This window comes from Actinoplanes lobatus (genome assembly GCF_014205215.1).
Classification (GTDB): Bacteria; Actinomycetota; Actinomycetes; order Mycobacteriales; family Micromonosporaceae; genus Actinoplanes; species Actinoplanes lobatus.
On sequence record NZ_JACHNC010000001.1, the window covers coordinates 10,067,070 to 10,124,740 of the forward strand.

Annotated in this window: 42 protein-coding genes and 1 pseudogene (2 of these 43 cut by a window edge); 26 read left to right on the forward strand and 17 right to left on the reverse strand. The window is 69.3% G+C overall.

Annotation, left to right across the window (positions count from 1 at the left end; genetic code table 11):
• Together BJ964_RS45675 and BJ964_RS45680 are read right to left on the reverse strand one after the other, a co-directional pair.
• Positions 1-863: the 5' portion of a protein phosphatase 2C domain-containing protein gene (locus BJ964_RS45675; protein WP_188126494.1), read on the reverse strand. 58 nt of this gene lie to the left of the window's left edge; the window shows 863 of its 921 coding nt (coding positions 1-863); it begins with the start codon at positions 861-863; the stop codon falls past the left edge of the window.
• Complete coding sequence (locus BJ964_RS45680) at positions 850-1,587, reverse strand: vWA domain-containing protein (protein ID WP_188126495.1); 738 nt, start codon at positions 1,585-1,587, stop codon at positions 850-852. The genes BJ964_RS45675 and BJ964_RS45680 overlap by 14 nt, the downstream gene beginning before the upstream one ends.
• Before the next feature lie 82 nt (positions 1,588-1,669).
• Here BJ964_RS45680 and BJ964_RS45685 point away from each other — a divergent pair, with 82 nt between their 5' ends.
• Positions 1,670-2,842 (forward strand): hypothetical protein, encoded by a 1,173-nt coding sequence (locus BJ964_RS45685; protein WP_188126496.1) that lies wholly within the window; start codon positions 1,670-1,672, stop codon positions 2,840-2,842.
• Between the two features lie 435 nt (positions 2,843-3,277).
• Here the strand turns inward: BJ964_RS45685 and BJ964_RS45690 are convergent, their stop codons facing one another.
• Complete coding sequence (locus BJ964_RS45690) at positions 3,278-3,793, reverse strand: vWA domain-containing protein (RefSeq protein WP_188126497.1); 516 nt, start codon at positions 3,791-3,793, stop codon at positions 3,278-3,280.
• Positions 3,794-4,077: 284 nt separating this feature from the next.
• On the opposite strand from BJ964_RS45690, the gene BJ964_RS45695 reads away from it, so the two are divergent.
• The 6 genes from BJ964_RS45695 to brxL are packed head-to-tail and all read left to right on the forward strand — an operon-like array spanning position 4,078 to position 16,810.
• Positions 4,078-4,689, forward strand: a complete 612-nt coding sequence (locus tag BJ964_RS45695) for a DUF1819 family protein (protein ID WP_188126498.1) — start codon at positions 4,078-4,080, stop codon at positions 4,687-4,689.
• Positions 4,689-5,288 carry a DUF1788 domain-containing protein gene (locus BJ964_RS45700; protein WP_188126499.1) on the forward strand — a complete coding sequence of 200 codons (600 nt, stop codon included), beginning with the start codon at positions 4,689-4,691 and terminating at the stop codon, positions 5,286-5,288. The genes BJ964_RS45695 and BJ964_RS45700 overlap by 1 nt, the downstream gene beginning before the upstream one ends.
• Positions 5,289-5,294: 6 nt before the next feature.
• Complete coding sequence (gene brxC / locus BJ964_RS45705; protein WP_188126500.1) at positions 5,295-8,789, forward strand: BREX system P-loop protein BrxC; 3,495 nt, start codon at positions 5,295-5,297, stop codon at positions 8,787-8,789.
• Positions 8,786-12,292 carry a BREX-1 system adenine-specific DNA-methyltransferase PglX gene (pglX, locus tag BJ964_RS45710; protein ID WP_203832553.1) on the forward strand — a complete coding sequence of 1,169 codons (3,507 nt, stop codon included), beginning with the start codon at positions 8,786-8,788 and terminating at the stop codon, positions 12,290-12,292. The genes brxC and pglX overlap by 4 nt, the downstream gene beginning before the upstream one ends.
• Positions 12,285-14,780 (forward strand): BREX-1 system phosphatase PglZ type A, encoded by a 2,496-nt coding sequence (gene pglZ, locus BJ964_RS45715; RefSeq protein ID WP_188126501.1) that lies wholly within the window; start codon positions 12,285-12,287, stop codon positions 14,778-14,780. Before pglX ends, pglZ begins: the two co-directional genes overlap by 8 nt.
• Positions 14,781-14,791: 11 nt before the next feature.
• Entirely contained in the window at positions 14,792-16,810 is a 2,019-nt protein-coding gene (brxL, locus tag BJ964_RS45720) for a BREX system Lon protease-like protein BrxL (RefSeq protein WP_188126502.1), read from the forward strand.
• On the opposite strand, the gene BJ964_RS45725 is transcribed toward brxL, so the two are convergent.
• Entirely contained in the window at positions 16,785-19,004 is a 2,220-nt protein-coding gene (locus BJ964_RS45725; RefSeq protein WP_188126503.1) for a putative bifunctional diguanylate cyclase/phosphodiesterase, read from the reverse strand. The genes brxL and BJ964_RS45725 overlap by 26 nt on opposite strands.
• 45 nt (positions 19,005-19,049) lie before the next feature.
• Between BJ964_RS45725 and BJ964_RS45730 the strand changes: the two genes are divergently transcribed.
• From BJ964_RS45730 to BJ964_RS45745, 4 genes are all read left to right on the forward strand, one after another.
• Positions 19,050-19,868, forward strand: coding sequence for an alpha/beta fold hydrolase (locus BJ964_RS45730; protein WP_188126504.1), 819 nt, complete (start codon positions 19,050-19,052; stop codon positions 19,866-19,868).
• A gap of 101 nt (positions 19,869-19,969) precedes the next feature.
• The gene (locus BJ964_RS45735) at positions 19,970-21,382 is read left to right on the forward strand and encodes a family 2B encapsulin nanocompartment shell protein (protein WP_229807149.1); all 1,413 of its coding nucleotides are present in this window, start codon (positions 19,970-19,972) and stop codon (positions 21,380-21,382) included.
• Positions 21,382-22,425, forward strand: coding sequence for a family 2 encapsulin nanocompartment cargo protein terpene cyclase (locus BJ964_RS45740; protein WP_188126505.1), 1,044 nt, complete (start codon positions 21,382-21,384; stop codon positions 22,423-22,425). The genes BJ964_RS45735 and BJ964_RS45740 overlap by 1 nt, the downstream gene beginning before the upstream one ends.
• Positions 22,426-22,427: 2 nt before the next feature.
• Positions 22,428-23,261 carry a geranyl diphosphate 2-C-methyltransferase gene (locus BJ964_RS45745; RefSeq protein WP_188126506.1) on the forward strand — a complete coding sequence of 278 codons (834 nt, stop codon included), beginning with the start codon at positions 22,428-22,430 and terminating at the stop codon, positions 23,259-23,261.
• A gap of 96 nt (positions 23,262-23,357) precedes the next feature.
• Here BJ964_RS45745 and BJ964_RS45750 read toward each other — a convergent pair whose 3' ends face one another.
• Both BJ964_RS45750 and BJ964_RS45755 read right to left on the reverse strand, forming a co-directional pair.
• Positions 23,358-23,801 carry an acyl-CoA thioesterase gene (locus tag BJ964_RS45750; RefSeq protein WP_188126507.1) on the reverse strand — a complete coding sequence of 148 codons (444 nt, stop codon included), beginning with the start codon at positions 23,799-23,801 and terminating at the stop codon, positions 23,358-23,360.
• On the reverse strand, positions 23,798-24,430 hold the full coding sequence (locus BJ964_RS45755) for a TetR/AcrR family transcriptional regulator (protein WP_188126508.1): 633 nt from the start codon (positions 24,428-24,430) through the stop codon (positions 23,798-23,800). Before BJ964_RS45755 ends, BJ964_RS45750 begins: the two co-directional genes overlap by 4 nt.
• 83 nt (positions 24,431-24,513) lie before the next feature.
• On the opposite strand from BJ964_RS45755, the gene BJ964_RS45760 reads away from it, so the two are divergent.
• Positions 24,514-25,443, forward strand: coding sequence for a TIGR03619 family F420-dependent LLM class oxidoreductase (locus tag BJ964_RS45760; RefSeq protein ID WP_188126509.1), 930 nt, complete (start codon positions 24,514-24,516; stop codon positions 25,441-25,443).
• Between the two features lie 71 nt (positions 25,444-25,514).
• Here BJ964_RS45760 and BJ964_RS45765 read toward each other — a convergent pair whose 3' ends face one another.
• Complete coding sequence (locus tag BJ964_RS45765; protein ID WP_223149723.1) at positions 25,515-26,465, reverse strand: helix-turn-helix domain-containing protein; 951 nt, start codon at positions 26,463-26,465, stop codon at positions 25,515-25,517.
• A gap of 325 nt (positions 26,466-26,790) precedes the next feature.
• Between BJ964_RS45765 and BJ964_RS45770 the strand changes: the two genes are divergently transcribed.
• The 3 genes from BJ964_RS45770 to BJ964_RS45780 all read left to right on the forward strand — a co-directional run bounded on the left by BJ964_RS45770 (position 26,791) and on the right by BJ964_RS45780 (position 28,818).
• A complete protein-coding gene (locus tag BJ964_RS45770) occupies positions 26,791-26,949 on the forward strand; it encodes a hypothetical protein (RefSeq protein ID WP_188126511.1) in 159 nt (52 codons plus the stop codon).
• A complete protein-coding gene (locus tag BJ964_RS45775) occupies positions 26,946-27,299 on the forward strand; it encodes a hypothetical protein (protein ID WP_188126512.1) in 354 nt (117 codons plus the stop codon). Before BJ964_RS45770 ends, BJ964_RS45775 begins: the two co-directional genes overlap by 4 nt.
• A 130-nt stretch (positions 27,300-27,429) precedes the next feature.
• Positions 27,430-28,818 carry a C40 family peptidase gene (locus BJ964_RS45780; RefSeq protein ID WP_188126513.1) on the forward strand — a complete coding sequence of 463 codons (1,389 nt, stop codon included), beginning with the start codon at positions 27,430-27,432 and terminating at the stop codon, positions 28,816-28,818.
• 115 nt (positions 28,819-28,933) lie between these two features.
• Here BJ964_RS45780 and BJ964_RS45785 read toward each other — a convergent pair whose 3' ends face one another.
• The 3 genes from BJ964_RS45785 to BJ964_RS45795 form a co-directional block, all read right to left on the reverse strand.
• Positions 28,934-29,590, reverse strand: coding sequence for a hypothetical protein (locus tag BJ964_RS45785; RefSeq protein WP_188126514.1), 657 nt, complete (start codon positions 29,588-29,590; stop codon positions 28,934-28,936).
• 874 nt (positions 29,591-30,464) lie between these two features.
• The gene (locus tag BJ964_RS45790; protein ID WP_188126515.1) at positions 30,465-30,722 is read right to left on the reverse strand and encodes a Txe/YoeB family addiction module toxin; all 258 of its coding nucleotides are present in this window, start codon (positions 30,720-30,722) and stop codon (positions 30,465-30,467) included.
• Positions 30,719-31,006 carry a type II toxin-antitoxin system Phd/YefM family antitoxin gene (locus BJ964_RS45795; RefSeq protein ID WP_229807148.1) on the reverse strand — a complete coding sequence of 96 codons (288 nt, stop codon included), beginning with the start codon at positions 31,004-31,006 and terminating at the stop codon, positions 30,719-30,721. The genes BJ964_RS45790 and BJ964_RS45795 overlap by 4 nt, the downstream gene beginning before the upstream one ends.
• Positions 31,007-31,203: 197 nt before the next feature.
• On the opposite strand from BJ964_RS45795, the gene BJ964_RS45800 reads away from it, so the two are divergent.
• Positions 31,204-31,368, forward strand: a complete 165-nt coding sequence (locus tag BJ964_RS45800; protein ID WP_223149724.1) for a type II toxin-antitoxin system YoeB family toxin — start codon at positions 31,204-31,206, stop codon at positions 31,366-31,368.
• Positions 31,369-31,470: 102 nt separating this feature from the next.
• On the opposite strand, the pseudogene BJ964_RS49720 reads toward BJ964_RS45800, so the two are convergent.
• Positions 31,471-31,818: pseudogene (locus BJ964_RS49720) on the reverse strand (IS701 family transposase); the annotation flags it as partial.
• Positions 31,819-32,065: 247 nt separating this feature from the next.
• Here BJ964_RS49720 and BJ964_RS45805 point away from each other — a divergent pair.
• The 6 genes from BJ964_RS45805 (at position 32,066) to BJ964_RS45830 (ending at position 43,454) form a co-directional block, all read left to right on the forward strand.
• Positions 32,066-34,804: an AAA family ATPase gene (locus tag BJ964_RS45805; protein ID WP_188126516.1), complete on the forward strand. Its 2,739-nt coding sequence runs from the start codon at positions 32,066-32,068 to the stop codon at positions 34,802-34,804.
• Positions 34,805-34,844: 40 nt separating this feature from the next.
• A complete protein-coding gene (locus tag BJ964_RS45810) occupies positions 34,845-37,598 on the forward strand; it encodes a helix-turn-helix transcriptional regulator (RefSeq protein ID WP_188126517.1) in 2,754 nt (917 codons plus the stop codon).
• A 62-nt stretch (positions 37,599-37,660) separates the two neighbouring features.
• Positions 37,661-38,458 carry an alpha/beta hydrolase gene (locus tag BJ964_RS45815; protein WP_188126518.1) on the forward strand — a complete coding sequence of 266 codons (798 nt, stop codon included), beginning with the start codon at positions 37,661-37,663 and terminating at the stop codon, positions 38,456-38,458.
• Between the two features lie 165 nt (positions 38,459-38,623).
• The gene (locus tag BJ964_RS45820; protein ID WP_188126519.1) at positions 38,624-39,394 is read left to right on the forward strand and encodes an SDR family NAD(P)-dependent oxidoreductase; all 771 of its coding nucleotides are present in this window, start codon (positions 38,624-38,626) and stop codon (positions 39,392-39,394) included.
• 42 nt (positions 39,395-39,436) lie between these two features.
• Positions 39,437-39,889, forward strand: a complete 453-nt coding sequence (locus BJ964_RS45825) for a cupin domain-containing protein (protein ID WP_203832552.1) — start codon at positions 39,437-39,439, stop codon at positions 39,887-39,889.
• A 1,336-nt stretch (positions 39,890-41,225) separates the two neighbouring features.
• The gene (locus tag BJ964_RS45830) at positions 41,226-43,454 is read left to right on the forward strand and encodes an ATP-binding protein (protein ID WP_188126521.1); all 2,229 of its coding nucleotides are present in this window, start codon (positions 41,226-41,228) and stop codon (positions 43,452-43,454) included.
• Positions 43,455-43,740: 286 nt separating this feature from the next.
• On the opposite strand, the gene BJ964_RS45835 is transcribed toward BJ964_RS45830, so the two are convergent.
• The 6 genes from BJ964_RS45835 to BJ964_RS45860 form a co-directional block, all read right to left on the reverse strand.
• A complete protein-coding gene (locus BJ964_RS45835) occupies positions 43,741-45,303 on the reverse strand; it encodes a restriction endonuclease (protein ID WP_188126522.1) in 1,563 nt (520 codons plus the stop codon).
• A gap of 250 nt (positions 45,304-45,553) precedes the next feature.
• Positions 45,554-46,693: a restriction system modified-DNA reader domain-containing protein gene (locus tag BJ964_RS45840; protein WP_188126523.1), complete on the reverse strand. Its 1,140-nt coding sequence runs from the start codon at positions 46,691-46,693 to the stop codon at positions 45,554-45,556.
• Positions 46,694-46,757: 64 nt separating this feature from the next.
• Positions 46,758-46,955 carry a hypothetical protein gene (locus BJ964_RS45845; protein WP_188126524.1) on the reverse strand — a complete coding sequence of 66 codons (198 nt, stop codon included), beginning with the start codon at positions 46,953-46,955 and terminating at the stop codon, positions 46,758-46,760.
• A gap of 115 nt (positions 46,956-47,070) precedes the next feature.
• Positions 47,071-49,110: a hypothetical protein gene (locus tag BJ964_RS45850; RefSeq protein WP_188126525.1), complete on the reverse strand. Its 2,040-nt coding sequence runs from the start codon at positions 49,108-49,110 to the stop codon at positions 47,071-47,073.
• On the reverse strand, positions 49,107-49,478 hold the full coding sequence (locus BJ964_RS45855; RefSeq protein WP_188126526.1) for a hypothetical protein: 372 nt from the start codon (positions 49,476-49,478) through the stop codon (positions 49,107-49,109). The genes BJ964_RS45850 and BJ964_RS45855 overlap by 4 nt, the downstream gene beginning before the upstream one ends.
• Positions 49,475-51,877 carry an ATP-binding protein gene (locus BJ964_RS45860; protein ID WP_188126527.1) on the reverse strand — a complete coding sequence of 801 codons (2,403 nt, stop codon included), beginning with the start codon at positions 51,875-51,877 and terminating at the stop codon, positions 49,475-49,477. The genes BJ964_RS45855 and BJ964_RS45860 overlap by 4 nt, the downstream gene beginning before the upstream one ends.
• A gap of 294 nt (positions 51,878-52,171) precedes the next feature.
• Between BJ964_RS45860 and BJ964_RS45865 the strand changes: the two genes are divergently transcribed.
• The 4 genes from BJ964_RS45865 to BJ964_RS45880 form a co-directional block, all read left to right on the forward strand.
• Positions 52,172-54,070: an N-6 DNA methylase gene (locus tag BJ964_RS45865; protein ID WP_188126528.1), complete on the forward strand. Its 1,899-nt coding sequence runs from the start codon at positions 52,172-52,174 to the stop codon at positions 54,068-54,070.
• A 13-nt stretch (positions 54,071-54,083) separates the two neighbouring features.
• Positions 54,084-56,045 (forward strand): type I restriction-modification system subunit M, encoded by a 1,962-nt coding sequence (locus BJ964_RS45870; protein WP_188126529.1) that lies wholly within the window; start codon positions 54,084-54,086, stop codon positions 56,043-56,045.
• Between the two features lie 116 nt (positions 56,046-56,161).
• Positions 56,162-57,274, forward strand: a complete 1,113-nt coding sequence (locus BJ964_RS45875; RefSeq protein ID WP_229807158.1) for a restriction endonuclease subunit S — start codon at positions 56,162-56,164, stop codon at positions 57,272-57,274.
• Between the two features lies 1 nt (position 57,275).
• Positions 57,276-57,671 carry the start of a type I restriction endonuclease subunit R gene (locus tag BJ964_RS45880; RefSeq protein WP_188126531.1) on the forward strand. It continues 2,643 nt past the right edge of the window, so only the first 396 of its 3,039 coding nucleotides appear in the window; the start codon lies at positions 57,276-57,278; its stop codon lies beyond the right edge, outside the window.

A 57,671-nucleotide genomic window follows, 5' to 3' on the forward strand; every position in this document is an offset into this window, starting at 1 on the left:
TTGCGGTAGAAGCCGACCTGGTTGGCGAACTCGATGGTGTCCGGCGGCTCCGCCCACTGCTCGGCCAGGAACCGGCCGACCACCCCGCCGCCGCTGCCCATCGGGTCGCCGATGCCGTCGGTGATCACCGCGAGCACGTCGCCGGGCCGCAGGGTCAGCGTCACCGGCTCCGGTTCGACCTCGCGGGGCAGCGGCCGGACCGCGTTGGAGGCCACCTCCTCGCCGTCGCCCTTGACGGCGGTCACCGGGCGCCAGCCGTCGCCGTCGAGGATCAGCGCGGCCGAGTCGCCGGCCAGCGACGCGACCACCGCCCGGTGGGTGCCGTCGGCGTCCGCCTGGGTGGCCACCGCGAAGGCGACCGCCGTCGTCGACATGAGCGCGCGGACGTCGGCGAGGGCCGCCTCCTCGACCTTGGCGGTGTGCAGGAACTCCCGGTGGATGGCGGCGTTGACCCCGGCCACGCCGGCCGCCCAGTCCAATGTGCCGAGGTCGGCGTCCGGGCCGGCGGCAAGCCCGTCGATCAGTTCCGCGGCGAGCTTCTCGCAGGCCAGGTCGGCGGCCCGGTGCGACATCCGGCCGTCGGACACCCCGTCGGCGACACAACCGACCAGCCAGTGGTCGTCGCGGGTGACGGTCACGACGTACGAATCCTGCCGGGGTCTGCCCGTCTCCAGATGGCCGATGCCGCGCAGGCTGGCGGCCCGGTAGTCGAGCATGCCGACGCGGCCACCGTCGAGTGTCACGTCCGGGCGACGGCGGACCAGGACCGGGGGCACGGCCACCACGGACGGCTGGTTGCCGGCGTCGCCGACGATCCACCGCCCGTTGGGGTGCCGTGCCCAGGCGACCTCAGTTCCAGTCACTGTCGAGGTCCTCGTCGTCCAGCACGAAGCCGCCGCCGCTGCCCTGCTCGCTGACCGACTGGGCGGAGGCGATGACGCTGGACAGCAGGATCTCGGCGACCTTCGTGATCGCCTTGGCCGGGTCGGCGCCGTCACGCATCACGTAGCTGCGCATCGGCTTCTTGGATCCCTCTTTCGGGTAGACCCACTGGTCGAGCTGGTCCTTGGTGGCGGTGCCCACGCCGAACGGGATCAGGTTGGGCCGCAGCTTGAACGACGGGTCGGTGAGCTCGTTGTAGGCGGCGACGATGTCGGACTGGTCGTCGGTCGGCTCGCCGTCGGTGATGAAGAAGACCGCCGGCCGGTACGCCTTGTAGTTGTCGCCGCGCAGCTGCGCGTAGTCCTTCTCGATCTCCTGGCGCAGCAGGCGGAACGCGGCCGCGTACGACGTGGCGCCCCGCACCGTGAACTGCGGGATCGGGTTGACGTTGCGCACGTCGTCGAGCCGCAGCACGACCCGGGCGTCGTCGGAGAAGTCGACGGCGCCGAGGCGAACCACGTCGCCCAGCGTCGGCGACGCCTCGATGCCGTCGATCACGGTCGGCAGGATCTCGTTGGCCGCCTGGATCGCCGACTTGTCGCCGCCCTGCGGAACACTCATCGACAGCGAGACGTCCACGACGATGTAGAAGGGCAGGACCAAAAGCCGGTCGTCGCCGTGGGTGTCCGTCGCGGATGTGGTCATCGGACTTTCCTCTCGTCCCCGGAAAACCATCAAGCGGCGGTAATCTCCGCTCGCCGTTAACTGACGGACAGGAGGAACATCGGTGGATGTCTCGGCCGCGACCACGGCCCTGCGGACCGCCCTGCGCTACGACCCGTCGCTGGCCGGCGAGCCGGACCGGCTGGCCCGCGCCCTGGAGGATCTGCTGCCCGGCGACGACCGGACCGTCGCCCTGCTGGTCGCCGCGGCCCGGGCCGGGGTGCCGGAGCTGCTCGCCGGAGGGCACGCCGACCAGGCCCGGGACCGCCTCACCGGATACGCCGGGTTGCGCCCGGAGATCGCCGGCCAGTTGCTGGCCGCCTGGTCCGGCGACGACCCGGACACGCCCGCCGAGTCACCCGGCCCGCCGGCCGCCGTGGCGCTCGGCGACGGCCCGGTACTCGCCCTGGTGACCGGCTCCGGAGTCTTCACCGGCTCCGCCGGCACGTGGCGGCGGGTGGCTTCCCCACCCGGCGCGACCTCCCGCGACGTGGCCCTCGCCGGCGGCCACGTGCTCTGGACCGGCCCGGGCGGCGTGTTCGCCCACCGCCTCACCAACGGCGAACCGAGCCTCCACCCCCACACCGGCGACAAGCCGAGCCCACACCACCACACCGGCGACGAACCGCGCCCGTACCGCCACACCGGCGACGAACCGCGCATCGTGGCGGCCGCCGACCAGGTGCGCTATCCGCTGGCCGCGGTCTGCACGGACGGCGGCACGATCGACGTCTTCTGGACACCTGACCGGGTACGCATCGAGCACGCGGCCCTGCGCGACTGGGGCGGTGCATCGTCGCTCGCGGTGCCGCCGGCGCCGTCGGGTGAACGGCTGACCGCACTGGCGGCGGCCACTGTGTCGGGGCGGACGGTGTGGCTCGCGGCGCTCACCGAGGCCGGCACGACGGCCCATGCCCGCTGGGATCTGGCCACCGGCATCGGCGACTGGACGCCGGTCGATCCCCCGGCCCGACTGGCGACGCTCACCCTGGCCGGCCGGTGGCTGCTGGCGTACACGGTGACGGGCCATCTGCTCGCCTACGACCTGGACGGCGCCCGGCAGTGGCGCAGCGTCGACCATCCGGCCGGCGTGGCCCGCTCCACCCGCGCTCCACACGCCATCGCCGCAACCCGCGACCTGCTCCTGGTCGCCGGCCCGTCCGGCACCTGGACGGCACCCATCGACTCCCTCACCGAGGTGCCCCGCCTGGGCCCCGCAACCCTCTTGAACCTTTAACCCCTTCCCGGTACGCACGACCCCGCCCCCGTCTCACCAGGACAGTCCCGCCCCACCCCGCGACCTGACTGCCCACTCCCGCCCGTGCCGCGCCCGCCGGGCGCAGATCGGTGGCCCCCCAGGTCGCCCCAGGCGCCCACCCGAGATCTTGAACGCCCGGCCACCGATTCCAGTGGCCAATCACCCAAGATCGCAGGCAAAAGAGGGCGCGCCACCCGCCCGCCCGCGCCCGCGCCACCCGCTCGCCCGCGCCACCCGCTCGCCCTCTCGCCCGCTCGCCCGCTCGAGCGATCGCCCGCTCGAGCGCCTCGGCGATCTTGAACGCCAAGCCACCGAATGCGGTGGTTAATCGTCCAAGATCACAGGTGGAGAAGGGTGCGGGGCGCGCCGCCCGCTCGAGGCGGGGCGGGGTGCGTGGGCGTACCGGGAATGGGGTTAAAGGAGGGTTTCCACGAGGTCTGGCAGGTGATCGGGGCCGTGACGGTGGAGGGTGGCGCGGAGGCCCGCGGCGGCGAGGGCCGGCACGTGGTCAGGGAGCAGGGCGTGCACGTCGGCGTCGAGGGAGGCGCGAGCGGCCAGGACGTCGGTGTCCCGGTCGGTAGGCAGGCCGTCGGCGACGATCACGACGATCGGGCGGGGCGTGGCGAAGCCGTCGGCGGCGAGTTGGTCGGTGTCGTGGGCGGTGCAGCTCGCGAGCATCCGCAGCCCGGCGGCCAGGGAGCTGAAGCCGCCGGGGCGGGGTACCGGCAGGTGGTGCAGGCCGGTGACCCGGGTCAGCGGGATCAGCAGGGCGGCCTGGTCGGCGTAGGTCACCATGCCGAGCCAGGCCTGGTCGCCGCGGGCGCGTTCGATCCGGTCGACGACGGCCGGCAGCGCCTGGGCGGCCCGTTGGTGGAAGCCGTGCCGCACGGTCGATCCGGACACGTCCAGCAGCAGGTAAACGACGGCCACGTCAGAACCTGACGGACCGGTGTCTCAGGTGGGGTCGTGGTAGCCCTCGTCGGCGCGTTCCGGGCGGAGGCGGTCCTCGGCCCGGCGAGCGTACGAGCCGGGCATCACCACGTCGGAGACCGTGCGCTGATCCGTCATGTTGTCCGGCTACCCACCGGCGGGCCGGCCCGGGCCATCCCACCCCGGCTACCCACCGGCGGGCCGGGGTGGGATGGCCCGGGCCGGGTCGATAAGGTCGACCCTGGCCTGGCGACGTGGGTTTCCGCCGGTGGAAGGAGGGGCCGGTGGCGGGGGACACCGACGCCGGTGCGCGGTACCGGCTGTCGTTCACCAGTGGCGCCCTGCTGGCCCGGGAGGCGGCGGTGGTCGCGCCGGTGTTCCTGGCGGAGCGTGACTGGGCGCGCGTGCGGGCGCGGATCGAGTCGCAGAACCTGTTGCAGGCGCGGACCGTGACGTCGGGTCAACGGCTGGCCCGTGAGGTGGTGCAGCGGCTGTCAGTGCTGTCCGGTGGCGAGATCGAGGCGCTGGCCGGTGCGACCGCCACCGAGCGGGGGCATCTGCTGTGGCTGGCGGCCTGCCGGCGGTACCGGTTGATCGGCGACTTCGCCGAGGAGGTGCTGCGGGAGCGGTTCCTGCTGCGCGTGCCGGCGCTGACCCACGACGACTTCGACGGTTTCGTACGCGGCAAGGCGGTGTGGCACGACGAGCTGGCCGGGCTGACCACGTCGACGGCGCGCAAGCTGCGGGCGAATCTGTTCCGGATGCTGCACGAGGCCGGTTTCCTGACCGAGAGCGGCGGGCTGGCCGGGGCGGTGCTGTCGCCGCGGACGGTCGGCGTGCTGCGGCCGGGCGAGGTGCGTTTCTTTCCGACGATCAGCGAGGTGCCGGGGGCGTGATGACGGCGAGTGACCTGCCGCGGCAGGAGGAGCACCTGTTCGCGGTGCTCAGCGGCAAGCGGTTCCTGGCCATGGAGGGCCTGGGCAACGAGGTGCCGTTCTTCATCTACCCGTACGCGCCGGAGGACGCCCTCGAGGTGGGCCGGGCGAAGCGGCGGCTGCGTAACCGGCTCGGCGCCCAGGGTGTCGAGGTCCTGGAGGTGGACCTGTACGACCTGGCGGTGGAGATCCTCCAGGCGCGGGGTGTGTGGGACCGGCTGCTCGGGATCGAGCCGGAGCAGGACCGTGACGACTTCCGGGAGCTGTTGCAGGGGATGCTCGATCCGCAGCGGCATCTGGCTCCGGCGATCCGGGCGAGGCTGGCCGAGCGGGACTGCGACATCGTGTTCCTGACCGGTATCGGTGAGGTCTTTCCGTACATCCGCTCGCACAACGTGCTGAACAACCTGCAGAGCGTGGTGACCGGGCGGCCGATGCTGATGTTCTTCCCGGGCCGCTACGAGCAGTCCGACACGCTGGGCTCGTCCCTGGTGTTGTTCGGCCGGCTCACCGACGACCAGTACTACCGCGCCAAGAACATCCTGGAGCAGGAGGCCTAGATCCCGATGAGGCTCAACGACATCTTCGCCAAGGACGTGCAGCGCCCGATCGAGGGCGTGATCAAGGCGGACGACGTCGCGCACCTCGGCACCGAGGTGGACGAGTACGTGCTCACCAACGAGGCGGCCAAGGGCCTGGAGCTGCTGCTCGAGGCGTACACGAACTACACCACCGCCAACGGGGTGTGGATCTCCGGTTTCTTCGGCTCCGGTAAGTCGCACCTGCTCAAGATGCTGGCCCATCTGCTCGGTGAGGTGGACGGGCAGCGGTTCCCGCGGGAGCGGGTGTCGGCGAGTTTCCGGGAGAAGGCGCACGGGGCGTTCCTGCCGGCGCTGCTGGACCGGGCGGACCGGATCCCGGCGCGCAGCCTGCTGTTCAACATCGACCAGAAGGCGACCCTGATCAGCAAGAAGGATCAGGGGGACGCGCTGCTGCGGGTGTTCGTCAAGGTGTTCGACGAGAGCCGCGGCTACTTCGGCAATCAGGGGCATGTCGCCCGGTTCGAGCGGGATCTGGACAACCGCGGCCAGTACGAGGCGTTCAAGGCGGAGTACGCGCGGATCTCCGGCCGGGACTGGTCGCTGGGCCGGGAGGAGGGCGTCCTCGAAGAGGGCAATGTGGCTCGGGCGTACGCGGTGGTCAGCGGCCAGACCGAGGGCGCGCCGACGAACATCCTGACGAAGTACCGCAACGAGTACTCGATGTCGATCGAGGACTTCGCCGACGAGGTGCGGACGTGGCTGGACCGGCAGCCGGCCGGTCTGCGGCTGAACTTCTTCGTCGACGAGGTGGGCCAGTTCATCGGCACGAACACCCACCTGATGCTGAACCTCCAGACGATCGCCGAGTCGCTGAACACCCGCTGCCAGGGGCGGGCCTGGGTGTTCGTCACGTCGCAGGAGGACATGGACAAGGTCGTCGGGGACCGCACCCGGCAACAGGGCAACGACTTCTCCAAGATCCAGGCGCGGTTCGCCACCCGGGTGAAGCTGACCAGCGCGGACGTGGAGGAGGTCATCCGTAAGCGGCTGCTGGAGAAGAACGGGCCGGGCGCCGGTGAGCTGCGGGCCATCTACGACCGGGAGTCGGCGAACTTCAAGACGCTGTTCGACTTCGTGGACGGTGGCAAGACCTACCGCAACTACGCGGACGAGGCGCACTTCACCGGCACGTACCCGTTCGTGAGCTACCAGTTCCCGCTGTTCCAGGCCGCGATCGAGGGGATCTCCGACCACAACGTCTTCGAGGGCCGCAACAGCTCGGTCGGTGAACGCTCGATGCTGGGTGTGGTGCAGCAGGTGGCCAAGGACATCGGTGACGTCGAGGTGGGCACGCTGGCCACCTTCGACCACATGTTCGCGGGGATCCGGGCGTCGCTGAAGTCGGCGGCGCGCCGGTCGATCGACCTGGCCGAGCGGCACATCGCCGACGATCCGCTGGCGGTCCGGCTGCTCAAGGCGCTGTTCCTGGTGAAGTACGTGGAGGGCTTCCACGCCAGTCCGCGGAACCTGACGGTGCTGGTCTACGACCGGTTCGGGCTGGATCTGCCGGATCTGGCGCGGCGGGTGCAGGCGGCGCTGACGCTGCTGGAGACGCAGACGTACGTGCAGCGCAACGGCAACCTCTACGAGTACCTGACCAATGAGGAACAGGTCATCGAGGAGGAGATCAAGAACGTCGAGATCGACGGGTCCGAGGTGGGCAACCGGCTGCTGCGGATGCTCTCCGGGGACGTCATCAAGACCACCAAGCTGCGGTACGCGCGCAACGGCCAGGACTTCGCGTTCGGCTACCGGCTCGACGACCAGCAGTACGGGCCGCAGCGTGAGCTGACCGTGCACTTCATCACGCCCGAGTACCCGTACGGTCCGGAGGAGATCCGGATGCACAGCGCGGGCAAGGACGAGTTGCGGGTGGTGCTGGAGCCGGACGAGCGGGCGCTGGCCGACCTGCGGCTGCTGATCAAGAGCGAGAAGTACCTCAAGCGCAAGCAGACGACGTCCATCTCGGCGATCGAGGACCAGATCCTGCGCTCCAAGGCGGCGCAGAACGTGGAACGCGAGCGGGAGATCGTCGAGCGGGTCCGGCGGGCCGTCGGCAAGGCGGAGCTGATCATCAACGCGGCGACCGTGGTGTCCGGGGCGCAGGAGGCGCTGGCCCGGGTGACCGACGGCTTCCAGGAGCTGATCGGGCGCACCTACGTGCATCTGAGCCTGCTGGGCGGGCTGCGCTACACCGAGCAGCAGATCGCGCAGGCGGCGAGCCCGGATCCGGCGGTGCTGGTCGAGGGGCCGGGGCTGTCGACGCTGACCGCGCCGGGCGAGGAGGTGCACTCGTTCGTGCTGGGCCGGGACCGGCGTGGCGAGCAGGTGACGGTGAAGACCGTGGTGGACACGTTCCAGTCCCGCCCGTACGGATGGGATCTGGCCTCGGCCGAGGTGGTGATCGCCTGGCTGGTCGGCACCTCGAAGGTGTCGCTGTCGATGGACGGCAACGCCGTGCGCCGCAGCGAGGTGGCCACCGTGCTGCGCAACACGCAGAAGCACGCGCACACCGTGGTGGCCCCGCAGAAGGTCTTCGACGAGCGGCGGGTCGCCGCGTTCCGCAAGTTCTGCACCGACTTCTTCGATGATGCGAGCGTGCCGCGGGACCCGCTGGAGGCGGCCCGGTACGGCGCCGGCCGGCTGAGGTCGCGGCTGGACGAGCTGCGGTCGCGGATGACCGGCTCGCCGTACCCGTTCACCGGGCAGCTGGCCGGCCCGGTGGAGCTGCTGGAGCAGGTCACCGGCAGGCCGGACGAGTGGTACCTGACCGGTTTCGGCCTCGGTGACGAGCTGCTGGAGGCCAAGGAGGACGTGATCGACCCGATCCTGTCCTTCCTGGGGGGCGCCCAGCGGGTCATCTACGACGAGGCGGCGGCGCTGCTCACCGGGAACGCCAACAACCTGGGCTATCTGCCGGCCGGCAGCGACGCCGAGGTGCGGCGGCTGCTGGCGGACCGCAACGCGTTCCGCGGCAACGGGATGACGCGGCTGCGGCAGGCGGCCGCGACGCTGCGGGCGCTGCTCGACGAGGCGCTGTCCGGGGCGCGGGCCATGGTGGCCGGGGCGATCGACGCCCGCCGGGCCGAGTTGGTGGCCGGGCGGTTCTGGGCGCAGGCTCCGGAGGCGGCCCGGGTGGAGGTGGCCGCCGCGATCGACCGCGTCCTCGGGCAGGTGGCCGCCGAGACGCAGATCGCGTTCATCCGGGAGCTCGGCAACTCGTTCGAGTCGGTCGTCTACCCCGGCCTTCTGGAACGGCTGGTGCCGCCGGCGCCCGCGCCGGGCGGTGGGGACGGTCCGGCTCCGGCGCCGGTGCGGCCGATCGTGTCGATCCGGTCGGTCAAGGCGGCGGGTGTGCGGGGCCTGTTGGAGAAACCTGAGGACGTCGACCGGTACGTGGACGCGCTGCGCGCCGCCCTGCTGTCGACTCTGGACGATGGGAAGCGGATCGCACTGTGATCGACACGGCACGGTTGAAGACGTTCGCCACCTGGGCGCGTACCGCCCTGATCCGTGAGGTGACGGCCCGGATCGCGGTGGTGCTCGCCCCGGCGTCGGCCGAGCGGGTGGAGCAGCCCAACGCGGTGGCCGCGATGGAACGCGCGATCGCGGCGGCCGGCCGGGACGCGGTGGCCGATCGGGTCGCGTACACCTGGTTCAACCGGATCGTGGCGCTGCGGTTCATGGACGCCAACGGCTACACCGGTATCGGGGTGGTGTCCCCGGCCGCCGGTCTGGTCTCCGGGCAGCCGGAGGTGCTGGCCGAGGCGAAGCGCGGCAACCTGGACCCGGAGGTGGTGTCCGGGCGGCGCGCGGCGGAGGCGATCGCCGGGCTGCTGGACGGGACCCGGCGCAGCGCCGATCCGCAGGGTGAGGCGTACGCGCTCCTGCTGGCCGAGTACTGCCGGTACTGGAACCGGGCGATGCCGTTCATGTTCGAGCGGGAGGGCGACTGGACCGAGCTGCTGATCCCGACGAATCTGCTGGCCGAGGACTCGGTGCCGGCGCGGACGGTGGCGGTGCTGACCGAGGACGTCTGCCGGGACGTCGAGGTGATCGGCTGGCTGTACCAGTTCTACATCTCGGAGCGTAAGGACGAGGTGTTCGCCGAGTTCGGCCGCAACCGCAAGGCGGGCGCCGTCGACATCCCGCCCGCCACGCAGCTGTTCACGCCGCACTGGATCGTCCGGTACCTGGTGGAGAACTCGGTGGGCCGGCTGTGGCTGCTCAACCGGCCGGGGTCGGCGCTGGCCGCGCGGATGGACTATTACCTCGCGCCGTCCGGGGACGAACTCACGTCGTACGCCAAGATCGAAAGCCCGGAGGAGATCCGGGTGATCGACCCGGCGTGCGGCTCCGGCCACATGCTGACCTACGCGTTCGATCTGCTCTACGCGATCTACGAGGAGGAGGGGTACGCCCCGTCGGACATCCCCGGGCTGATCCTCACCCACAACCTGCACGGCACCGAGATCGACCCGCGGGCGGGGGCGCTGGCGGCGTTCGCGCTGACGATGAAGGCGCGGGCCCGGCAGCGGACGTTCTTCAACCGGCGGGTGGCGCCGAACATCTGTGTGCTGGAGCCGGTGTCGTTCGCGCCGGGCGAGCTGAACACGCTCGTCACGCCGGCCGGGGACCGCGTGGCCGAGGAGGCGTTCTGGACCCTGTTCGAGAACGCCGACACGCTGGGGTCGCTGCTGCGGCCGCGCGGCGATCTGATCGGGCGGCTGCGCGGGCACCTGGACGCTCTTCCGGTCGAGGAGGGTGACCTGCTCGCGGCGGATCTGCGGCGGCGGGCCGAGCGGGTGCTCACCCAGGCCGGGTATCTGGCGCGGGGCTATCACGCGGTGGTCGCGAACCCGCCCTACATGGGCAACGGCAACATGAACGCGCTGCTGTCCGAGTTCGCCAAGCGGGAGTACCCGAACACGAAGACGGACCTGTTCGCCATGTTCATCGAGCGGTGCACCGCGCTGGCGGCGCCGCGGGCGATGGTCGGCATGATCACCATGCAGGCGTGGATGTTCCTCAGTTCGTACGCGGCGCTGCGCGACGGGCTGCTGCGTGACCAGGCGATCGTGACGATGGCCCACCTGGACGCCGGCGCGTTCGACACGATCGCCGGTGAGGTGGTCGCGGCCACCGCGTTCGTGCTGGTCAACGAGGGGCAGCCGGATCTGTCCGGCAGTTTCGTACGGCTCGTCGAGGAGCGCGGTGAGGCGGTGATGAGCGCCGCCTACCTGGAGTCGGTGGCCGGGCGGCGACCGGTGTACGCGGCGTCGGTCCGGCAGTTGCGGCAGGTGCCGGGTGTGCCGGTGGCGTACTGGCTGTCCGGGGCGATGCTGCGCGCGTTCGGGCTGGGCCGCCCGCTGGCCGAGGTCGGCGAGCCGCGGCAGGGCCTGGCGACCGCGGACAACGGCCGGTTCGTGCGGCAGTGGCACGAGGTGAGCGCCGACCGTACCGGTTTCGGGCTGGCCCGTGACGAGGCGCTGGCCTCGGACTTCCGGTGGTTCCCGTACAACAAGGGCGGCGAGTTCCGCCGTTGGTACGGCAACCAGGAGTTCGTCGTCAACTGGCAGGACGACGGGGCGGAGATCCGGTCGTTCGGCATCGAGACCGGCCGGCCGCGGTCGCGCGCGCAGAACACCGGCTACTACTTCCTGCCGTCGGTGTCGTGGTCGAAGGTGGGTGCCAAGGCCGCGTTCCGCTGGTATCCGCAGGGGTTCATCTTCGATGTGGCGGGCACGTCGATCTTCGCGTCCGAGCAGGATCTGCTGCGGCTGGCGGCGGTCTGCAACTCGACGGTGGCCCGGGATCTGCTGGCCGCCACGTCGTCGCGGATGAACTTCGAGGTGGGCACGCTGGCGCAGCTGCCGGTCCCGGAGGTGCCGGAGGGGACGGCCGCGACGGTGCGGGAGCTGGTGGAGATCCACCGGGCGGACTGGGACGCCCGCGAGGCGTCCTGGGATTTCCGGACCCTGGATCTGGTGGAGGCCGGTCCGGGCCGGCTGGCCGACGCGGTGGCGGCGAGCTTCGCCGCCGGGGTGGCGACGGCCGGGCGGGCGCGGGAGCTGGAGACCCGGCTCAATGCCGAGGTCGCCGCCGCCTACCTGTTGGACGGCGAGGCGGACACCGAGGTGTCGCCCGCGAAGATCACCCTGTTCGGCAATCCGGAGTTCCGGTTCGCCGGCAAGCCGGCCGAGGAACAGGAGCGACTGTACGCGCGGGAGCGTGCCGCCGATCTGGTCTCGTACGCGGTGGGCTGCATGTTCGGCCGGTACAGCCTGGACGAGCCGGGCCTGGTCCTGGGGCACGCCGGCGCGACCGTGGCGGATTATCTGGCCCGGGTGCCGCGGCCGTCGTTCCCGCCGGATCAGGACAACGTGATCCCGGTGGTCGACGGCGAGTGGTTCGACGACGACATCGTGGGCCGGTTCCGGCAGTTCCTGCGGGTGGTGTTCGGTGACGGGCACCTGGAGGAGAACCTGCGGTGGGTCACCGCCGCCCTGGGTGTGAAGGACGTCCGCGACTACTTCGTGAAGTCGTTCTACAAGGACCACGTGCAGCGGTATCGCAAGCGGCCGGTGTACTGGCTGTTCTCCAGCGCGAAGGGCTCCTTCACGGCGCTGGTGTACCTGCACCGCTACCAGCCGTCGACGGTGTCCACGGTGCTCAACGAGTACCTGCGGCAGTTCCGGGCGAAGCTGGAGGCGAACCGGCAGCACCAGGAGCGGCTGTCGGTGGACCCGGCGGGCACTCCGCGGGCCCGGGCCGCGGCGCAGAAGGAGCTGGACCGGCTGCGCAAGATCCTGGTCGAGCTGGACGAGTACGAGCACGACGTGCTGTACCCGCTGGCGACCCGGCAGCTGGCGCTCGACCTGGACGACGGGGTGCGGGCCAACTACCCGCGGTTCGGTGCGGCGCTGCGGCGGATCCAGGGTCTCGAGTCCGCCGATGAGTGAGCCGGCCACCATCCGGGCCCATCTGCGGCGGCGGTTCGAGACGAACCGGCTGGTGTTCTGGCACGACCCGGACGGCGAGTACGCGGGCGAGCTGGACTCGCTGGATCTGGGTGACGTGCGGATCGTCCGGGTGGAGAACAACGAGTACGGGCTCAAGCACCGGATGCTGCGGGCCGAGCCGGACCGGCGGTTCCTGGTCTACCGGCCGGGCCCGGTGCCGGCCGACATCGGCAACTGGCTGCTCGACCTGGAGCTGATGTACGGGGTGTTCACCGCGGACCGGGTGTCGCTGGTGCGCCAGGAGCTGGGCCTGACCGCCGAGGGTGTGGACGAGGTGCTGCGGGCGCACGAGCGGTTCTTCGGCTCGGCCAAGCGGGTGCAGGCGCTGCGGGCGCTGCTCGGGCCGGCCGACGACGCCCGGCTGCTGCGGGCGAAGATGTCGGCCGTGCTGCTGGGGCAGCGTGAGCACAGCCTGCTGGAGATCACCCGGACGGTGCTGACCGAGCACGCCGGCGAGTCCCGGCCCCGGTTCGAGGCGCTGGCCGATCACGGTCTGGACGAGTTCTTCTGGCGGGGCACGGCGTCGATCTACGGCTACTCCTCGTCGCGGCCGGGTGTCGACGACTTCGTGCTGTGGCTGTTCCGGGAGGCGGACCGCGGTTTCCGGGCCGACGGCGCCGGCGGGCTGCACAACATCGCCCGGGACTTCGGCAGCCTGCGTTACGACGTGCGCAGCCGGGAGGCGATGAAGACGCTGGCCCGGCGGGTGGCCGCCACCACCGGGTACGCCGAGGGCATCCGGGATACCGGCTACCGCGACCTGCTCGGGACCGACGTCTTCGAGGAGACCGAGCAGCGGATCGTGCGGGATCTGGCGCGCGGTGTCGACGAGCGGACGGTCACCGCCCGCGAGGTGACCGAGGCGGTCCGGCAGCGGCAGAGCAGTGTCTGGTTCGACGGTCACCGCCAGCTGTACGCGGCGATCGTCAGCGCGTCCGACCTGCTCACCGCGATCGGTGGCCTGGATCTGTCGATGCGGTCGTTCGACGAGGGCCTGGAGCGGTACCGCACCGAGTGGTTCCGCATCGACCAGCTGTACCGCCGGTTCATCCACGCGGCGCGGACCGCCGAATCGCCGGTTCCGCTGGAGGGTCTGCGGGCCCGGGTGGAGAGGCATTACACCAACAAGTTCCTGTACGAGCTGGGCGCCGCGTGGCAGCGGCAGGTGGACACGGCCGACCGGTGGCGGTCGGCGGCGCTGTCCCCGCAGACGTCGTTCTTCGCCGAGCACGTCCAGCCGGTGATCCGGGACGGCCGCCGCCGGGCCGTGGTGATCGTCTCCGACGCGCTGCGCTACGAGATCGCCGACGAGCTGGGGTCCCGGATCCGGCAGGAGGACCGGTTCGACGCGACGCTGGGTGCGGTGCTGGGGGTGCTGCCCAGTTACACCCAGCTGGGCATGGCGGCGCTGCTGCCGCACACGACGATCGGGCACTCCCCCGGCGGCGACCCGGTGCTGGTCGACGGGATGCCGTCGAACGGCACCGCGAACCGGAGCCGGATCCTGGCGGCGGCGGGTGGCCGGGCGATCCAGGCGGAGGCGGTGCTGGCGCTGACCCGCGACGAGTTGCGGGAGCTGTACCAGCAGCATCAGGTGCTGTACGTCTTCCACGACCGGATCGACGCGACCGGTGACAAGCCGGCCACCGAGACCCGGGTGTTCGAGGCCGCCGAGGAGACCATGCGGGAGCTGGTCGACCTGGTGAAGCGGCTGGCGAACGCGAACGCCACGAACATCCTGATCACCGCCGACCACGGGTTCCTGTTCCAGCACACGCCGCTGGCCGACGCGTTCCACCTGTCCACGCAGCCGGCCGGTGACGAGATCCGGGTGGTCAACCGCCGGTACGTGCTGGGCCGCGGGTTGCGCGAGGATCCGGCGTTCAGCACGTTCACCGCGGACCGGCTGGGCCTGACCGGGGACCTGGAGGTGCAGGTGCCGAAGTCGGTGCACCGGCTGCGGCTGCCGGGCGCCGGGTCGCGTTTCGTGCACGGCGGGGCGACGTTGCAGGAGGTGGTCGTGCCGGTGCTGACGGTCGGCAAGAAGCGGCGCAGCGACACCGAGCTGGTCGGGGTGGAGGTGCTGCCGGAGACCGACAAGATCACGACGGGGCAGCTGGTGGTGAAGCTGTACCAGACCCGGCCGGTGAGCGAGAAGGTGCGGCCGCGGCAGTTGCGGGCCTGCCTGTACGCCGGGGACGTGCTGATCTCCGACCGGCCGGAGCTGGTGTTCGATCAGGAGTCGGCGGACACCCGGGACCGCTACCAGAACGTGGTGCTGCTGCTCACGCAGGAGGCGAACGACCACAACAACCGGGCGGTCGAGTTCCGTCTGGAGGAGCCGATCCCGAACACCAGCCAGTGGCGGCCGTACGCCCGGGCGATGTACACGCTGCGGCGTTCGTTCACGTCCGACTTCGACTTCTGAGGGGAGATGTCGTGAGCGAACTCGACTCCAAGATCAACAGGCTGTTCCCGGGCGTCGTGGTCCGCAAGGACCTGGTGAAGGCGGTCAAGGGCAACGCCATCGTCCCCTCCTACGTGCTGGAGTACCTGCTCGGCCAGTACGCGGCCTCCGACGACGAGGCCACCATCCAGGCCGGCATCCACGCGGTCCGGCGGATCCTGGCCGACCACTACGTGCACCGCAGCGAGTCGGAGCTGGTCAAGTCGACGATCCGGGAGCGCGGCCGGCACCGGATCATCGACCGGGTCACGGCCACCCTCAACGACCGGGCCGACGTGTACGAGGCCGAGTTCGCCAACCTGGGCGTACGGGGTGTGCTGGTGGAACCGTCCACCATCAAGGCGCATCCGAAGCTGCTGGTGGGCGGGGTCTGGTGCATCTGCGACATCGAGTACACGCACACCGACTCGGCGCGGGCGGTGCCGTGGATCCTCGGTTCGATCAAGCCGATCCAGCTGTCCAGTTTCGACTTCGAGGGGTATCTGGCGGCCCGCCGGGAGTTCACCACCGACGAGTGGATCGACCTGCTGGTGCAGTCCATCGGGTTCGATCCGGCGCTGTTCGGCCGCCGCGCCAAGCTGCTCCAGCTGATCCGGCTGATCCCGTTCGCGGAGCGCAACTACAACCTGGTGGAGCTGGGGCCCAAGGGCACCGGCAAGTCGCACATCTTCTCCGAGTTCTCGCCGCACGGCATGCTGATCTCGGGTGGCGAGGTCACCGTACCGAAGCTGTTCGTGAACAACGCCAACGGCCGCATCGGCCTGGTCGGCTACTGGGACGTGGTGGCCTTCGACGAGTTCGCCGGCAAGCGCAAGCGGGCCGACAAGGCGCTGGTCGACATCATGAAGAACTACATGGCGAACAAGTCGTTCTCGCGGGGTGTGGAGACGCTGGGCGCCGAGGCGTCGATGGTGTTCGTCGGCAACACCTCGCACACCGTGCCGTACATGCTCAAGCACGCGGACCTGTTCGACGAGCTGCCGGAGAGCTACCACGACGCGGCCTATCTGGACCGGCTGCACCACTACATCCCGGGCTGGGAGGTCGACACGATCCGCGGGGAGATGTTCTCCAGCGGGTACGGGTTCGTGGTCGACTACATCGCCGAGGTGCTGCGGTCGATGCGGTCGATGGACTTCTCCGACCGCTACCAGCCGCACTTCTCCCTGTCACCGGACATCTCCACCCGGGACCGCGACGGTGTGCAGAAGACGTTCTCCGGGCTGATGAAGGTGCTGCACCCGCACGGCGAGGCGAGCCCGGCCGAGATCGAGGAGCTGCTGCGGCTGGCGATCGAGGGCCGTAAGCGGGTCAAGGACCAGATCCTGCGGATCGACGCGACGATGGCGTCGGTCGCGTTCGGGTACACCGACGCCGGCGGCGGCTGGCGGCCGGTGACCACCCTGGAGGAGGACGAGTACCCGGAGCACTACCACCGCCGGAGCCGGCCGCCGGAGCCGCGCACGGAGCCACGGCCGCGGCCGTCGGGTGAGCCGGCGCTGTTCGAGGGGCACCGGGACTTCGCCGAGAACCAGCGCGGGGTGTCGTTCGAGCGAATCCTGCTGCCGTACCTGCGGGGCGCCACCACGATCACGGTGACCGATCCGTACATCCGGCAGTTCCATCAGGCCCGCAACCTGATGGAGCTGATCGAGGTGCTGGTGCGGGCCAAGGACCCGGCCGACGAGATCAGCATGAAGCTGGTGACCGCCGAGCACCGGGAGGACGAGGACCGGCTGCGCCGTCAGCTGGAGCTGCTGGTGAAGGTGAAGCAGGGCGCGGCGGCCGGCGGCGTCGACCTGGACGTGTCGTTCGACAACGGCGCCCACGACCGGTCGATCGTCACCGACACCGGCTGGCGGATCGTGCTGGGCCGTGGGCTGGACGTCTTCCAGCACGTCAGCTCGGACGCGTTCGACCTGGCCCACCGGTTGCAGGAGTACCGGCCGGTCCGGGCGTTCGGCGTCACCTATGTGCGGGAGCGGCGGTGACGGCGGCGTGCGCGGCGAGCCAGGCGGTGGCGGTTTCGGCGTTCTGGGGGCGGGCGATGCCGTACCCCTGGGCGTAGTCGCAGCCGTACTCGCGCAGCCGGTCGAGGATCTCCTCGTCCTCGACGCCCTCGGCCACGATCCGCATGCCGAGGCTGTGGGCCAGCTGGACGGTGCTGTGCACGATGGCGGCGCTGCGCGGGTCGGTGCCGCAGCGGCTCACGAAGGCGCGGTCCAGTTTGAGGTCGTCGGCCGGCAGCACCTGGAGGTAGCCGAGGCTGGAGTAGCCGGTGCCGTAGTCGTCGACGGCCAGGCGTACGCCCATGTCGCGTAGCGTGCCGAGCCGTTGGAGGGCGTTGTCGGCGTCGGTCATCAGGACGCTCTCGGTGACCTCCAGCTCGAGTGCGGAGGCGGGCAGCCGGTAGCGCTCCAGCAGCGCGGCGACCTGGTCGGGGAAGGCGGGGTCGCGCAGGTTGGAGACCGACAGGTTGACCGCGACCGGCACGTCGAGGCCCTGATCGTGCCAGGCGCGGCTCTGCCGGCAGGCGAGGTCGAGCACCGCCCCGGTGATGCGGCCCATCAGGTCGGCGCTCTCCGCGGTGGGCAGGAACGCGTCCGGGTAGACCAGCCCGCGGACCGGGTGCTGCCAGCGGACCAGCGCCTCCACGCCGACGACCCGGCGTTCGGGGCCGACGGTGACCTTGGGCTGGTAGTGCAGGACCAGTTCGTCGCGGTCCAGGCCGGCGCGCAGTTCCTCGAGCGTGGTGAGGCGGGCGCGGGCGTGGTCGTCGAGGCCGGTGGCGAAGACCGGGCCGCCGTGCCCGTGTTTGGCGGCGTACATGGCCACGTCGGCGCGGCGCAGCAGGGTGGAGCGGTCGGCGCCGTCGTCGGGGCGGACCGCGATGCCGATGCTGGCGTCGACGTGCAGATCGACCTCGGGCAGCAGGAACGGCTCCCGCAGGGCGCTCAGCATCCGGTTCACCACGGCGGCCGCGTCGTCGCGGCCCATGCCCGGCATGAGCAGTGCGAACTCGTCGCCGCCGAGCCGGGCCAGCAGGACCGGCCCGCGGACCGCGTCGCGCAGCCGGGCGCCGACCAGCCGCAGCAGGCTGTCCCCGACGTCGTGGCCGAAGCTGTCGTTGACCTCCTTGAACCGGTCCAGGTCGAGGAAGGCCACGGCGAGCGGCCCGTCGGTGGCGGCCAGCTCGCCGTCGAGGCGTTCGATGAAATGGCGCCGGTTGGCGAGGCCGGTCAGCTCGTCGGTGCGGGCCATCCGGCGGGCCGCGCCCAACTGCTCGGCGGTTCGGACGCTGGCCATCATCCGGATGATCGCGGCGGTCACCGCGGTCGCGGCGAGCACGCTGCTGACCGTTTCGACGGACCGGTCGCTGAGCACCGCGAAGATCAGAAGACCGAGGGACACCACGGCCAACCCGGCGGGTACGGCGGTGCTGAGCCAGATGTTCGGCTGCCCCGTCTCACGCCGGCGAGCCGGTTGCCAGGCGGCCGCGGCGAGCACGAGCAGCCCGGCGATCCACAGCAGGTCCAGCGAGTGGGGCGCCTCGACGCCCTGCCAGAGCATCATCAGGGTGATCGTGTCGGCGGCGGCGAACAGGCCCATTCCGGCGATCAGCAGCCCGAGGACCCGGTCGGGGCGCCACCCGCACAGCGCCCACGCGCCGAGCAGGCTGCCGGTGACGGCGATGTCGCACAGCGGGTAGGCGGCGTTCACGACGACGCCGAGTGTGGTGGAGTGCGGGGCCGGTTCGACGGCGGCCAGCACCGGCAGGGAGACCAGGGCGGCCACCGCGGTCGCGGCGATCACCCCGTCCAGCCAGGCGGTGGCGCCGAGCCGGGGCAGCCGCCTGCGCAGCAGCAGCACGAGGGCGACCGCGAAGGCGGGGTAGAAGGCGAGCCACAGCGCGTCGGCCCAGGTCGCCAGTGGCTCCGGGTGGATGTTGCGCACCCAGAGGAACGAGTAGAGGTCGCCGCCCGCGGAGCCGATCATGCCGGCCGCCAGGAACACCCAGGCCGGTTCGCCCCGGCGCGCGCGGGCCGCGACGAGCAGGCCGGGGATCAGGTAGGCGGCGGTGAGCAGCGCCCCGCCCGCCGGATGGTCACCGATTCCGGATCCGAGGTCGGACAGGACGCAGACGACCACCTCGACACCAACGAGCACACCGGCCAGCCACCACATGCCGGGTCCTATCGGAGGTGCGGGCCGGGGGTTGAGAATCTCTGGGTGCCGCGCTTCCCCGCCTCTGACGGTGTCCAGCTGTTCTACGACGTCCTCGGTACGGGTGATCCGCTGGTGGTGCTGGGCGGCGGCCCCGGTATGGACGTGCGCTACCTGGGCGATCTCGGCGGTCTCTCGGGCGGCCGGCGGCTGATCCGGCTGGACGGGCGCGCGGCGGGCCGGTCCGAGGTGCCGGCGGACCGGTCGACGGTGTCGTTCGTCCGGCAGGCGGGCGATGTGGAGGCGCTGCGCGAGCATCTGGGCCTGGACCGGTTCGACCTGCTGGCCCATTCGGCGGGTTCGCTGACCGCCCAGGAGTACGCGGCCCGCCGTCCCGGTCGGGTGCGCCGGCTGATCCTGGTGACGCCGGTGGGGCGTACCGGCCGGGACATCGACCTCGCCGACGTGGCCGCGGTCCGCGCCACCCGCAGCGCCGAACCGTGGTATCCGCAGGCCGCGGCCGCCGCCCGCGAGGTGGCGGCCGGCGGTCAGGGCCCGTTCCTCCAGGCCCGGCTCATCCCGTTCCACTGGCACCGATGGACGCCGGAGCGCCGCCACGAGTACGTGGCGGGCCATTCGACGTCGCTGCCGTGGTTGCGTGACGCGTTCTACGCGGGAGCCGAGGCGGCCTGCCCGTCCCCGGTGAACGCGCCGGTGCTGGTGGTGGCGGGCGCCTCGGACGGCATGATCGGCGTCGCCCCGGCGCGGACGGTGGCGGCCGCTCATCCGGGTGCCCGTCTGGAGGTGATGCCGGCTTCCGGTCATCGCCCGTGGGTGGAGGAGCCGGCGGCCTTCCGCGAGCTGGTGGACGCCTTCCTCGGCTGATCCCGCTCGCCGGGCAGAATGCGAGAACCCTGACAAATCACCGGATGACTGGGATAGAACCAGCATGTCACCCTACATCCGGATGAAACGGGGCGTTCACCGTGACCAGTTCTGTGAAGTCGTCGAAAACGCGTGAGGAAAAGGATCAGCAGTACCAGCAGAGCCTGAGCACCACGGCGGCCCGGAATCTGACCAACACCACCAAGTCGGTCCCGCAGATGCAGGAGATCACCTCACGGTGGCTGCTGCGCAAGCTGCCGTGGGTGGAGGTGTCCGGTGGCGCCTACCGGGTGAACCGGCGGATGACCTACCGGATCGGCGACGGCCGGCTCACCTTCATCAACACCGGGTCGTCGGTGCAGGTGGTGCCGGAGGAGCTGCGGGAGATCGCGGTGCTCGCCGGGATCGACGACATGGAGCTGCTGAGCGCGATCGCGGGCCGGTTCGAGCAGCAGGAGTACGAGCCGGGGCAGGTGATCGTCGAGTTCGGGTCGGTAGCCGACAACATGTACCTGATCGCGCACGGCAAGGTTGTCAAGGTGGGGGTCGGCGCGTACGGCGACCCGCTGAGCCTGGGTGTGATGGCCGACGGGGAGGCGTTCGGCGAGCGGGTGCTGATCGAGGGCGACCCGATCTGGGCGTACACCGCGAAGGCGATGACCTCGGTGACCATCCTGGCACTGCCGCGGTCGGCGTTCGCCGAGCTGGCGGCGACCAGCGAGACGTTGCGGCGGCACGTGGACGGGTTCCGGGACAACACCCGGCGGCCGCAGAACAAGTACGGTGAGGCCGAGATCAAGTTGGCGGCCGGGCACGAAGGCGAACCGACGCTGGCCGGCACGTACGTCGACTACGAGCTGCGCCCCCGCGAGTACGAGCTGAGCGTGGCCCAGACCGTCCTCAAGATCCACACCCGGGTCGCGGACCTCTTCAACGACCCGATGGACCAGGTGGATCAGCAGTTGCGGCTGACCGTGGAGGCGTTGCGGGAGCGGCAGGAGTACGAGCTGGTCAACAACCGTGAGTTCGGTCTGCTGCACAACGCCGACCTGCGCCAGCGCATCCACACCCGCAGTGGCCCGCCCACCCCGGACGACCTGGATGAACTGCTCGCCATGCGGCGCAGCACCCGGATCTTCCTGGCCCATCCGCAGGCGATCGCGGCGTTCGGCCGGGAGTGCACGAAACGGGGCATCTACCCGCCGACGGTGGACCTGGACGGGCACACCGTCCCGTCCTGGCGCGGGGTGCCGATCCTGCCGTCCGGCAAGATCCCGATCAGCCCCACGCACACCACGTCGATCCTGGCGATGCGGACCGGCGAACAGGACCAGGGTGTCATCGGGCTGCACCAGACCGGGCTGCCGGACGAGTACCAGCCGGGCCTCAACGTGCGGTTCATGGGGATCGACGAGAAGGCGATCATGTCGTACCTGGTCAGCGCGTACTACTCGGCGGCCGTGCTGGTGCCGGACGCGCTGGGCATCCTCGACGACGTCGAGCTGTCGCACTGATGGCGGCGACCCTGGCGCCGTCCGGGGATCTGCGTAGGCTGCTGCCCGGTCGCGGCATGTCGGCGGCCTTCCTGGGCCCGCTGGTCAAGCCGCTGCCGGAGGGTGAGCTGTTCTGCCCGGACGCGTTGCGCGACGATCCGGCCCTGGGCGAGGTGGTCGACGACGGTCTGATCGCCTGGGCCGGCGAGGTCGGGATCTACCAGGGCAGGCTGGACAAGCTGCGGTCGTACGGCTTCGGCCGCTACATGATGCTGGCGCACCCGGCGGTCGACGATCCGGACCGGCTGCTCGCCGCCACGAAGTGCCTGGTGGCCGAGTGGGCGGCGGACGACTACTACGTCGACGAGGTGGAGCTGGGGTCGGATCCGATGGTGGTCGGCTCCCGGCTGGCCCGGCTCATGTCGGTGGTCGACCCGGCGGCGATGGTGCCGCGCTACGCCACCGACATGGACGCCTACCACCGGTTGCAACCGATCTCGGAGGCCTTCCGCACGGCGATGGAACACCTGGCCCGGTACGCCTCCACCGCGCAGGTCGGCCGGTTCCAGCATCAGATGGCGATCCTGTTCCTGGCCTGGTGCCAGGAGGCGGACTGGCACGCCAACCGGCGCACTCCCCCGGTCTGGGAGTACCTGGTCCAGCGGCATCTCAACAGCTACATGCCGCCGATGATCCTGATCGACGCGCTGGCCGGGTACGAGCTGTCCGCGCACGAGTTCTACCACCCGGAGGTGCGCCGCGCCTACACGACGGCCGCCAACGCCGCGGTCCTCGTCAACGACATCTACTCGGCGCCGTCGGAATCGGACAACGACTACAACCTGCCGAAGGTGCTGGCGCAGGCCGAGGGCCTCACCGAGAAGGAGGCGATGCGGCGCACCGTCGAGATCCACAACGAGTTGATGCACACCTTCGTCGAACTGGCCGCCCGGCTCAGCGTCGCCGGATCGCCGAATCTGCGGCGGTTCCTCGCGGACGTCTGGGCCTGGACCGGCGGCAGCCGCCGCTGGCACGCGACCACCGGGCGCTATCAGAGGAGTTGATGATGACGAGCACGATTCTGCGTACCGATTTCGAGAAGTCGGTGGCCGCGTACTGGAACACCAACCGGAACGATCCGGTCAACCTGCGGCTGGGCGAGGTGGACGACCTCTACCACCATCACTACGGCGTCGGACCGTACGACCCGTCCGTCCTGGAGGGCCCTGAGCAGCGGATCATCGACGAGCTGCACCGGCTGGAGAGCGCGCAGGCCGACCTGCTGCTCGACTATCTCGCTCCGGTCGGGCCGGACGATCTGATCCTGGACGCCGGTTCCGGTCGCGGCGGCACCAGCATCATGGCGCACCAGCGGTTCGGGTGCGAGGTGGACGGGGTGTCGATCTCCGAGTACCAGGTGGGGTTCGCCGACGACCAGGCGGCGCGGCGCGGCATCGCCGACCGGGTCCGCTTCCACTTCCGGAACATGCTGGACACGCGGCTGCCGTCCGGTTCCCGCCAGGCGATCTGGACCAACGAGACGACCATGTATGTCGATCTCGCCGACCTGTACCGCGAGTTCGCGCGGGTGCTGAACTTCGGCGGCCGCTACGTGTGCATCACCGGATGCGCCAACGACGTCACCGGGCTGCGATCGAAAGCGGTCAGCCGGATCAACGAGCACTACACGTGCGACATCCATCCGCGCAGCGCCTACTTCCGCGCGCTGGCCGACAACGGCCTGGTCCCGATCGAGGTCGTCGACCTCACGGCGGCGACCATCCCGTACTGGCAGCTGCGCGCCCGGTCGTCGGTCGCGACCGGCATCGAGGAGGCCTTCCTCACCGCCTACCAGGAGGGCAGCTTCCACTACCTGCTGATCGCCGCAGACCGCATTTAACCCCATTTCCTGTACGCACAAGGCCGCGGCCTGGGACTTCCGTCCAGGCCGCGGCGCGCCCGCCGGGCGTGACCGGTCCGTCGCCGGCCGGGGTGATCAGCGGATCAGGGCGGTGGCCAGGGTGCGGGCGTGGTCGGTCCACGGGACCGGGCGCATGGTGGCCGGGTCGAGGCGGATGTTGACCCGGCGGCCCTCGGCGTAGACGGTCTCCCCGTCCAGCGAGGTCACCCGGAAGCCGTAGGAGGCGCTGGAGTTGCCGAGCCGGTCGAGCCAGAAGTGGACGGCGATGTCACCGACGCTGGCGACCGGGCGGTGGAAGATGATCGCGTACTCCCGGACGGCGTTGAAGGCGTCCGGCGCGGTGGGACGGCCGCCGGCGAAGGAGACGCCCCGGTCGGCCCACCACTGGGAGACGGCGCGTTCGACCAGCACCGCGTACCGCGAGTTGTGCAGGATGCCCATGGCGTCGAGGTCGTCGAAGTGGACCGCGGTGTGCTCGACGGCCCCGAAGGCGGCGCCGGTCTCGGTGACGGTGGTCATGTCTGCTCCAGGATCATCGGGTCGATGGTGACGGCGCGCAGGTGCTCGAGGAGCTGCCGGCGGGCCTGGGCGTAGGTGGTCGCGGCGCCGGCGACCGGGGCCTGCATCACGGCGCAGACCCCGAGTGACTCGACGTGGTAGGCGAGCCCGGCCGGGTCGACGCCGGGCCGCAGCTCGCCGAGGCCGACCGCCTCACCGGCCAGGCCGGTCAGGAAGGTCATCCAGGCGGTGAGCTCGCCGGCGAGGCGGTCCCGGATGACGCCCGGGCGGGCGTTGAACTCGAAGTGGGCGTTGGCGAAGAAGCAGCCGCCGGGAAGCACCCTGGCCTCGTAGAACGCGATCCGCCGATCGTGCACGGCCCACAGCCGGCGGACCCCGGCCGGGACCTCCAGGGCGGGCCGGATGACCCGGTCGCGCCACTGGGCGCGGGCCTGGTCGATGACGGCGAGCTGGAGCGCCTCCTTGGATCGCCAGTGGGCGAAGAGGCCGGACTTGCTGACGCCGAGCGCGTCGGCGACCTGGCTCAGTGACAGGCCGTCGAGGCCGGAGACGGTGGCCAGCACGAGCGCCTGCTCGAGCACCGCGCTGCGGGTGCGCTCGCCGCGGATGAGCCGGCCGTCCTGGGTCATGCCCCGAACCTACAATCCGACCGACCGTTCGTAAATATAACGACGGTCACTGCCGCGCCGTCCTCTGTGGAAGTGTGGGTGGCATGGTGAAACTCGGCATCAACCTGCCACAGTTCCGTCACTACTCCCCCGGCCCCGACGTGATCGCCGCGGCCCGGGCGTTCGAGGAGATCGGCTACGACAGTCTGTGGGCCTTCGAACGGCTGCTCGTGCCACGCGACCAGAGCGGGCCGCACGGGCTGTACGGCGTACCCGATCTGCCCTGGCCCGACCGCTACCGGGGCGTGACCGACCCGCTGATCACGCTCACCCTGGCGGCCGCCGTCACCGACCGCATCGAGCTGGCCTCCGGGGTGCTGGTGGTGCCGTTCCACGCGCCGCTGCAACTGGCCCGCGCGCTGGCGACCCTCGACGCGGCCAGCGGCGGCCGGGTGATCGCCGGGCTGGGCACGGGCTGGTCGCCGGACGAGTTCGAGGCCGGTTCGCCGGTGCCGCGCACCGGGCGGGGCCGGGCGCTGGACGAGTTCCTGGACATCGCGGCCGCCGTCTGGGGCCCCGACCCGGTCACCTACGACACCGGCCGCTACCGGTCGGCGCCCGCCGACATCGCCCCGAAGCCGGCCCGGCCGATCCCGGTGCTGCTCGGCGGGGCCGGCGAGAAGGCGCTGGCCCGGGTGGCCCGGCGCGCCGACGGCTGGGTGGCCAGCGGCACGGCCCCGGCCCAGGTGAAGACGACGTGGGCCCGGATCCGGGAGATGGCCGCCGAGGTGGGCCGCGACCCGGCGGCGCTCAGCTGCACGGCCCAGATCGGCACCCTGGACATCACCGAGTCGACCGCGTCACCCCGTCCGCCGTACGCGGGAAGCGTGGCCCAGCTGGCCGAGGACGTGGCGGCACTCGCCGAGGCGGGCGCCGACCACATCTACGTGACCCTCCCGGCCGCGGTCGACGACCTGAAGGAGCTGATCGACCGCGCCGCCGAGTTCCACGAGAAGGCCCGCGCCGCCCTCTGATCGCTGGGACGCCCGCGGCCGGCACTGCTCGCGTCGGCTATTTCGCGCATGAGGCGTCGGCAGCAGCGAGTTCACCTCGGCGGGTGGACGTCTCGGTGGTGTCTATACCAGCCACGCTGCGCGGCGACGACTCCGGCTTGGAACCGGCTGCGGGCGTCGAGGAGGTCCATCAGCTCGGCGGACTTGCGTTTGATCGTGCGGGCCGAGACGCCCATCTTGCGGGCGGCCATCTCGTCGGTGCTTCCGGCGGCGAGGAGCCGGGCCAGTTCGCGTAGCTGGGGGGCGAGGCCGGCGTCGTCGCGCCGGGGAGTGTGACCCAACGGCGTCGCGGTCGACCAGATCTGGGCGAACAGGCCGTAGACCGCGGCGACGATGCCGGGGGCGTGGACCTCCTGGGCGCCTTTGCTGCTGTCGAACGGGTCGATGGGCAGCACCGCGACGCGCCGGTCGTACACGATCATCAGCATCGGCAGTGTCGGCGCGGTCCTGATCTCCCCGCCCAGGTCGGTCATCCAGGTGGCGTAGTCCTGGAGCACCGGGTTGTGCCGGTGACTGTCCTGGTAGATGGCTCGGATGGCCACACCGCGTTCGAGCATTTGCTGATTGAGCGGCCGGCTGGCCTTCTTGCCCTCGGGCTTCTGCGCGGTGTTGGGGTTGAGCGAAACACATTCCACGGTGGTGGCCAGGGTCAGTTCCTCGAGACGGCCACGGACCGCCTCCACGCCCTCCCACTTGGTGACGTGTTCACGGTCGCGGTTCTGCTCGTGCGCGGCGGCCAGGGACATCACCGCGGTGCGGGTGGCTTCCAGCTGACGCTGCTTGTCCGCCACCTCGGCTTCGGCACGGGCGATCAACGAGGCCAAACCGATGGTCGGCCCGACTGTCCGGAGCCCGCCGCCGTCGCCGCCGAAAGTGATCAGGGACAGATCGATGAGTTCATCGAGTGCGGCCCGGACGGCGTCCTCGGAGCGGTTCATGTGGACGGCCAACTGAGGCAGGTCGAGCTGCGGTGCAGCAAGCATGGCCAGATAGGTGGCCTCTGCGTCAGCGGACAGACCTATGGCACCCAACACGGCTCTCGCCCCTCCCCCGAGTGATGGCATAGCGCGGAGTCAAGTATGTGGATCGACACCGCTCGCTGCAAGATCCACCTCGGGTAAGTGTCCCGAAGGTGCCAGGCACCTTTGTGCCCGCTGGAATCCCTCGACCTTCCCCGGCCCGTGCCGCATTGTTGTTTTCAGCAAGGAGCACGGCGGCACGAAACAGGAATAAACGAACCGGGTCCGGTGGAATAGCCAAAACGGTTCCGCTGAACAAATCGAATTCTTTCTACAGGAGGAGTCTGTCATGCGTAAGGCGATCAACAAGGCATTCACGACGGCCGGCCTGATCCTGGCCTCGACGGTAGTCACCCTGGTTGTCTCCCCGTCTCCGGCGGGTGCCGAGCAGGCCGCCGGCGACAGCCCCGCCGTGATGGTCCTGGCCGGTGGGTCGGAGTGGGCGTGAGCGAGATCGGCACGATCTGGATGCGCCTGTGCGGTTACCGGCTGGCCGGTCCGATCCGGTGGCACGGCGAAGCGGCGAAGCAACTACTCGCAGGCGAGCTGGCAGCTCGAATATGGTCGCAGGCCGGCGACGCCGACCGGGTTCAGCACATCCGGATCCGCAGCGCCGACTCCCCGGGACCTGAGCCGCCGGAGCCGGACGGCAGCGCCCACCGGTGCCGGCTGGACGTGGGAATCCTGCTGATGGCCGACAGCGACGACAAGGCCCGCGCCGTGGGTGCCCGGCTCTGCACCGGGGCGCTGGCCGCCGGTCCGGACACCGTCGGCTGGACCTTGCAGCCACTGATCTGAGAAATCCGCCATACGCCGTACGGCATTGAACGCACGACCGGAATCCCCGGCAATCGTCGACCACAAGAAGCGTGAATCCGCTGACGCAAGGCGGCCTGGATACCGCCTTGCCCAAGAAAGGTGCCAAATAGTGAGGACTCTGAAGTTCAACTCCCGCCCTCGAATTGTTGCGGGCGTCGCGGCGAGCCTCGCCGTGCTGGTCGGAGCAGGCGTCGCGGCATCGCCGGCCAGAGCCGATTTCACGTCCGAACGAGGCGAGGAGATCTCGCGGGCCGAGGTGCTGGAACGCGCCCAGTACTGGCTCGACCATCAGCCCGGCCCCTACAACCAGGGTGCGACGTCACCCGGTCCAGGCGACGGCTACAACTACCGCCGGGACTGCTCCGGATACGTCAGCATGGCCTGGCACCTCAACGCCAACCCCTCCACCGAGGGAATCCCGAATTACGCGCCGTCGATCTCCAAGGCGGACCTGAAGCCCGGTGACGTGCTCAACTCCTACAGCGAACACGTTCTCCTCTTCAAGTCGTGGGCCAACAAGGAACACACCCGCATCAACTACTACACGTTCGGCAGCACGCCGGTGAAGATGCGTACCAACGTGCCGCTCTACAGCGGAAACATCGACTCCCACCCGGCGTCGAACTACGTGGCCCGGCGCTACTCGAAGATCAAGGACGACGTGCCGGAGACGCCGGTGCAGCGCAGCACGGCCGACGTCACCGGTGACGGCTTCGCCGACCTCGTGACGACCACGTCGGACGGCAAGCTCTGGATGTACGCGAACAACTACGTGCGAGACGACGGCCAGCCGTACAGCGCGGGCACTCAGATCGGCAACGGCTGGGGCTCGTTCACCAGCGTCTTCGGTGCGGACGTCACCGGTGACGGCTACCGGGACCTGGTCGGTATCAAGACCGACGGCACGCTGTGGCTCTACCCGAACAACATCGAGCGTGACAACGGGGTGCCCTACAGCTCCGCCGACGCCCGGCAGATCGGTACCAGCTGGAACATCTTCAGCAAGGTCTTCGGCGCGGACGTGACCGGTGACGGCTACACCGACCTGGTGGGCATCAAACCGGACGGCACGATGTTCCTGTACGCCAACAACATCGAGCGTGACAACGGCGTCCCGTACTCCGCGGCGACGCAGATCGGCAGCGGCTGGGGCGGCTTCACCCAGGTCGTCGGTGCGGACCTGACCGGCGACGGCTACACCGACCTGGTTGCGGCCAAGGCCGACGGTTCGCTCATGCTCTACTCGAACAACATCGAGCGTGACGGCAAGCCCTACAGCTCCACCTCGGTCACCCAGATCGGCAGCGGCTGGAACGCGTTCAACCGGATCATCGCCGCCGACTTCTCCGGTGACGGCGTCAGTGACCTGGTCACCACCAAGCCCGACGGCACGCTGTGGCTCTACCCGAACAACATCGGCCGCGACGGCGTCTACTTCAGCTCGGCCACCGCCCGCCAGGACGGCAGCGGCTGGAACCCCTACTCCAACATCAGCTGACCTGACAGACCCCATACACGACCTCGGCCCTGCCCGGCACACCGCCGGACAGGGCCGAGGCCCGTTCCCGAACCACCGACGGCCAGTGAGCCGTCCGAAGGTGCCTGCCCTGAGGTCAGGGGCAGGTCGCGGCTTGCGGATAGAGGTCGACCGTCTGGTCGTACCCGTTCATGGTGATGTTCCAGGTCGCGGTGAAGCCGCATGCGCCGCCGGGGGTGGTGGCCGTGACCGTGTAGTCGCCGGCGGGCAGGCCGGGGAACTCGTACCAGCCGAACTCGCTGATCGTCGTCTGCAGGTCACCGGGCTGGAGCGTGACGATGCCGCCGCCGTCGGCCGGCTGCCACCCGTCGTGGTCCATGACCAGGCCGCCCAGCGTCGCCGGGAGTGGCTCCTCCACGACCGGCGGGCACTCCTCGCCGTTCGCCGTGTACATCATGAGTGTGAATTCAAGACCGTACCGGTCGAGCAGGAGCGTCTGGCCGGCGGCCACCGGGCAGTCCCCGTTCAGGACCGCGGTGGCGCTGACCCGGTATTCGCCGACGGGGAATCCGCTGAAGACGGCACTGCCGTCGGCGCCGGAGACCTGCTGGTAACCGCCGGGTTCCAGCGTGACGGTGATGCCCTCCAGGGAACGCCCGCCGGGATCCTTCACCCAGGTCCGGAACGAGGTGCTGGACGCCTGCGCCGGCGCGGCACCGGCGATCAGCGACAGGCCTGTCAGCAGTGATGCGACAACGGTCGCGAGCGCGCGACGGCCGAAGACGATGGACATGAATCCTCCCGTGGTCCACATCGGATGCCAAGATCCAAACATGGAACATCGGCGATGGCGAACCACTTGATGGATGCGCCCCGCCGACCGCCGTCCCAAGCAGAAGGCTCCGAACTTCGCCGAGAAAGGAGCTGATCGACCGCGCCGCCGAGTTCCACGAGAAGGCCCGCGCCGCCCTCTAATCCCGCAGCGCTCGCAGGAGTTCCTTCTTCGTCATGGCGGACCGGCCGGCGACACCACGATCCCGGGCCCGGGCGTAGAGCTCGTCCCGGGTCGCGGTGTCGCGTGGCTTGACCCGCGTCGTTGAGCGGCTCCTTCCGCACCCGCGGAAACGCGAACACACTGTCCGGCATGGCGTTACGGTCACCGGCGTCCAGTTGGTGGTTCCTCGTTCGTCGAGCAGCCATACCGTCCGGATACCCTTCCCGCCCACAGCCATGCGAACCACCACACCACCGTCACCGACGGTCCTTCACCCGGGACGTTTGACCAGCTCACGGGGTATTCGGAGATCGCGGGAGCGCGCTGACAAACGATCGCCGGATCGCGCTATTTTGTCGATATGGCCGAATCCCGAACGGTGACTGTGCCGGTGGTCGTGGAACGCGACGAGGACGGCGCGTGGTGTGCCCACGCCCAACTACGCCCGGGCCTGCGAGCACACGGCGAAGGCGACACCGAGCAAGCCGCGCTGGAAGATCTCCGCGAGGCCCTGACCGGCCTCATTGAAGAATTCGGTGTTCCCCGGGAACTCTCCATCACCGTCGCCGCCTGGTTGCCTCCACTCCCCTCGGTTTCCGGCAGCCGGATCGTCGCCGGGCTGTGCCAAGAGAATTTGTCACGAGACAACGTCCCGACCAGGCTCCGGCCGGATTCACCTATCGCCGTAGTGGTATTTACAGGCAACGATCTCGACGTCGCCATCCTTGATCCGATAAACGAGCCGGTGCTCACGGTCAATTCGCCGCGACCAGAGGCCGGACAACTCGCCGCGAAGCGGTTCAGGCTTACCGATGCCTTCATAGCCGTTGCGCATGACGTCCGCGATCAGGTCGTTGATTCGCTTGATCAGCTTGCGGTCCGTGTGACTGAGGTACTGCGACCAAGCTGTCGTGGAAAAGATCAGCCTCACGCCACGTCCTGCGCAACGGTCGGGTCGATGAGCGCCCGCTCGTGGCCCTCGCCTCGGTCCAGCTCGGCCATCGATCGGCGCAGGGCTTCAGCGTTGCTGGGGCTACGAAGCAGGTACTCGGTCTCTTTCATCGACTCATACTCGGCCAGCGGCACGATAACGACGGGTTCGTGCCCGGAACGGGTCACTACCAGTTCCTCGGCGTCGTCGACCACGCTGTCGAGCTCAGCGGCAAGGTTCTGTCGCAGCTGAGTGAAGTTCACCGTTCGCATCTCCACCTCCATGGGACGTACATAAAACTGTACTCCCTCGGATAGCAGGGCGAGGGCGACGTGGGCGCCCGAGGAAGCCGAGTGCTCGGTGGCCAGCCGCAAACGAGCGATCCCACCGGTCACCTCGACCAAGCCTGGACGGGCTGCGGTCGTACGACCAGTAAATAAGTAGCCGCACAAAGTGTGCGCCAACCATCCGAACTACCGAATTGATCCCGACATCAACTGCGAATCCCAGCTCCGGTAAATCGGAGATCCTCCGGAAGAACCTTGCCGGACTCCGATCCCAACGCGTCGACGACGAACACCGCATGGTGTACGCCGTCGAGACCAACGAGATCACCATCATCTCCTGCCGGTACCACTACGAATAAGCTTCCCGCACGGAGTGACCACAGCACCCTGTCTGGTGGTCCATGCGGGCGAACGTGGTTGGAAAGCCACTAAGCGCCTAGTACGGCAGCCGCCATTCGTGATCATGGCTGGAGTTCAAGGGTGAGGCGGCGGGCGTAGTGAGCTCGTCTGGCTCGTGCTTGGTGGCGACGTCGCCGATGTGACCAGCGCAAACGGTAGGCGATGCTGCGCGTCGGCCGAATCAGTAGGACGTTGATCAGGCGGCGGATCTCGTTGACGGTCAGGTCGATCATGTCGGGCTGAGCGGGACGGTCCGCCGATCGGGCGTCGGCGGTGCAGATCGCGAGGACCGCGAGCGCTGCCAGGGCAAGGGTGGTGAACCGGTGCCAGGACGTCCAGCGGCGGACCTGGTGTTGGTCCAGCCCGACCTGCCCTTTTCCGGCCTGAAAACTCTCTTCAATACGCCACCTGTGATGTACCTCAATCGAGTGCTTCTCTCTCCGTTCCGGCAGTGATCGATCGGCAGGCGTTGTTGCTGCTGGTATCGCTGATCGATCGGTTGACCGTGGCCGCGGCGATGTTGACCAGGCCAGCGGTGAGGCAGGCCGCCAGGGCGTGCAGGAGGTGCTCGACCGTGGAAAGAGGCCTGGTGCAGCCGAGTGGCCGAGCTCTAGGCTCTGGACGGACAGCCGATGACGGGGATGGGTGACGGTCGGGATGAGGGAGGAGTCCCTGCACGGCCGGGACGCCGAGCTCCACAAGCTGGGCGACTTCGTCCGGGGCGCACGCGACCGGGGCGGCGCGTTGGTGATCCGCGGTGAGGCCGGGATCGGCAAGTCGTCACTGTTGGCCAAGGCCCGCCGGATCGCCGCGGCTGAGGGCCTGCTCGTCCTATCCACGACCGGTGTCGAGGCGGAGTCCCGACTGCCGTTCGCCAGCCTGCACAGGCTGCTACGACCGGTCCTCGATCGCGCCCAGGCTCTACCTGCACCGCAGCGGGAGGCGATGCTTGCGGCGTTCGGCATGTCCAGCGCGGCCACACCGGACCTGTTTCTCATCGCCCTCGCCGCGCTGAACATGGTGGGCGATGCCGGTCCGGAGCCGGCCGCGCTGCTGCTCGTCGAAGACGCGCACTGGCTCGACTCGGCCAGTGCGGACGTGCTCGGGTTCGTCGCTCGCCGGCTCGACGCTGATCCGGTGATCCTGCTGGCCGCAATCCGCGACGGGTTCCCCTCCCTCTTCGGATCGGATCTGCCCGAGTTGCGCCTGGAACGGCTGGACGAGCTGTCGTCGGCGGCAGTGCTCGATGCACGGGCCGGTGGCCTGCCGTCGGGGACACGCCGCAAGCTGCTACAGGACGCCGCTGGTAATCCGCTGGCTTTGGTGGAGTTGGCGATCGGCGCCGGACAGCCCGGCCCGGAAGCCATGACGTCGGCGTGGCAACCGCTCACCGACCGGCTCGAGGAGGCGTTCGCGGCCCGGGTCGCCAAACTGCCGGCGGCGACCCGGGCCCTGCTGCTGGTCGCCTCGATCAATGACGGCGACGCACTGTCCGAGACGCTCGACGCAGCGTCGATGGTCGCCGGTTCCGCCGTAACTGCGATCGATCTCGGCCCGGCGATGGACGCGTCGCTGCTGGACCCGCATGAAAGCCTGGTCCGCTTCCGGCATCCGCTGATGCGCTCTGCCATTCACCAGCGGGCCGGTCTCGCGGAGCGGCACGCCGCGCACGCGGCCCTGGCCCGGGTGCTCAGCGACCAGCCGAGCCGGGCAATCTGGCACCGAGCGGCGTCGCTGTCGGGTCCGGACGAGAACGTTGCCGCCGGTCTGGCGGAGGCCGCGGCGCTGGCCCGCCATCAGGGCGCGGTGATGTCGGCCCTGATGGCGCTGGAACGCTCGGCCCGCCTCACCGAGGATCCGGCTCGCCGGGCGGCACGGCTGCTGCGCGCCGCCGAGGCCGCAGTCGAGCTGGGCTTGCAGGATGTGGTGACCAGGCTGGTACGTGAGGCACGGACGGTGGCGTTGTCGGCCCGGCAGCGGGCACAGCTGTTGTGGATCGAGGCGAGTTTCGGAGCAGGCCTGCGGGAGGAACACCGGCGCCCGGCCGCGATCGCGGCCGCCGCCGAGCGGGTGGCGACGGACGGGCACGTCGGTGTTGCACTCAGGCTGCTGAACGGCGCCGCGCTGCGCTCGTTCTGGACCGATGCCGACGCCGCCCCGGCCCGGCACCGCATAGTCGACGTCGCCGAGTCGTTACCGGTCGCCGCGGGCGACCCCGACCTGCTGGCGATCCTCGCGTTCGCGGCGCCGATCGAGCGGGGCGCCACCGTCATCGACAGCCTGCGGCTCAGCGCCGCCCGCTCGGGTGACAACCCGGAAGCGCTGCGGCTGGTGGGCAGCGCAGCGGTCCTGGTGGGCGCGTTCGACCTGGCGGAAACATGTTGCACGGCCGCACTTCCCGCGCTCCGGGCGCAGGGCCGGCTCGGCCTGCTCGCCCGGGCCCTGGGCGCACAGGCGTGGAGCGCCGCCCATCTGGCCGACCTCGGACTCGGCATTCCCGCGGCCGAGGAGTGCACCCGGCTGGCCGCCGAGACCTCCCAGCCGCTCTTCGTCGGGATCGGCCAGGCGACCGCCGCTGTAATGGCGGCGCTGCGCGGTGACGAGGAACGTGCGCAGACGCTGGCCACCGCCGCGGAACAGGGCGCCTTGTCTGGCGGGGTCCGCCCGGTGCTGGCCACTGCCCAGCTCGCCCGCGGGCTCGCGGCGCTCGGCGCGGGTCACTACGCCGAGGCGTTCGCGCATCTTCGGCGGATGCACGACCCGGCCGATCCATCGTTCCATCCGGCTCTGCGCTGTTTCGCTCTCGTCGAGCTCGCGGATTCGGCCGTCCACAGTGGGCAGCGTGCGGCGATCACCGATGTGGTCGCCGAGATGGAGTCCTTCGCACGGCAGACCCCGTCGCCGGCGCTGCACGGCGGTCTTCAGCACGCCCGGGCCGTCCTTGCTCGCGACGACCAGGCGGAGGCGCTGTTCCGGTCGGCGTTGGAGGATGGCGCCGGTCGGTGGCCGTTCACGCGGGCCAGGCTGCAATTGGCGTACGGACAGTGGCTGCGCCGGCAGCGCCGCACCGCCGACTCTCGCACGCCGCTGAGGGCCGCTCGCGACACGTTCGACGGCCTCGGCACTACACCCTGGGGCGAGTTGGCCCGTCAGGAGTTGCGGGCCTCAGGCGAGACGAGTCGGCGGCAAGTGACCGCGGCGTACGACCGGCTCACTCCCCAGGAGTTGCAGATCGCCCAGATGGCTGCGGAGGGAATGACCAACCGGGAAATCGGCGAACGGCTCTACCTGTCGCACCGTACCGTCAGCTCGCACCTGCATCGAATCTTCCCCAAGCTGGAGATCACGTCACGGTCGCAGCTGAGCTCGATCGTTCGCCCAAGCACCGTAACTTGACGTACGCGACCGTCTGGGCACCGTCCCTACGCTCGGCGGCATGACACCTCTCCTGTTGCACGGCCGATCGGATGAGTGCGGCGCCTTGGACGCGTTCATCGGCACCGTCCGGGAAGGACTGAGCGCGACTCTGCTCGTCCTCGGTGAGCCCGGCATCGGCAAGACCCGGCTGCTGAGCTACGCCGGCGACTGCGCCGCTGACCTGCTGACCGCCCGGCTCGCCGGCACCGAGTCGGAGATCCAGCTCGGTTACGCCGGCCTGCACCGGCTGCTGCATCCCTTCGCCGACCGAGCCGGACGGCTCCCCGAACCTCAGCGCGTCGCCTTGGGCATCGCGTTCGGACTTCTCGCCGGCCCGCCGCCGGACATGTTCCTGGTCGGCCTGGCCACACTGACTCTGCTCGCCGACGTCGCCGCTGAAACGCCACTGATCTGTTTGATCGACGATGCCCAGTGGCTGGACCGGGAGACCCTCGCGGTGCTGGCCTTCGTGGGCCGCCGGCTACACGCGGACGGCATCGGGCTGCTCTTCGCCATCCGCGACGAGCCGGGTGCCGCCGTGACATTGCGGAATTTTCCCGTCCTGGCCGTCGCGGGACTCGACCCGGCGGGCGCGCATCGGCTGCTCGAGTCCACGGTCCCGGGGCGCATGGACTCCGCGGTCGTGGGCCGGATCGTCGCCGAGACCCAGGGCAATCCGCTCGCCCTGGTCGAGGTAGCCAGCGAGCTCTCCGACGAGCAGCTCGCCGGTGCTGCGCTGCTTCCCGACCGGTTGCCGATCGGCCGGCGGTTGGAGGCGCACTTCGCCGGGCAGGTCCAGGCTATGCCCGCCGACACTCAGCTGTTGCTACTGCTCGCCGCGGCCGCACCGGCCGACTGTCCCGCACTGCTCTGGCAGGCCGCCGACAGGCTCAACCTGGCGCCGGCCGCGCTCGACATCGCCGTCTCGGAGGGTGTCCTGCTGCCGGGTCACGGCTGTTCATTCCGGCATCCGCTGATTCGTTCGGCGATCCAGAGCGCCGCACACCCGACCGACCTGCGCGCTGTCCATGCGGCTCTGGCTGCGGTCACCGACCGGGTGAATCATCCGGACCGGCGGGCCTGGCATTTGGCCGAGGCGACCGTTGGACTCGACGACCTGGTCGCCGCGGAACTGGAGAGTGCCAGCGAACGTGCCCGGCGCCGCGGTGGCTATGCCGCACAGGCCGCATTCCTGTCGCGGGCGGCAGATCTCACCTCGGATCCGCAGGACCGCGCCCGCCGACTGCTGACTTCGGCCCGGCCCTACCTGGTCATCGGCGACGCGAGCAGCGCAGCGGAACAGCTCGACCGGGCGGCACCGGGGCTCGAACTGCCGGCCATGCGAGCCGCGGCGCAGCGGACCAGGGCGACCATCGAATGGTTCACCGGTGCCGGGCCGGCCGGAGTGCCCGCTGCCCTGTTGGACGCGCTGGCGACCTTCGGTCCGCTGGAGGAACGGACGACGAGGGACATGCTGTGGGAAGCGCTCACCGCAGGGATCCTCGCGCGGCAGTACACCGTCGGCGTCACGCTGCTCGACATCGCCAGTTCCGCACTGAAGGCGCCGCTCCAGGACCCGTCCGGGGCGACCATCGCCGATCTGCTGCTGGACGCTTTCGCCACCCGGATCGCCGACGGATTTGCCCGAGCGGTCCCGCTGCTGCGTGCCGCGATCGCCGCGATGCGCACCGGACGGCTGGCAGACGAGGGCGAGCCGGTCGGCGTCGTCGGCTGCTGGGTGGCCCATGACCTCTGGGACGACCAGGGCCTCGAAGACATCGTCACGCGGATCGGCACAGCGGACCGTGGGCGCGGCGCGTTGCACGCGGTGAACGTCGCGCTGCAGAACGCCGCCGCGTGGAAGACCTGGGCCGGCCGGTTCAGCGAAGCGGAGAGCTGCCACGCGGAAGCAGCGGAGATCGCCGCGACGATCGGCCTGCTGCCCGAGGGGCCGGAGAAGAGAATTGAGCTGCTGGCCTGGCAGGGCCGGGAGAGCGAGACCCGCAAGGCCGCTGACTTCATCTACCGGGTCTGGGCCGGGCAACGCGGATTCGCGGTGATGGCGAACAACGCCCGTTACTCGGTCATGATCCTCGAACTGGGTCTGGGCCGATACGGCGAAGCCCTTGCCTGCGCCGCTCCCCTGTTCGACGAGGACGCACCCGGACAGGGCAACCTTCTGCTGCCCAACCTCGTCGAGGCCGCGGTACGCGGCGGCGACCGGAACCTCGCGGAAGCCGCCTTGGCGCGCCTGGCCGAACGCGCGGCGACCAGTGGCACTGCCTGGGCGCTCGGTCTACTCGCGCGCTCCGCCGCGTTGCTCACCGACGACGACCGCGCCGACGCTCTCTACCGCGAGTCCCTCGACCATCTCGCCCGCACAGCGGTCCGCACCGAGTCCGCCCGCGCCCACCTGCTCTACGGCGAGTGGCTACGCCGCCGTAAGCGCCGGGCCGACGCCCGCGTGCAGTTGCGCCTGGCTCACGAGATGTTCACCGGTATGGGCGCCGCGGCGTTCGCCGAGCGGACACGTCTCGAGCTGGCCGCCACCGGCGAGCAGCCGCGCAAGCGCACCGAGACCACGAGTCTCGATCTCACCCCGCAGGAGACCCGAGTCGCCGCCCTCGCGGCCGGCGGAGCGACGAACACTGAGATCTCCAGCCGGCTGTTCATCTCGTCGTCCACTGTCGAGTACCACCTCAACAAGACATTCCGCAAGCTCGGCATCACCTCGCGGCGCCAGCTCGCCACCGTCATGAAGGCCGGTGGCTGAGCGACGAGACTGGGGTGTTTCCAGGGTCCGAACCCGTGACCGCCCGTGGTCCGGTAGTTCCCATGACGACACCGACCCCAGTGATCTTCATTCACGGCCTCTGGCTACACGCTTCGTCCTGGCAGCCCTGGATCGACCTGTTCCGCAAGGCGGGCTACGACCCGTCGGCTCCGGGCTGGCCCGGCGACCCGGACACTGTCGATGAGGCCCGGGCCAACCCGGAGGGCATCGCCGACCACGGCATTGACGATGTGGTCGCCCACTACGCGGAGATCATCTCAGCTCTGCCGGCCAAGCCGATCCTGATCGGGCACTCGTTCGGCGGCATGATCGCCCAGAAGCTGCTCGGCCAGGACCTCGCCGCCGCCACCGTCGCCATCGACGCGGCACAGATCAAGGGCGTCCTGCCGCTGCCGCTGTCCGCACTGCGCGCCACCCTTCCAGTCTTCAAAAACCCTAGGAACAAGCACCGGGCCGTCTCCCTCACGGCCGAGCAGTTCCGCTACGCGTTCGGCAATGCCGTCACCGCCGAGGAGTCCCAGCAGCTTTTCGAGACGTGGACCATCCCGGCGCCCGGCAAACCGCTGTTCGAAGCGGCCGCCGCCAACTTCGACCCGCACTCGCCGGCCGCGGTGAACACAAACAACGAGCTGCGCGGACCCTTGCTGCTGATCACCGGCGGTAAGGACCACACCGTGCCGGAATCGGTCACCCGGGCCACCTTGAAGCAATACCGCCACTCCGAGGCGGTCACCGACATCCTCGACTTCCCCGACCGTGCGCATTCGCTGACCATCGACAGCGGCTGGCGCGACGTCGCCGACGCGAGCCTCACCTGGCTGCGCGCGCACGGGCTCTGAGCCGACCGCCGTCGCCCGAAAAGCTCGCCTCGAACAACCGGAGATTTCCATGACCACTCGCATCCGCCGGTCCCAGGCCGTCATCCTCGCCGACGGCGCCGCGCCGGCGATCCTCACCCTGCTGCCCGGACCGGTCGCGTCCGCCGAGACCCACACGCCCCGTTCATGAACCTGAACCTGGCCGGCAAGACCGCGGTCGTCACCGGGGCGAGCAAAGGCATCGGGCTGGCCATCACCCGGGCGCTCGCTGGTGAGGGCGCGAACGTCGTGGCCGCAGCCCGCACCGCAGCGACGGCGACCGGTTCGGTGTATCCGGTTGCGGTGGATCTCACCACGCCGGGCGGGCCGGCCGCTCTGATCGAAGCGGCCGTGGCCCGCTTCGGCGGTGTCGACATCCTGGTGAACAACGTTGGCGCGGTCCGACCTCGCCCGGACGGCTTCCTATCGGTCACCGACGACGGGTGGACCTCAACCTTCCTGGTCAACTTCTTCTCCGCGGTACGGACCACCCGAGCCGTTCTTCCGCACCTGCTCAGCAAGGGCGCCGGATCGATCGTCACGATCACCTCGGTGAACGCCGTCCTGCCGGACCCGATGGTGATTGACTACAGCGCCGCGAAGGCCGCCTTGGCCAGCTTCTGCAAGTCGCTGTCCAAGGAGGTCGGTCCGCACGGCATCCGGGTCAACACGATCAGCCCCGGCCCGGTCAGCACCGACCTATGGCTCGGCGACGACGGTGTCGCCGCCGCTCTGTCCCGCGTCACCGGCCGTCCGCCGCAAGACATCGCCGCGAGCGCCGCCAAGGACACCGTGACCGGCCGCTTCACCCGGGCGGACGAGGTCGCCGCCCTGGTCCTGCTGCTGGCCGGCGACCGTGCCGCGAACGTCATCGGTGCGGACTTCGCGATCGACGGCGGCATGACCACGACCCTGTAACGCCCCCCTTTACACACGCAGTACATCGATATGGAGACTCCGATGATCCGCAACACCGGTGAATCATTCTGGTTCCTCGGCGGTCGAGCACGAATCCTGGTGCCGGGCGAAGCCACCGCCGGCGCCATGAGCGTCATGGAATTCGAGGACCCACAAGGACACGCCACGCCGTTGCACGTACACGGCGGCGAGGACGAGGTCTGGATCGTGCTGGACGGCGAGATCAGCTTCTTCATCGGCGACGACCGCCACGACCTGCAGGCCGGCCAGGTCGCCTTCGGTCCGCGCGGTGTCCCGCACGCCTACCTGGTTCGTTCGCCACGGGCACGTCTCGCCGTGACGTTCGGTCCCGCGGGCATCGAGCGGTGGTTCGCCAGGAACGGCTCCCCGGTCTCGATGCTGGACCAGGCGCCGGCAGCCTTCGACATCGAGGCCATCATCGCGGCGGCGGAGGAGTTCCGTCTCCGTGTCGCCGGACCGCCACCCAGCCTCTAGGAACTCTTGCAGGTACCGCTATGAACGAGCCGTAGCCGGATAGCAACTGGTCCGGCTACGGCCAGAAGTCCGATGAACAGGATGAATCGCGCGGAGTTTTTCGACAAGGACAAGCTGGCCACACCGGCGGGCACCCTGCTGCGGGTAACCGCCACCTGCACCGGTCTGTCGAGCGCTACCCGCCCGCCGGCGGTGCGGGATCGCACCACCAGCAAAGATCAGCGCCGGGTGAGATGTTCGACCCGAGAAGCGAAAAATGGCCTGACCGGAACTTCCGACCTGGCCCTTGACTTGGGGTGGGCCGGACGTTGCACTATGCGAACCGCTGGACCGTCGTGTCCGGCGTTCCGCTGTCGGGACGTTTGACCAGCTCACGTGGCAATCGGAAGGCGGCTGGAATGTCCTGACGGCCGGTCAATGGCTCGCTCTGCGGTGTCGACATGGCCGAATCCCGCACGGTTCCTTGCCCTTCGTCTTGGAACGCGAGGAGGACGGCGTGTGGTGCGTTCACGCCCAGCGGTGTCCAGGCCCGGTAGTGCACGGCGAGGGCGATACCGAGGAGACTGCGCTGGAGGACCGCCGTGAGGCGGTGTTACGCAACGCCTGGGCACCTGCTCTACTGGGCGCAGCGGCGAGCCTCCCGCGCGCTGATCAGCGCGACCAAGCGCCCGGCAAACTCATGTTTGCGGGCAAGGTAACGCAGTGCACCGTGCTCGTCGTGGTCGTACTCCGCGATGACCAGGCGCAACCGAATCCCGATCTCATCCGAGCCGGCCAGGCCGAGTCGCGACACCGCGTTCGAAGCAGCCGGTCGAGCTCGTGCAGCCGTTCGGGCTGGCCGGCCGCTACGCCTTCGGTGAGCGTCCGAACCAGTTCTGCCGGGTACGGCAACGTCTCGGCGTCTGGTTGAGACAGCGCGTTGAGGAGACCGTCCGGTCGACCGAATCATGGTCACCCGTCTCGACCCGTGTCGCGACGATGGGCCCAGCTCGCGGGCAGCTGATGGGAAGCGCTGGCATGGCGCGGCGGCACGGGACAATCGTGCCGCCGCGGCCCGCCGGTCCCGGCCCGGAAGTGTCCGCTGGGGCAGCCAGGACGACGTCTCTTCCAACTCGCGGGTGACGGGGCGCCGATCAACCGACCTGCTGTCCTCGGCTAGGCAATGACGGCCCGTCCGGCCTCCGCGGCGGCGCGCGGCATCCTCGAGAGATCGACCCTTTGAGTCATCACTGCCCCCCGTCTGCCGAGGACATCCAGCAGATCTACGTCCACCCTGGCAGGCTTGCCCGCCTGCGCACCAGAGACTTCACCGGTAACTCACCCGTACTATCTCGGCGTGACCGGAGGATCGACGTTTGGGCTCGCCGTGCGGGCCCACCGGCGGCGGCTGGGGCTTTCGCAAGAAGATCTGGCCAAGCGGACCGGGGTCAGCACGAGCACCATCGGCAAGGTGGAATCCGGCCGGATCAGCCATCCCCGGCCGGTCACGATGCGCCTGCTTGCGGATGCCTTCGGGTTGACTGGCGAGGCGCGGGACACGTTCTGTCAGAGAGCCGAAGCCCCGCCCGATCCGCCATCCGGCTTCCAGGTGGCGGCCCAGCTGCCGTCGGACGTGTACCCGTTCGCCGGCCGCGCGGCGGAACTGGCCCGGCTGGATGCGCTGCTGGCCGTCGCGGGCGAGCGGCCGACCGTGATGCTGATCTCCGCGTTGTCCGGCATGGCCGGGATCGGGAAAACAGCCCTCGCGGTGCATTGGGCCCACCAGGTCTCTGGCCAGTTCCCCGACGGCCAGCTGTATGTCAACCTGCGCGGCTTCGACCCGTCCGGCCGGGTCATGGATCCCACCGACGCCATCCGCGGCTTCCTGGACGCCCTCGGCGTGGCACCCGACCGAATCCCGGCGGGTGCGGACGCCCAGGCCGCGCGCTACCGAAGCCTGCTCGCCGGCAAGCGCGTCCTGGTGGTGCTCGACAACGCCCGCGACGCCGAACAGGTCCGGCCGCTATTGCCGGCCAGCCCGACCGCCCTGGTCCTGGTGACCAGCCGCAATCAGCTCACCGGCCTGCTCGCCACCGACGGCGCGCACCCGCTCCAGCTCGGTGTCCTGACTCCGGCGGAGTCCCGCGAGCTGCTGCACGAGCGGCTCGGCGACGATCGGGCGGCCGCCGAGCCCGGCGCCGTGCCGGAGATCGTCTCGGCCTGCGCGGGGCTGCCGCTCGCGCTGAGCATCGCCGCCGCCCGGGCGCAGCAGTCGGGTTTTCCGCTCGCCGCCCTCGCCGCCGACCTGAACGAGGCCAGTCACCGGCTCGACGTGCTGGACTCCGGTGACCCGCTCAGCGACGTACGCACTATCTTTTCCTGGTCCTACGCCAGTCTCACGCCGCCGGCGGCGCGGCTGTTCCGCCTGCTGGGCCTGATTCCCGGCGCCGATCTGTCCACGGTGGCGGCCGCAGCCCTGGCCGGCGCGCCAGTGGCCGGGACGCGCCGGATGCTGACCGAGCTGACCCGGGCTAACCTCGCGAGCGAACACCGGCCCGGCCGATACACCCAACACGACCTGCTTCGCGCGTACGCCGAAGAGCTGGCCTCGCCGGACGAAGCCGGTGCCGCGCGGGCCCGCCTCGTCGCCCATTACGTACACACCACCTGTGCGGCCAACCGCCTCGTCTACCCCACTCTGGACCCGATCGCCGTGCCCCTCGAACCGTTGCCGCCCGGCGTCGAGATCGACCAGATCGCCGACCAGCAGGCCGCCCTGGCCTGGCTGACCGCCGAGCACGCCAACCTGCTCGCGGCCGGGGCGTATGCCGCCGCGGCCGGCCAGCACGCCTTTACCTGGCAGCTTGCCTGGGGCCTGGACACCTTCCACTACCGTCAGGCGCGCCCACATGACCAAACGACTACCTGGCATGCCGCCGTCGCTGCGGCCGAGCACCTGAAGATCGCGCACGTGTCGGCTTATTCGCACCGTAGGCTCGGCGAGGCCTACCGGCGGGCCGGCCGACCCGCCCAGGCGTTCGCCCAGGCCCGGACGGCCCTGCTGCTGTTCAACGACATCGGGGACTGGCGCGGCGAGGCGGGCGTGCATCTCGACCTGTCCATGCTCGCCGAACAACAGGGCGAGCTCGAAACGGCCCTCGAGCACGCCGAGCGTTCCCTCGCCATCATGTCCGGCCAGTCCGGTCTCGGGGAGCTGGGCAAGCGCACGATGGCCCGCGCCCTCAACACGGTCGGCTGGTTCCGTGCGCTGCTGGGCGACCACGTCGCCGCCCTGGACTTCTGCGAGAAGGCGCTGGCCATCAACATCGGGCTGGGCGACGACGAGAGCATGGCGTGCACCCTGGACAGCCTCGGCTACGCCCACCAGCATTTGCGCGACCACGGGCAGGCCGTCGACTGCTACGAGCGGGCCATCGAGATCTTCCACCGGCTCGGCCACGCCGCCATGACCGCCGACGCCCTGAAACGCCTCGGCGATACCCACCACGAGGCCGGCCAGGCCGACGCGGCCCGCGATGCCTGGAGCCGGGCCCGGGACATCCGCACCAAGCTGAAACGCGGCTAAGAGGGCATTTCACCAGCTCGCAGCACATCTGCCCGAGCTGGTTCGCGCACCGCCAACAACCGATTCACGTTTGCCCAGGTCAGGGGCCAGGGGGCCGGACGATGCACCATGCGAACCACCCGGCCGTCATCCCCGGGAACCCATTACCGGGACGTTTGGCCAGCTCAAGGGGTAGTCGGGCAGCGCGTTAACCTGGGCCGAACCCGCCGTCCGTCTTCCTCGGACGGCTGAACTTCCAAGACGCCCTTAAGCACGACGTTCCGTGTGGAAGCCTGGATGCTGCCTTTCAGTCTTCCGGTAGGTCGGGCTGGTCGATCGAGGCCGCATTCTTTGGCCGCTTCACACTGATGACGACGTCTTTCCCGGTGTACTTCTTGATCAGAAAGATCAGGTTCTGGCCGTCGACGAGCTGCATGCGTCCGTGCTCGTACGCTTTCTGGCGGCCGCCGGAGGTGAACCATGAGGTCGTGACCAGGATTCCTCGTCCCGCCTTCTTTTCCTCCATGGCGCCGGCCAACTCGCGGATGTGATTGACCCCGACGACGTTCTTGTAGTGCTTGGCCTGGATGATGGTGACCCCGCCGACGAACGGGTCCGGGTTCTTGACCACCGCGTCGACACCATCGTCCTTACTGGATGTGGTGGTCCATCCCTGCATGCCCATCGCCTCGAAGACTTGGCGTACAAGATGTTCGAATTCCCCGTGTCCCATCTGCATGAGGTCGGGCCGGTGATCGAGCGTCGAGACGGCGTCGAGGCCTTCGATGAAGGCGAACTTGCTCAGATCGAAGACAAGGATGGGCTCGATCGGCATCAGCGCGTAAGGGTGCTCGGATACGCGCGCGCGAAGGTAAGGCAAACAGTCGGCTGGTCTGACACGATCCAGGACGAGTTCTTCAAAAGCCGCTCGTTCGACGTCCAAGCTGATCAGGCATGGATACTCCTGCCTCCCGGTCGCCGGGTTGATCGAGTCCACGTGCCCGTTGAAGGCAACCTCTCGGAGGTGCTCGTCGGCGTCGAACAGATCTCTGATGGCCAGCAGCGTCACCTGTGCGATCACGTCGCGGTAAAGCCTCTTGATCTCTGAATCCGGCCGTTTGGTCTCGACTATGGTGTCGGCGTTTTGGCCGCTCTGGATGTACCGGAAGGTCTTCGCCGTCGGTACGACGTCAGTTCCCGGAAGCTGTAGCTGGACCACGACCTGCTCTGCGTCGCGGTTGTAGGCGACCTCCGCGCGACGCGGGAAGTCGGGGGGAAGAAGTAGCCGCGAGAGTACCTGCTCGCAGTACCGCTCCACGCTGGGTCGGCGGCGCTCGCTGAAGGCCTCAATCTCTGCATCGATCTGTCGGTTGTGTTCCGCGCATTCCGCCTGTTCCCGGGCCATCCGCGCATCGAACGCCGCTCGCGCCTGCACCAGATGCTGGTGCCGGTCACGCTCCCGCGCCTCCCAGAACGCCATTGCGTCGTCGAACCGCCGTCGCGCCCGCGACACTGCCGCCGCGTGCCGTTCTCGGCCTCCGAAGATCGTCGACAGCATTCCCGGCGCGGCCGGTTCGAATTGCCGCCACTCAGGCCGTTGCGCCGGGGTGGCCAGACTCCCCGCGTCGAAGGCGGATGGTTTGAAGGTTCGCTTGAAGCGCTGGAGGTCGATCCGCGCGGTGCGGCGAATGCCCTCGAGGAGAAGTCCGTCAAGTATCGCCACCCACCGGGTGACGTCGGCGGTTCTGCGCTCGGCCTCATCCCGGCGCGAGGCGCAGTATTTCGCCCGCTCGTCTCGCGCAGCGGCAGCGGCGGCGCGCTCGGCGTCGCGCTGATCACGCTGGGCCTGTTTCAGCTGGTTCTGCTGCATTCGGAAGAACTCGGAGTTGCCCGATCGTCTGTTCGAAGCCATCAGCCACCCGTCCACATCCGTGAGACTCAGGCTAACTACGACATCGATTCAGGTCGAGACTTTGTGTGCTCAGTTCAATGCTCTCCGTAACATCGCCGATCGGCGGGGCGCCTCCATCCAATGATGTTCTGCCACCGTTCGCCGGACCGCGATGGCAGCAAGGCGAACAGGCGCGCTATGGGAAGCGCGCCTTGTGCGGGCGTCGGGTTCACATACCGCCCGGATCAAGGCTGCTGTCGAGGTCTCGGGCGGTTCGGCGTCGGATCTCCTTGATGCGGACCACGTCGCCGCTGACCGAGTCGGTGGTGTGCCAGAAGCCGAGCCCATCGGTTGAGATCTTCGACTCGGGTGCGTCAGCTCCGAGTGTCTCCAGTTTGACGGCGCGACCCGCTGCAGACAGCGTCGAGTGGATCTGTCCGTTGTAGCGGACCCGGCCGTCGGCGAGTAGTTCACCGTAATGGGTGATGCCGCGATAGTCGCCGTGGAGGGCGGCTCCTGGCCGGAGGCGCCCGGCGGCGATCATGTCGGTCACCTTGATCAGTCGTTCCTGCGCGGTCACCGCCTGCTGGGTCCGGCGGCCGGCGATGGGCCTGTCGTTACCTGGCAGGGCGGGCGGTGTGGTGATCGCGAGGTGCGGTGGGTTCTCCGCGGTGCCGGAGGGAAGAACCGGCTGGCCGACCGGTGCCGCGAAATCGAAGGTGGCGTGAGCCCGGATCAGACTCGTGCGGATCTCGTCGGTGGTCAGCCGGGGCAGGCGCCGGTCGAGGAGAGCGACAAGCTCGGCCGCCGGCTCGATCCCGCTGAACATGCTGGTCAGCTCGGCGTGAACCTGACGGTCGACGAAGAAGCTCTTCCACAGCTCGTCGATTCGGTGGTCTCGCATGTTTTCCTTGCTCAGTAGGCTGAGCAATTCCACGGCGCGCTCGGGGTCGTCGATGCGAACGGCCCTGAACAGTTTCTGCTCGATGGGCACGGGGGCGTGCGCGTTGTAGATCCGCCACTGCATGCCGTCGGTGAGCGCGACCCACTCGACTCCGGCGGCTGTCGCGTACGCGATTGTCTGGTTAGCCCAGCGCGGCACGTCCAGGTTCTCGCCAAGGCCTTTCGCCTCAATGAACAGCCTTGGTGTGTGCAGGAGCAGGAGGGCGTAGTCGACCGGGTTGTCGGTGCCTTTGCGCCGGTACTCGTGGGAGACCTCGTCGGGGTCCCGCAAATCCCAGCCGAGCGCTTCGATGATCGGGCTGATCAGGCTCGCCTTGGTGTTCTGCTCGCCGAGCCGGTGCGGATTCCGCTGGAAGCGCTCCAGCCGTTCAGCGCACTGCTTAACGACGTCTCGCAGGTCGAGCACCCTTCACTCCCGTCTGTCACCTCGGCCACCAGATCCGCCGCGCCGTCGTTCGTGGAACTGGTGGTCACGGACGGATCAGAGCAGCGATTCTCTCGCATGACTGCGAGTCGAGGGCGACGGCATACCGGTCGATCGCTTCGAGTAGTTGCGTGGGATAGGCGCCGATGGCATGCATCGTCGGCTTCTCGAGCCGGCTGCGCAATTGGGCAACGGTCTGACCCAACTGCTTACCACCATGATCGGAGAGAACCAGAACCCGCATTGACAGCCTCCCCCAGTGAGGGACTTCGCCACGCGTATCACGAAAGGTAAACGAGTAGCTACTACCGGCTTTCGTTGAGTTGGGTTCGGGCACGTGAATGGGGTCAGCTTCTGGGTCAGCGGAAGCTCGCGGTGGGCAGGTGGTCGCCGACGTAGCCGATGTGAATACGGCGGGTCCGGCCTCCGGTGTCGTCGTGGAAGTGGATCCGCGGACACGGCGTACCGCCCTGCTGGATCTTGATGTGGGCCTGCATGTAGGCCCGACCTGACGCCTCCACTTGAACTGGCACCGCGAAGGTGCGCGCCTCTCGCAGCCTCGGCATCGTCGTGGTCGTCTCCGATTCGCTCAGCGCAACCCACGTCGCCGGGACCGCGGCACCGCCCGATGGAGGCGCTTGGCACCAGGCCAGGAACGAATTGGTCCAGGCGCCGGTCGACCGCGCCTCGGCGTAAGCATTCAGCGCTGCGAGTGCCTGCCAGATCTTGATTGCCCACCGCTCCGCCTGGGGATGCACGTCGAGCCCGGCCGCCGCGTCCGAGGTGGCCCCGATCGACAGGAACGGCAGCCGGGCCGCCAGTTCGAGCGTCTCGACCACGTTGCCGGGCAGGATCATCTGGCCTGGCGTCTCCTGCCCGGCGACGTGCACGTGATGGGCGGACAGCTCGGATTCAAGCCAGCGGATCCGGGCGCGCAGGCGCTCGTTGTCCCGTTCCAGGTCGGTCAGCTCGATCTCGCCGAGTTCCCAACCCAGCCGCAGGTCCTCGACCTCCCCGCGCATCTTCTGCTCCTCAGTGAGCTGAACGGTCAGGTCGTCGATCTCGGCGTACAGCATCGCAATCTCCGCACCGGCCTCCGCGAGCTTCTCGCCGGCACCGGCGTTCGCCGCCATCGATCGCAGCAGCAGGTCCTGCAGGGCGAGACGCTCCGCGGTCAGAGTCTCGACTTCGGCTGGCTCGTCGACCAGCGCGATCGCGCTCGGATCGACACCGGCCAGCGTGAGCGTGGCCCGCAGCAGCCGGTTCCGCTCGGCGGTCTCGGCCGGCGCCGGCACCTCGGGCGCGGTGACACTGCCGCTGAGGCCGGGGAGCAGTGTCGGTTCGCCGGGGGTCGGAAACAACGCCGGGTGCTCGGCCGGCGTCCGCCGATCCGGCATGGTCCGCGCCGCGGAGCCGCGCGACAGAGCGCGGCGGACCAGCACGTAGGACGCGGGCGGCGGGCGGCGGGTGGACAGGGTCAGAACCTGGTCCCGTACGGCGTTGGCCGACCGCTGCCCGAGCGCGCGCATGCTGGCCGCAGACAGGATGCGGTGCCGCCGCGGAAACGGCTCGTTCGGCGTCAGCCCCGGCAGATATGTCCGCATCCCGCCGCCGTACACCTGCAGATGCGTACCGACCCGGCGGTTGAAGGCCGCCGCCGACGCGACATTGTGCAACCGCACCACCACAGCCACCCCGGTGACATCCCGAGCGAGCCGTCTGGCGAATCGCGCCTGGTCCTCCGGTTGTTGCGGATCAGGGCTGAAGACGATCACCGGAACCCGGCGGCTGGGGTCGAACAGCCAGCCGCGGAGCTCATCGATGTGGCCCTCGGTAATGTCGAGAACCTCTGACGTCAACGGCAGCGACGCGTCCGTGCCCTCGACCTCGGCGAGCAGGTCACGGATCAGCCGCGGACTGCCGGGCCGCACCGGTGCGGTCTCCGGAACCCGGTGGTGCTCCAGGTCCAGCCACACCCAGGACCGTTGCGGCCACGGCGGTTCGGCGCCGAACAACGTCGCCGGTTCGCCCGTCTCCGCGAACGGAGCAGCCTGCTCGGCCTGATGGGGCACTGCGATGCGCAGCGAGGTGGTCCACCGGTTTCCGTCGGCCAGCCGCTCCTCGAGTCGGAACACCGCCGCCTGCAGCCGTCGGCCGGTCGACCGGTCGGTGTACGCCCCGACACTGCCCCGCACGACACGGTGCGTATCGTCTGCCTCCGCTTCCGCGCCGCCGCCGGTCAGCAACTGTGCCGCGCTGACCGGCACGTTCTTGCCGGTGGCCCAGGAGGCGAAGAGTTCCGCCGCCCGCGACCGCAGGTCGGGCTCGGCCGAGTTGAACATGCTTCGGTAGACCAGCTCGGCCGGCACCTCCCGGCTCGGCTGCCAGCTGCCGCTCACCGCGACCCGGCCATCGCGGCGGCCTGCAGGCGCTCGGCCACCGCGACCAGCTCGGCTCGCAACCGCAGCAGTTCGCCGACTGTCAGTCCCAGCTCGTACCGGTGATGGTGGCCAGCCCGGGACAGCGCCCACCACAGATAACCGGCCCGCCGAGCGATCTCCTCACCCGCGTACGCCGACAGCATCAGCAACTTGGGCCGCTGCGCGCGGACCACGCCGATCTCCGGCCGCACTCGTGCCCAGAACCGGTCGAGCGCCGCCTCCAGCTCCAGCCGCAGCAGCCAGGCACAGGCCCGCGGCCACGTTCCCCGGGCGCCCGGCACGGTGGTGGTCAACAGCCGGTCCGCAGTCGCCAGGTACGTGCTCATCGGAGCCTCTCCACCAGGTCGGAGGTGTTCTTCACCAGCGTCGTCATGCTGGCGCGCCGGGTGCCGTGCGCGCCCTCGGCCACCGCGCGCAACGTATCGGCGGCCCAACTACCGTATGTCTGGTCGAGGTATGGATAGAGTTCATCGCCTCGTTTGAGATCGCCGAGCAGCGTCAGGGTGAGCCGCTGATGCGCGGTGTTCGCTGCCGCCAGCTTCCGCTCCACCTGCCGGTGTGTAGCGCCCTCCCGGTAACGACGTGCCCGGTAGGCGTCCATGGACGCCGCCTCCAGCGCCGACCGGCAGAAGCCGGCCACCACCGGATACCGCGCGTCTTCCGGCAGGGACTGTGCTGCGGCCAGGGCGAACGCGTCGGCCAGGTACCGGTCGGCCGGGTCGTCGGCCATCCGCAAGTCGACCACCGATCGGGCCCGTCGGCTCACCTCCCAGACCGTCGCTTCCAGCCCGAGTCGCCGGATCGCCTCCGGCAGCCGATCGTCGTGGGTGAACACCACGACCTGCCGGTTCTTCGCGATCTCGCCGAGTACCTCGGCCAGACCGTCCACCTTCGCCGGGTCCATACTCTGGACCGGGTCGTCGACGATCACGAACCGGTACGGGCTGGCCTCGGCCGCCGCCCGCGGCAGGAACACCGACAGGCCGAGGGCATGCAGCTCGCCTTGGCTCATCACGGCCAGCGCGTTCGCCTCGGAGCCGTCGACGGTCACTGGGAACCGCACCCGCCGTTGGGTGTTGGCCCCCTCCATCCGCATCTCGCGTAGTTCGACGTTGCTTTCCTGGCGCAGCCGCCGCCAGATGTGCTCCGACTGCCCGACGAACGCCGCCAGCCGCTCACTGCGGATCCCGTCGAGTGCGGCGCCGAGCGCGGCCCGTGCCGCCACCAGCCGACTCAGTTCCCTCGCCTCGGTCTGAACCACCTCGGCGGCGGCCAACCACCGGCGCAGCGCCGCGGCCGGCTCCTGCCAGACGTTCTGCCGTCGGACCAGCCAGCGGGTGACGGCCTCGACCAGTTCCGCGTAGGCCGTCACGACACGTTCCCAGGCCACCCGTACGGCCGCCACCCCTGCGGCCGTCCCGGGCAGCTCCGACAGTACTTCGCGCAGCCGTTCGACCGGCTCCGGCAACACGCCGGCCAGCGCGTTCCCGGCCCGGCTGAGCTCCCGGCGTACCAGCGCGAGGTTTTCCTCAACCGCCCGCCGAGCGGCCTCGACCCGGCCGGTCGCCGACCGCGACTCCGCGGCGGCGGCCTCCAGCCGCACGGCCGCCGCCTCCGCTTCGGCCCGCCACACCGCATCTAGATTTCCGGTACGGCACACCGGGCACCGCTGATCCCCTTCAGCCGCGTGGTGGTCGAGCGCCCTGCGCAACAGATCCGCGGTACGTCCGGCCGTCACCGACTCGCTGCCGCCGAGCCGGTTCGCGTCCTCCTGCGCCACTACCAGTGAGTCCAGCGTGGACGCCAGATCCGGCAGGTCGTCGTCGAGCAACCGGCGTGCGACGGCCGCAAGCGCCGCGTCGGTGCCCTCACCGTCACCGGCCGCCAGCCGCGTCAACGTGGTCAGATCGGCCGTGCCGGCCCGGCTGCCAAGCGCCTTGAGCGCCTGCCCTGCACGGTCGTCATCGACCTCGGCGAGCTGGACCTTCAGCTGGCTGAAACCGGCCTTGACCGCCTTCACGCGGTCCTCGCGCTCCTTGCGGCGTGCCTGCAGCCGGGTGTCGGCGGCGGCCAACGGACCCAAGCCGAGAATCGGAGCGAGCGCGTCGTAGAGCTCGGCCGGCTTCGCGGTGATCACCCGCTCCAGGTCCCGGGCCGAGAGAAACGGCCGGTACAGGCCGACCTTTCCGAGCCAGGCCGGCGCCACCACGGGCTGTCGGGCGGCATCCTCCGGGTTCTTCGCCGCAGCATCCCAGTGCCGGCGGATGGTCACCGGCGGGTGGTCACCGCCGAGGCGCAGCCGAACCGCGATCTCGGTGTCGCCGTCGTGGTGCAGGTTGCGCCAACCTTCCCGGAACACCACCGGGCGGCCGGCCCAGCGCATCGAGTCGTCGGTCAGCGCCAACTCGGCCGCCTCGGCGAAACTCGACTTGCCGGAACCATTGCGCCCGATCACCAGGGTCAGGCCCGGCCGTGGCCGCAGTTCCAGGGTTGCCGCCCGGCCGACCCCACGGAAGCCTGCGACCTCGATCGACTCCAGGAAGACGTCCGGCGATTCCATCTCACCGGGTTCGGCGTCGCCGTCCCTCGTCAGCGGTTGCGGGGCCGTTCCGGTGGCCAGCGTCGCGTCCAGTTCCTCGTCGCCGTGGAAGGCTGCCAGGACCAGGCCTGCCACCACCGAATCGGCGCCCGCCAACCGTGCTCTCAGTTCGGTCTCGTCATCCATCACTTCCCCGATCCGTGGTCAGCGGCCCCGGCCGCCAGCCACCTGCAGGCAGGCTTGCATGGTTTCCACCGGTACGCGCATCGCCTCGGCGAGCACCGACAGCACGCCGAGGCGACCACCGCTACGTTCGGTCACGTCGTTATACAGGCCGAGTAGCGATCGATGAAAGGCGTCGCCACTGTCGGGCAGTCCACGGCAGCCGCGAACCGGCGCACAGCGACGACGTCCATGAGAGCATCGATTGTCAACCGCGTCAACAATGTTTTGCCTTGACGAGTGTGTACACTGCTGATCGTGCGACGGACAGCGAGAGTCACCGCGGCCGACATCGCCCGCATCGCGGGAGTCGGCCGCGCCGCAGTAAGCAACTGGCGGAAGCGGTACGAAACGTTTCCGGCCCCGGTCGGCGGCACCGCCACCAGCCCTCAGTTCGACCTGGAGCAGGTCGAGCGGTGGATGGTCGCGAACGAGAAGCTCCATGCTGTGCCCGAGGAGGACCTCTTCTGGCGCAATCTGCTGGCCGCCGAATCGGAGCCAGCTGAGGCGCTCGCACTCGTCGGCGAACATCTGAGCGGTAAGCGCCCGCTACCGTTCCCCAGCCTCCGGCCGGACCTCGACGCCCTGGCCGACCGGCTGGGCAAGAGCGGCTCCGAGGGCGTCTTCCAGCAGTTGTGGCGGCGCTTCGCCGAACAGGCCGGACCCCGACTTGTCATCACGCCGGAGCCACTGGCCGCCACAATGATCAACCTGGCCGCGGTGAATGGCGGCACGATCCTCGACCCGGCCTGCGGCACCGGCCAGGTGCTTCACACCGCGGCCCGGGCCGGTGCCGCGCAGGTCTACGGGCAGGACATCGATGCGGCCCTCGCTCGCCTGGCCCAGCTGTCCCTGACGGTCAACGAACTGCCCGGCGAGATCCGGGCCGGCGACTCGTTGCGGCACGACTCCTTCCCGGAGCTGACGGTCGACGCGGTCGTCGCGCACCCGCCGTTCGGCCTCAGCAACTGGGGGCAGGAGGAACTCGGTGCCGACCACCGCTGGGAGTTCGGCGTCCCGCCGCGCACCGAACCCGAACTGGCCTGGGTCCAGCACGCCTACGCCCACCTCAAACCGGGTGGCCGGGCCGTGCTACTACTGCCACCCTCGGCCGCAGGTCGCCGCGCGGGCCGCCGTATCCGCGCCGACCTGCTGCGCCGAGGCGCTCTCCGGGCGGTCGTCGCCCTGCCGCTGCGGCTCACCCCCTCGTACGCGGTCAACCTGCAGCTATGGGTCCTGCAGCGCCCGAGCCGGACCCCGCAACCCCACGTTCTCCTGGCCGATGCAGCGGCGCTGGGCGCGGACACGAGCGGCGACAAAGAGATTCTCGGCCGGGTGGAGACCGCGGTCTCCCGGTTCCTGGACACCGGCGACCCGACAGACCCGTCGTTCGCCTACGTGGTCCCCATCATCGATCTTCTGGACGATGAGGTCGATCTGACCCCCACCCGGCACGCACCGGCCGGGACGGCGGGCGTCGACATCGCCCGCGAGCTGCACACCGTGCACAAGATGCTGGCAGACCTCGGCACCGCATTGCCGAAGAGCCTTCCGGTCCTGCCTACGTCGGCGGAGGCAGCCGCCCCGCCCACCGTCTCGGTAACCGATCTGGCCCGTGGCGGAGCCCTAGAGATCCTCGGCCCGATCCGCGACACCGGTGAGGGTGACTTCGTCGCCGACGTCCCGGTGCTGACCGCTAAGGATGTGGTGCTCGGGAACAGCGCCTCGGGCGGGACCGACGAGCGGATCCTGCAACGGATACCGCTGCGCGACGGCGACATCGTGGTGCCGCTCGTGGCCCGCCAGATGGTGGCCCGCCTGATCACTGAACCGGGCACGGCTGTCCTTGGCCGCAACCTATACCTGTTGCGCCCAAACCCGGATGTTCTCGACCCGTGGTTCCTTCTCGGCCACCTGCGGACCGGCTCCAACGAGCGGTTGACCGGCAGCTCGTCCAGCGGTCTGCGGATCGACGCACGCAAGGCCCAGATACCCCGGATCCCGATCGCGGAGCAGCGCCGGCACGGCGTGGTGTTCCGCGGACTGCACGACTTCAACGATCTCGCGCAGCAGGTCGCGTCACTTGCTGCCGATATGGCCCGGCTGACGGCGGAGGGTCTGACCTCCGGCAGACTGCGCCCCACCGAAGAGAACTGATGAAAGGAACTCGGTGAGCACCGATCACCAGAAACTCGCCAACTTCATCTGGTCGGTCGCCGACCTGCTGCGCGGCGACTACAAGCAATCCGAGTACGGCCGGGTGATCCTCCCGCTGACCGTGCTCCGCCGTCTCGACTGGGTGCTGGAACCGACCAAGGACGCGGTGCTCGCCCGATACGAGCAGCTCAAGGCCGCCGGCGTGCAGAACATGGACCCGGTGCTGCGCAAGACCGCCGGGCTGACGTTCTACAACACCAGCCAGCTGAACTTCCGCAACCTGCTGGCCGACCAGGACCACGTCGCGACCAACCTGCGCTCCTACATCGGCGGCTTCTCGCCCGGCGCCGTCGACGTACTCGACAAGTACGGCTTCGACGCACAGATCACCCGACTGGATGAGGCCGGGCTGCTCTATCAGGTGGTCAGCAAGTTCGTCGAGATCGACCTGCGGCCCGACGTAGTCAGCAACCACCAGATGGGTTACCTCTTCGAGGAACTCGTCAGGAAGTTCTCCGAGATCAGCAACGAGACCGCCGGTGAACACTTCACTCCGCGCGAGGTCATCAAGCTGATGGTCAACCTGCTCCTCGCTCCGGACGAGCGGGATCTGGTCACGCCCGGCATCGTCCGCAAGATCTACGACCCGGCGTGCGGCACCGGTGGCATGCTCAGCGAGGCCCAGGACCACATCGAGAAACACAATGCGCACGCCACCATCGAGGTCTACGGCCAGGAACTCAACGGCGAGACGTACGCGATCTGCCGCTCCGACATGATGATGAAGGGCGGCGACCCCAACAAGATCGCGTACGGCAACTCGTTCAGCCAGGACGGCCACGACGGCGAACGCTTCGACTACATGCTCGCCAACCCGCCGTTCGGCGTGGAGTGGAAGAAGGTCGAGAAGTTCATCAAGGACGAGGCGGCACGCGGGCACGCGGGACGCTTTGGCGCCGGCCTGCCCCGGATCAACGACGGCTCGTTCCTCTTCCTCCAGCACATGATCTCGAAGATGAAACGCCCCGAGGACGGCGGCAGCCGCCTGGCGATCGTCTTCAACGGCTCGCCGCTGTTCACCGGCGCGGCCGGCTCAGGTGAGTCCGAGATCCGTCGTTGGATCCTGGAGAACGACATGCTCGAAGGCATCGTCGCCCTCCCCGACCAACTGTTCTACAACACCGGCATCTCCACCTACTTCTGGATCCTCACCAACCGCAAGGCCCCGGAACGCCGCAAAAAGGTCGTGCTACTCGACGGCCGCGACTACTGGGTCAAGATGCGCAAGAGCCTCGGCGACAAGCGCAAGATGCTCAACGCCGACCACATCGCGTCGCTCACCAAGGCCTACGTCGACGCCCTCGCCATCGCGGAAGGCCCCGCGCACGAGCAGCACGGCAAGGTGAAGGACTTCCGGACCACGGACTTCGGCTACCAGCGCATCACCGTCGAGCGCCCACTCCGCCTGCGCTTCGAGATCACCGAAGAGACGCTCGCACTGCTCGCCGAGGCCAAACCCCTTCTCCGGTACGCCGACAGCGAAGCCCTGCTGTCCACGGCAAAGACCCTGACCGGTACGGCCGCGAGCACCCGCTCGGAGTTCGCGATGAAACTGGCCGCGCTCGGCAAGCTGCCCGCGCCCGCGGAGAAGGCCGTCTGGGACGCGTTCTCGATCAGCGACCCGGAGGGCGAGATCCAGACCGACCGCAAGGGCAACCCGCTCCCAGACGCCGACCTTCGCGACAACGAGAATGTCCCGCTGAACGAGGACATCCACGACTACCTCAAGCGAGAGGTCCTCCCACACGTCCCCGACGCCTGGATCGACGAGCCGAAGACGAAGATTGGTTTCGAAATCCCCTTCACCCGTCACTTCTACGTCTACGAACCACCTCGCCCTCTCTCCGAGATCGACACAGAAATCAAGGATCTTGAGGCCAAGATCCAACACCTCCTAGGCGAGGTGACCAAGTGAATTATGCGACGGTTCGCCTCAAACGGCTTGTGGCTCCGGGTCGGGCAATCACATATGGCATTGTTCAAGCTGGCGCGGATTACCCGGGGGGTGTGCCCTATATAAGGCCGGTGGACATGACGCCCAATGGTGGGCTGAAAGATCCGTCGGCATTGTTGAGAACAGACCCCGCGATCGCGCGCGCATACCGCCGATCTGCCGTAATGCCTACTGACGTCGTCGTTTCTATCGGCCCTTCTTTTGGCAAGGTGATGGTCGTTCCAAAAGACCTTCAAGGGGCGAACCTTACTCAGGGAACCGCACGAGTGGCTCCAGCCCATGGAGTCCATCCTCGCTTCCTCTACTGGGCACTTCAATCGACTCAGGCGAGGCAGCATTGGGAGATTTCGGTCGGTGGTGCGACCTTCAAGGCTCTGAACCTCGAACCTTTGTCAATGACGCCCATCCCCGTCGCGCCAACGGACGAGCAGCGGCGAATCGCCGACTTCCTCGACGCCGAGACACGACTCATCGATACCGTGCGTGCCGGACGTCAGCGGATGATCGAACTGCTTGCGCTGAAGCGGGATCGCCTCGTCGATGAACTGGTCAGCGGCGGTCAGGACGCCAGCGCGTTTGTACCGCTCAAGTACCTCGTCTCGTCGGTGAGTGTCGGAATCGTCATCACACCGGCCGCCTGGTATGTCGAAGCGGGGGGTGTCCCTGCGCTTCGTGGCCTGAACGTGAAGCAAGGCCGAATCGATGCGAGCGATCTGGTGCAGATCAGTCACGAAGGTCACCTCCTGCATCGGAAATCCCGGCTGGCGGCCGGCGATCTAGTTGTGGTCCGAACCGGCCAGGCGGGCGCCGCCGCTGTCGTGCCCGCCGAGCTGGATGGCGTCAATTGCATCGATCTGGTAATCGTTCGGCCGGGCACTGCCCTCATTCCGAAATTCGCCGAGTACTTGCTCAATTCCAGTTATGCCAAGCGTCGCGTCTCGGAATTCTCGGTCGGCAGCATCCAGGCCCACTTCAATGTCGCCGCAATGAAGGAGATGCCGGTACCCCGCTACCCGGTCGCCGAGCAGAAGCGGCGCGTGTCGGCTATTGAAGAAGCCGTTCAACCAATTGAGAAGGCAATCAGTCAGATGCGTGAACAGGATCAGCTCTTGGCGGAGCGGCGGCAGGCGTTGATTACGGCAGCGGTTACTGGTCAGATCGATGTAACTACGGCGCGAGGATTGGACTGAGGTGAAGGTGCACGGGGAGGGTGCGTTCGAGACGGCAATCGAGCAGGTGCTGATCGACGCCGGCTGGTTGCGGGGAGTTCCGGACCACTATGACCGGCAGTTTGGGCTGGACACGGCGGAGCTGGTCGCGTTCATCGGGGCTACGCAGAACGAGGCGTGGCTGAAGCTGGTCGCCTATCACGGGAACGACGTTGCCGAGACGCAGCGGCACTTCAAGGAGTATCTGGCCAAGCAGATCGATGAGCGCGGGCCGCTTGATGTGCTGCGGCGTGGGGTCAAGGACAAGGGGATCCTGTTTCGGCTGGCGTACTTCAAGCCGGCGCACTCGATCACCGACGACGCGCTCAACCTGTACCGCGCGAACCGGCTCGCCGTGACCCGGCAGCTGCACTTCTCC

What these genes read in the sequence shown, in the direction of transcription:
- BJ964_RS45825 (WP_203832552.1), top strand. Translation starts at nt 39,437, where the DNA reads ATGATCCGCAACACCGGTGAATCATTCTGGTTCCTCGGCGGTCGAGCA.
- BJ964_RS45845 (WP_188126524.1), bottom strand. Translation starts at nt 46,955, where the DNA reads ATGCGGGTTCTGGTTCTCTCCGATCATGGTGGTAAGCAGTTGGGTCAG.
- BJ964_RS45745 (WP_188126506.1), top strand. Translation starts at nt 22,428, where the DNA reads ATGACGAGCACGATTCTGCGTACCGATTTCGAGAAGTCGGTGGCCGCG.
- BJ964_RS45810 (WP_188126517.1), top strand. Translation starts at nt 34,845, where the DNA reads ATGACACCTCTCCTGTTGCACGGCCGATCGGATGAGTGCGGCGCCTTG.
- BJ964_RS45725 (WP_188126503.1), bottom strand. Translation starts at nt 19,004, where the DNA reads ATGTGGTGGCTGGCCGGTGTGCTCGTTGGTGTCGAGGTGGTCGTCTGC.
- BJ964_RS45760 (WP_188126509.1), top strand. Translation starts at nt 24,514, where the DNA reads ATGGTGAAACTCGGCATCAACCTGCCACAGTTCCGTCACTACTCCCCC.
- BJ964_RS45680 (WP_188126495.1), bottom strand. Translation starts at nt 1,587, where the DNA reads ATGACCACATCCGCGACGGACACCCACGGCGACGACCGGCTTTTGGTC.
- BJ964_RS45805 (WP_188126516.1), top strand. Translation starts at nt 32,066, where the DNA reads ATGAGGGAGGAGTCCCTGCACGGCCGGGACGCCGAGCTCCACAAGCTG.
- BJ964_RS45835 (WP_188126522.1), bottom strand. Translation starts at nt 45,303, where the DNA reads ATGCAGCAGAACCAGCTGAAACAGGCCCAGCGTGATCAGCGCGACGCC.
- BJ964_RS45785 (WP_188126514.1), bottom strand. Translation starts at nt 29,590, where the DNA reads ATGTCCATCGTCTTCGGCCGTCGCGCGCTCGCGACCGTTGTCGCATCA.
- BJ964_RS45875 (WP_229807158.1), top strand. Translation starts at nt 56,162, where the DNA reads ATGACGCCCAATGGTGGGCTGAAAGATCCGTCGGCATTGTTGAGAACA.
- BJ964_RS45855 (WP_188126526.1), bottom strand. Translation starts at nt 49,478, where the DNA reads ATGAGCACGTACCTGGCGACTGCGGACCGGCTGTTGACCACCACCGTG.
- BJ964_RS45795 (WP_229807148.1), bottom strand. Translation starts at nt 31,006, where the DNA reads ATGGAGGTGGAGATGCGAACGGTGAACTTCACTCAGCTGCGACAGAAC.
- BJ964_RS45700 (WP_188126499.1), top strand. Translation starts at nt 4,689, where the DNA reads ATGACGGCGAGTGACCTGCCGCGGCAGGAGGAGCACCTGTTCGCGGTG.
- BJ964_RS45755 (WP_188126508.1), bottom strand. Translation starts at nt 24,430, where the DNA reads ATGACCCAGGACGGCCGGCTCATCCGCGGCGAGCGCACCCGCAGCGCG.
- pglZ (WP_188126501.1), top strand. Translation starts at nt 12,285, where the DNA reads ATGAGTGAGCCGGCCACCATCCGGGCCCATCTGCGGCGGCGGTTCGAG.
- BJ964_RS45740 (WP_188126505.1), top strand. Translation starts at nt 21,382, where the DNA reads ATGGCGGCGACCCTGGCGCCGTCCGGGGATCTGCGTAGGCTGCTGCCC.
- BJ964_RS45765 (WP_223149723.1), bottom strand. Translation starts at nt 26,465, where the DNA reads ATGCTTGCTGCACCGCAGCTCGACCTGCCTCAGTTGGCCGTCCACATG.
- brxC (WP_188126500.1), top strand. Translation starts at nt 5,295, where the DNA reads ATGAGGCTCAACGACATCTTCGCCAAGGACGTGCAGCGCCCGATCGAG.
- BJ964_RS45860 (WP_188126527.1), bottom strand. Translation starts at nt 51,877, where the DNA reads ATGGATGACGAGACCGAACTGAGAGCACGGTTGGCGGGCGCCGATTCG.
- BJ964_RS45750 (WP_188126507.1), bottom strand. Translation starts at nt 23,801, where the DNA reads ATGACCACCGTCACCGAGACCGGCGCCGCCTTCGGGGCCGTCGAGCAC.
- BJ964_RS45820 (WP_188126519.1), top strand. Translation starts at nt 38,624, where the DNA reads ATGAACCTGAACCTGGCCGGCAAGACCGCGGTCGTCACCGGGGCGAGC.
- BJ964_RS45770 (WP_188126511.1), top strand. Translation starts at nt 26,791, where the DNA reads ATGCGTAAGGCGATCAACAAGGCATTCACGACGGCCGGCCTGATCCTG.
- BJ964_RS45815 (WP_188126518.1), top strand. Translation starts at nt 37,661, where the DNA reads ATGACGACACCGACCCCAGTGATCTTCATTCACGGCCTCTGGCTACAC.